The 57671-nt window shown below is 67.1% G+C and carries 50 protein-coding genes, 1 pseudogene and 1 riboswitch (2 of these 52 running past the window's edge); of the genes and pseudogenes, 20 read left to right on the top strand and 31 right to left on the bottom strand.

Annotated features, from left to right (window positions below):
- A protein-coding gene (locus QFZ60_RS06215; RefSeq protein ID WP_307093222.1) for a UPF0182 family protein crosses the window boundary here: on the bottom strand, positions 1 to 1381 show its start. It extends 1598 nt beyond the left edge of the window; 1381 of the gene's 2979 nt are visible here — the first part of the coding sequence; it begins with the start codon at positions 1379 to 1381; its stop codon lies beyond the left edge, outside the window.
- A 162-nt stretch (positions 1382 to 1543) separates the two neighbouring features.
- The gene (locus QFZ60_RS06210; protein ID WP_307089062.1) at positions 1544 to 2758 is read right to left on the bottom strand and encodes a PDZ domain-containing protein; all 1215 of its coding nucleotides are present in this window, start codon (positions 2756 to 2758) and stop codon (positions 1544 to 1546) included.
- 136 nt (positions 2759 to 2894) lie between these two features.
- Between QFZ60_RS06210 and QFZ60_RS06205 the strand changes: the two genes are divergently transcribed.
- Positions 2895 to 4358 carry a zinc-dependent metalloprotease gene (locus tag QFZ60_RS06205; RefSeq protein WP_307089060.1) on the top strand — a complete coding sequence of 488 codons (1464 nt, stop codon included), beginning with the start codon at positions 2895 to 2897 and terminating at the stop codon, positions 4356 to 4358.
- Between the two features lie 102 nt (positions 4359 to 4460).
- On the opposite strand, the gene QFZ60_RS06200 is transcribed toward QFZ60_RS06205, so the two are convergent.
- The 3 genes and pseudogenes from QFZ60_RS06200 to nudC all read right to left on the bottom strand — a co-directional run bounded on the left by QFZ60_RS06200 (position 4461) and on the right by nudC (position 8265).
- The gene (locus tag QFZ60_RS06200) at positions 4461 to 5054 is read right to left on the bottom strand and encodes a M48 family metallopeptidase (RefSeq protein WP_307089058.1); all 594 of its coding nucleotides are present in this window, start codon (positions 5052 to 5054) and stop codon (positions 4461 to 4463) included.
- Positions 5051 to 7187, bottom strand: a pseudogene (locus QFZ60_RS06195) (UvrD-helicase domain-containing protein). The gene QFZ60_RS06200 and the pseudogene QFZ60_RS06195 overlap by 4 nt, the downstream one beginning before the upstream one ends.
- 55 nt (positions 7188 to 7242) lie before the next feature.
- Positions 7243 to 8265, bottom strand: a complete 1023-nt coding sequence (gene nudC / locus QFZ60_RS06190) for an NAD(+) diphosphatase (protein WP_307089056.1) — start codon at positions 8263 to 8265, stop codon at positions 7243 to 7245.
- Positions 8266 to 8408: 143 nt separating this feature from the next.
- Here nudC and QFZ60_RS06185 point away from each other — a divergent pair, with 143 nt between their 5' ends.
- Positions 8409 to 9728 carry a macrolide 2'-phosphotransferase gene (locus QFZ60_RS06185; RefSeq protein WP_307089054.1) on the top strand — a complete coding sequence of 440 codons (1320 nt, stop codon included), beginning with the start codon at positions 8409 to 8411 and terminating at the stop codon, positions 9726 to 9728.
- 81 nt (positions 9729 to 9809) lie between these two features.
- Here the strand turns inward: QFZ60_RS06185 and QFZ60_RS06180 are convergent, their stop codons facing one another.
- The 3 genes from QFZ60_RS06180 to QFZ60_RS06170 form a co-directional block, all read right to left on the bottom strand.
- Complete coding sequence (locus tag QFZ60_RS06180; protein ID WP_307089051.1) at positions 9810 to 13286, bottom strand: UvrD-helicase domain-containing protein; 3477 nt, start codon at positions 13284 to 13286, stop codon at positions 9810 to 9812.
- Positions 13283 to 16531, bottom strand: coding sequence for an ATP-dependent DNA helicase (locus QFZ60_RS06175; RefSeq protein ID WP_307093220.1), 3249 nt, complete (start codon positions 16529 to 16531; stop codon positions 13283 to 13285). Before QFZ60_RS06175 ends, QFZ60_RS06180 begins: the two co-directional genes overlap by 4 nt.
- A 113-nt stretch (positions 16532 to 16644) precedes the next feature.
- Positions 16645 to 17061, bottom strand: a complete 417-nt coding sequence (locus QFZ60_RS06170) for an MGMT family protein (protein ID WP_142117048.1) — start codon at positions 17059 to 17061, stop codon at positions 16645 to 16647.
- A 63-nt stretch (positions 17062 to 17124) separates the two neighbouring features.
- Between QFZ60_RS06170 and QFZ60_RS06165 the strand changes: the two genes are divergently transcribed.
- The 4 genes from QFZ60_RS06165 to QFZ60_RS06150 all read left to right on the top strand — a co-directional run bounded on the left by QFZ60_RS06165 (position 17125) and on the right by QFZ60_RS06150 (position 20648).
- The gene (locus QFZ60_RS06165) at positions 17125 to 17835 is read left to right on the top strand and encodes a 3'-5' exonuclease (protein WP_307089047.1); all 711 of its coding nucleotides are present in this window, start codon (positions 17125 to 17127) and stop codon (positions 17833 to 17835) included.
- Between the two features lie 348 nt (positions 17836 to 18183).
- Positions 18184 to 19137 (top strand): ABC transporter substrate-binding protein, encoded by a 954-nt coding sequence (locus QFZ60_RS06160; RefSeq protein WP_056334719.1) that lies wholly within the window; start codon positions 18184 to 18186, stop codon positions 19135 to 19137.
- Positions 19138 to 19149: 12 nt separating this feature from the next.
- A complete protein-coding gene (locus QFZ60_RS06155; protein WP_056334717.1) occupies positions 19150 to 19914 on the top strand; it encodes an amino acid ABC transporter permease in 765 nt (254 codons plus the stop codon).
- The gene (locus QFZ60_RS06150; protein ID WP_142117050.1) at positions 19911 to 20648 is read left to right on the top strand and encodes an amino acid ABC transporter ATP-binding protein; all 738 of its coding nucleotides are present in this window, start codon (positions 19911 to 19913) and stop codon (positions 20646 to 20648) included. The genes QFZ60_RS06155 and QFZ60_RS06150 overlap by 4 nt, the downstream gene beginning before the upstream one ends.
- Positions 20649 to 20792: 144 nt before the next feature.
- Here QFZ60_RS06150 and hemL read toward each other — a convergent pair whose 3' ends face one another.
- The 10 genes from hemL to hemE all read right to left on the bottom strand — a co-directional run bounded on the left by hemL (position 20793) and on the right by hemE (position 31861).
- The gene (gene hemL / locus QFZ60_RS06145) at positions 20793 to 22124 is read right to left on the bottom strand and encodes a glutamate-1-semialdehyde 2,1-aminomutase (protein WP_307089044.1); all 1332 of its coding nucleotides are present in this window, start codon (positions 22122 to 22124) and stop codon (positions 20793 to 20795) included.
- Positions 22125 to 22173: 49 nt separating this feature from the next.
- Positions 22174 to 23250, bottom strand: a complete 1077-nt coding sequence (locus QFZ60_RS06140) for an LLM class flavin-dependent oxidoreductase (RefSeq protein WP_307089042.1) — start codon at positions 23248 to 23250, stop codon at positions 22174 to 22176.
- Positions 23247 to 24230, bottom strand: coding sequence for a porphobilinogen synthase (gene hemB, locus QFZ60_RS06135; protein ID WP_307089040.1), 984 nt, complete (start codon positions 24228 to 24230; stop codon positions 23247 to 23249). Before hemB ends, QFZ60_RS06140 begins: the two co-directional genes overlap by 4 nt.
- A 59-nt stretch (positions 24231 to 24289) precedes the next feature.
- The gene (locus QFZ60_RS06130; protein WP_307089038.1) at positions 24290 to 25171 is read right to left on the bottom strand and encodes a uroporphyrinogen-III synthase; all 882 of its coding nucleotides are present in this window, start codon (positions 25169 to 25171) and stop codon (positions 24290 to 24292) included.
- A gap of 7 nt (positions 25172 to 25178) precedes the next feature.
- Positions 25179 to 26177 carry a hydroxymethylbilane synthase gene (gene hemC, locus QFZ60_RS06125; RefSeq protein ID WP_307089036.1) on the bottom strand — a complete coding sequence of 333 codons (999 nt, stop codon included), beginning with the start codon at positions 26175 to 26177 and terminating at the stop codon, positions 25179 to 25181.
- Positions 26174 to 27421, bottom strand: coding sequence for a ferrochelatase (locus QFZ60_RS06120; protein ID WP_307089034.1), 1248 nt, complete (start codon positions 27419 to 27421; stop codon positions 26174 to 26176). Before QFZ60_RS06120 ends, hemC begins: the two co-directional genes overlap by 4 nt.
- Entirely contained in the window at positions 27418 to 28119 is a 702-nt protein-coding gene (hemQ, locus tag QFZ60_RS06115) for a hydrogen peroxide-dependent heme synthase (protein WP_307089033.1), read from the bottom strand. Before hemQ ends, QFZ60_RS06120 begins: the two co-directional genes overlap by 4 nt.
- A 109-nt stretch (positions 28120 to 28228) precedes the next feature.
- Entirely contained in the window at positions 28229 to 29158 is a 930-nt protein-coding gene (locus QFZ60_RS06110; RefSeq protein WP_307089031.1) for a hypothetical protein, read from the bottom strand.
- Positions 29159 to 29263: 105 nt separating this feature from the next.
- Positions 29264 to 30763 (bottom strand): protoporphyrinogen oxidase, encoded by a 1500-nt coding sequence (gene hemG / locus QFZ60_RS06105; RefSeq protein ID WP_307089029.1) that lies wholly within the window; start codon positions 30761 to 30763, stop codon positions 29264 to 29266.
- Between the two features lie 3 nt (positions 30764 to 30766).
- Positions 30767 to 31861 (bottom strand): uroporphyrinogen decarboxylase, encoded by a 1095-nt coding sequence (gene hemE, locus QFZ60_RS06100; RefSeq protein ID WP_307089027.1) that lies wholly within the window; start codon positions 31859 to 31861, stop codon positions 30767 to 30769.
- A gap of 158 nt (positions 31862 to 32019) precedes the next feature.
- Here hemE and QFZ60_RS06095 point away from each other — a divergent pair, with 158 nt between their 5' ends.
- Both QFZ60_RS06095 and QFZ60_RS06090 read left to right on the top strand, forming a co-directional pair.
- The gene (locus QFZ60_RS06095; protein WP_307089026.1) at positions 32020 to 33345 is read left to right on the top strand and encodes a glutamyl-tRNA reductase; all 1326 of its coding nucleotides are present in this window, start codon (positions 32020 to 32022) and stop codon (positions 33343 to 33345) included.
- A gap of 94 nt (positions 33346 to 33439) precedes the next feature.
- The gene (locus QFZ60_RS06090) at positions 33440 to 34618 is read left to right on the top strand and encodes an IS30 family transposase (protein WP_307087179.1); all 1179 of its coding nucleotides are present in this window, start codon (positions 33440 to 33442) and stop codon (positions 34616 to 34618) included.
- A gap of 65 nt (positions 34619 to 34683) precedes the next feature.
- Here the strand turns inward: QFZ60_RS06090 and moeB are convergent, their stop codons facing one another.
- Positions 34684 to 35883 (bottom strand): molybdopterin-synthase adenylyltransferase MoeB, encoded by a 1200-nt coding sequence (gene moeB, locus QFZ60_RS06085; protein ID WP_307089024.1) that lies wholly within the window; start codon positions 35881 to 35883, stop codon positions 34684 to 34686.
- A gap of 85 nt (positions 35884 to 35968) precedes the next feature.
- Here moeB and QFZ60_RS06080 point away from each other — a divergent pair, with 85 nt between their 5' ends.
- From QFZ60_RS06080 to QFZ60_RS06070, 3 genes are all read left to right on the top strand, one after another.
- On the top strand, positions 35969 to 36634 hold the full coding sequence (locus tag QFZ60_RS06080; protein WP_056334683.1) for a TetR/AcrR family transcriptional regulator: 666 nt from the start codon (positions 35969 to 35971) through the stop codon (positions 36632 to 36634).
- A gap of 62 nt (positions 36635 to 36696) precedes the next feature.
- Positions 36697 to 36921, top strand: a complete 225-nt coding sequence (locus QFZ60_RS06075; RefSeq protein ID WP_056334681.1) for a DUF3107 domain-containing protein — start codon at positions 36697 to 36699, stop codon at positions 36919 to 36921.
- A 21-nt stretch (positions 36922 to 36942) separates the two neighbouring features.
- A complete protein-coding gene (locus tag QFZ60_RS06070) occupies positions 36943 to 37245 on the top strand; it encodes a hypothetical protein (RefSeq protein ID WP_307089020.1) in 303 nt (100 codons plus the stop codon).
- A 95-nt stretch (positions 37246 to 37340) separates the two neighbouring features.
- On the opposite strand, the gene QFZ60_RS06065 is transcribed toward QFZ60_RS06070, so the two are convergent.
- The 3 genes from QFZ60_RS06065 to thiO all read right to left on the bottom strand — a co-directional run bounded on the left by QFZ60_RS06065 (position 37341) and on the right by thiO (position 39692).
- Positions 37341 to 38156: a thiazole synthase gene (locus QFZ60_RS06065; RefSeq protein WP_307089018.1), complete on the bottom strand. Its 816-nt coding sequence runs from the start codon at positions 38154 to 38156 to the stop codon at positions 37341 to 37343.
- Positions 38157 to 38160: 4 nt separating this feature from the next.
- Positions 38161 to 38397: a sulfur carrier protein ThiS gene (thiS, locus tag QFZ60_RS06060; RefSeq protein ID WP_307089016.1), complete on the bottom strand. Its 237-nt coding sequence runs from the start codon at positions 38395 to 38397 to the stop codon at positions 38161 to 38163.
- Complete coding sequence (thiO, locus tag QFZ60_RS06055) at positions 38394 to 39692, bottom strand: glycine oxidase ThiO (protein ID WP_307089014.1); 1299 nt, start codon at positions 39690 to 39692, stop codon at positions 38394 to 38396. Before thiO ends, thiS begins: the two co-directional genes overlap by 4 nt.
- Positions 39685 to 39804: riboswitch (TPP riboswitch) on the bottom strand. Its footprint overlaps the gene before it by 8 nt.
- Positions 39805 to 39831: 27 nt before the next feature.
- Here thiO and thiE point away from each other — a divergent pair.
- From thiE to QFZ60_RS06035, 4 genes are all read left to right on the top strand, one after another.
- Positions 39832 to 40566: a thiamine phosphate synthase gene (gene thiE, locus QFZ60_RS06050; protein WP_307089012.1), complete on the top strand. Its 735-nt coding sequence runs from the start codon at positions 39832 to 39834 to the stop codon at positions 40564 to 40566.
- 36 nt (positions 40567 to 40602) lie between these two features.
- Positions 40603 to 42096, top strand: a complete 1494-nt coding sequence (locus QFZ60_RS06045) for an RNB domain-containing ribonuclease (RefSeq protein WP_307089010.1) — start codon at positions 40603 to 40605, stop codon at positions 42094 to 42096.
- A gap of 290 nt (positions 42097 to 42386) precedes the next feature.
- Positions 42387 to 44108: a DEAD/DEAH box helicase gene (locus tag QFZ60_RS06040; RefSeq protein WP_307089008.1), complete on the top strand. Its 1722-nt coding sequence runs from the start codon at positions 42387 to 42389 to the stop codon at positions 44106 to 44108.
- A gap of 8 nt (positions 44109 to 44116) precedes the next feature.
- Entirely contained in the window at positions 44117 to 44989 is an 873-nt protein-coding gene (locus QFZ60_RS06035; protein ID WP_307089006.1) for a site-specific DNA-methyltransferase, read from the top strand.
- Positions 44990 to 45037: 48 nt separating this feature from the next.
- On the opposite strand, the gene QFZ60_RS06030 is transcribed toward QFZ60_RS06035, so the two are convergent.
- Positions 45038 to 45898, bottom strand: coding sequence for a PHP domain-containing protein (locus QFZ60_RS06030; RefSeq protein WP_307089004.1), 861 nt, complete (start codon positions 45896 to 45898; stop codon positions 45038 to 45040).
- Positions 45899 to 45979: 81 nt separating this feature from the next.
- Here QFZ60_RS06030 and QFZ60_RS06025 point away from each other — a divergent pair, with 81 nt between their 5' ends.
- Entirely contained in the window at positions 45980 to 47554 is a 1575-nt protein-coding gene (locus QFZ60_RS06025; RefSeq protein WP_307089002.1) for an aminopeptidase P family protein, read from the top strand.
- 142 nt (positions 47555 to 47696) lie between these two features.
- Here the strand turns inward: QFZ60_RS06025 and QFZ60_RS06020 are convergent, their stop codons facing one another.
- The gene (locus tag QFZ60_RS06020; RefSeq protein ID WP_307089000.1) at positions 47697 to 48770 is read right to left on the bottom strand and encodes a general stress protein; all 1074 of its coding nucleotides are present in this window, start codon (positions 48768 to 48770) and stop codon (positions 47697 to 47699) included.
- 77 nt (positions 48771 to 48847) lie between these two features.
- On the opposite strand from QFZ60_RS06020, the gene QFZ60_RS06015 reads away from it, so the two are divergent.
- The 3 genes from QFZ60_RS06015 to QFZ60_RS06005 are packed head-to-tail and all read left to right on the top strand — an operon-like array spanning position 48848 to position 51955.
- Positions 48848 to 50131, top strand: coding sequence for a magnesium transporter MgtE N-terminal domain-containing protein (locus tag QFZ60_RS06015; protein ID WP_142117073.1), 1284 nt, complete (start codon positions 48848 to 48850; stop codon positions 50129 to 50131).
- Entirely contained in the window at positions 50115 to 50813 is a 699-nt protein-coding gene (locus tag QFZ60_RS06010) for a DUF1003 domain-containing protein (RefSeq protein WP_142117074.1), read from the top strand. Before QFZ60_RS06015 ends, QFZ60_RS06010 begins: the two co-directional genes overlap by 17 nt.
- Positions 50813 to 51955, top strand: coding sequence for an Mrp/NBP35 family ATP-binding protein (locus tag QFZ60_RS06005; protein ID WP_307088997.1), 1143 nt, complete (start codon positions 50813 to 50815; stop codon positions 51953 to 51955). The genes QFZ60_RS06010 and QFZ60_RS06005 overlap by 1 nt, the downstream gene beginning before the upstream one ends.
- Before the next feature lie 28 nt (positions 51956 to 51983).
- Here QFZ60_RS06005 and QFZ60_RS06000 read toward each other — a convergent pair whose 3' ends face one another.
- From QFZ60_RS06000 to sigE, 3 genes are all read right to left on the bottom strand, one after another.
- Positions 51984 to 52388 (bottom strand): Sec-independent protein translocase TatB, encoded by a 405-nt coding sequence (locus tag QFZ60_RS06000; protein WP_307088996.1) that lies wholly within the window; start codon positions 52386 to 52388, stop codon positions 51984 to 51986.
- Between the two features lie 69 nt (positions 52389 to 52457).
- A complete protein-coding gene (locus tag QFZ60_RS05995) occupies positions 52458 to 53312 on the bottom strand; it encodes an anti-sigma factor (RefSeq protein WP_307088994.1) in 855 nt (284 codons plus the stop codon).
- A gap of 7 nt (positions 53313 to 53319) precedes the next feature.
- Positions 53320 to 53934, bottom strand: coding sequence for an RNA polymerase sigma factor SigE (gene sigE / locus QFZ60_RS05990; RefSeq protein WP_056334632.1), 615 nt, complete (start codon positions 53932 to 53934; stop codon positions 53320 to 53322).
- Positions 53935 to 54163: 229 nt separating this feature from the next.
- Between sigE and QFZ60_RS05985 the strand changes: the two genes are divergently transcribed.
- Positions 54164 to 54796: an O-methyltransferase gene (locus QFZ60_RS05985; RefSeq protein ID WP_142117079.1), complete on the top strand. Its 633-nt coding sequence runs from the start codon at positions 54164 to 54166 to the stop codon at positions 54794 to 54796.
- Positions 54797 to 54853: 57 nt separating this feature from the next.
- On the opposite strand, the gene QFZ60_RS05980 is transcribed toward QFZ60_RS05985, so the two are convergent.
- The 4 genes from QFZ60_RS05980 to QFZ60_RS05965 all read right to left on the bottom strand — a co-directional run.
- A complete protein-coding gene (locus QFZ60_RS05980; protein ID WP_009357720.1) occupies positions 54854 to 55021 on the bottom strand; it encodes a DUF3117 domain-containing protein in 168 nt (55 codons plus the stop codon).
- A 233-nt stretch (positions 55022 to 55254) separates the two neighbouring features.
- Positions 55255 to 56511, bottom strand: coding sequence for a hypothetical protein (locus QFZ60_RS05975; protein WP_307088991.1), 1257 nt, complete (start codon positions 56509 to 56511; stop codon positions 55255 to 55257).
- A complete protein-coding gene (locus QFZ60_RS05970; protein WP_307088988.1) occupies positions 56508 to 57008 on the bottom strand; it encodes a DivIVA domain-containing protein in 501 nt (166 codons plus the stop codon). Before QFZ60_RS05970 ends, QFZ60_RS05975 begins: the two co-directional genes overlap by 4 nt.
- A 43-nt stretch (positions 57009 to 57051) precedes the next feature.
- Positions 57052 to 57671 carry the 3' portion of a TIGR00730 family Rossman fold protein gene (locus tag QFZ60_RS05965; protein ID WP_056334622.1) on the bottom strand. 163 nt of this gene lie beyond the right edge of the window, so only the last 620 of its 783 coding nucleotides appear in the window; its start codon lies off the right edge, out of view; the stop codon is at positions 57052 to 57054.

Genomic DNA, 57671 nt, shown 5'->3' with positions numbered 1-57671 from the left:
CCAGCACGCCGGTGGACGGAATGCCGGACTGCAGGAATTCGGGCTTGCCATCAACGGTGAACTTGTTGCCCTTGGCAGCCACAACCCCGTAACCGTGGGTGTACACCACGTGCTGGTTCAGCCAGCCCTGCTGGTTGGTAGCAACGTTCGTGGGGTTCAGTTCCCGCACCGCGATCACGGTGTCCTGGATCTTGCCGTCCACCTCATAGCGGTCCACGTTGAGGGCCTTGGGGAACTGGTAGTACGCCCGGTACTGTTCCAGCTGCGCAAAGGCGTCCGAGATCAGGTTCGGGTCCAGGAGCCGGATGTTGGCAGTGGTCTGGGCGTCCGGCGCGAGTGCGCCGGTGTTGGCAGTATTGGTTGCGTCGTACCGGGTCTCCTGGATGCCATTCAGGCCGTAGGCCTTGCGCGTGTTCTCGATGTTGCGCTGGATGTACTTGCTTTCCAGCGTCTGCTCGGACGGGCGGACCTGGAACTGCTGGATCACCCAGGGGTACACGCCACCGGCCAGGATGGAGGTGATGATCAGCATGGCCGTGCCGATCACCGGAAGGCGCCAACGGCCGATCACGGCGGCCACGATGAACAGGACGGCCACCAGGACGGCAGCCACCGCGAGGATGGCCTTGGTGGGGATGACGGCGTTGACGTCCGTGTAAAGCGCGCCGGCCCAGCGGCCCCCGTTGCTCTGGACGGAAGAGTAGCGGTCCAGCCAGAAGTTGATGCCCAGGAGCACCAGGAAGGCGGCGCCGGTCACGGCGATATGGATTTGCGCTGCGCGGCTGGTGAAGACGCCGCGTTCCATCAGGCGGATGCTGCCGTACAGGTAGTGCGTGAGGAGGCCGGCGATGCCCGCAATCACCACCACGCTGATCAGGAACCCGGTCACAAACCCGAGGAACGGCAGGGTCATCAGGTAGAAGCTGATGTCCATGTTGAACTGAGGATCAGCCTCACCGAAGCCGACCTGGTTGAAGAACAGCAGGACCTTCTGCCATTGGCTCGCGGCCGCGCTGCCCGCAAACAGGCCGAAGAGGACCGGCAGGCCCACCATGACGATCCGCCGGACCGGCTCCAGCTGGGCCTGGTAGCGGTTGAGGTTGTCCCGGATCTCGGAGTCCGGCGCGTAGACCGGCCTGGCGTTGTAGGCAATCCTGATCGAGAAGAAGACTGCCGAAAACATGATGGCGAAGCCGGCCACGAAGGTGGCGATCTTGGCCAGGTTCTCGGTGACGAAGACTTCGATGAACCCCAGCTGCCGGTACCAGAGGACGTCGGTCCAGACGTTGGCGAAGAAGATGAAGCCCACTACCACCAGGGCAACGACGATCAAGGTGGGCGTCAGCACGCCTCGTCGTGAAGGGGGCCTGCCGGTGGACATGGTGCTGGCGGGACGGGACAAACTGGGTACCTCATAGCTGGTCGTCAGATATTCGAAGCGTGCGAGCGACGTACGGTACCGGTCAAACGGCTGGTTTCGTCCGTCAACTTGTGCCACGAGTGGCGGTAAAGCTTAGTTCCTGTGAGTCTAGTTGCGCCCAGTCTATTTGCTGGCGCAGGCCGGGAGCGCGGATGTGTCCTGTCCGCTTCCGGCCAGTTCCACGGCATGCCGGGCTTCCGAAAGGTTTTCCACGCGGACCACCTGGAGGCCGTCGGGAACATGGCCCGCAACTTCGTCGCAGTTGCCGGCGGGCGCCAGGAACAGGGTGGCGCCGGATGAGCGCGCACCCCGCATTTTCTGTCCGATGCCGCCGATGGGTCCTACCGCGCCGTCCGGTGAGATGGTGCCGGTGCCTGCGACGTGCTTGCCGCCGGTGAGGTCGCCGGGGGTGACCGTGTCGATGATGCCCAGCGAGAACATCAGCCCCGCGCTGGGGCCGCCCACCTTGTCCAGGGAGATCTGCACCTGGAAGGGAAAACTGAACAGGTACTTCAGCATGACGCCGAGGATGAACCGGCCCTGGCCGTTGTCCTTGGGGGTGACCTCGACGGTGACGGGACGGCCGTCGCGTTCCACGGTCACCGATACCGGGGCGCCCTTGCCGGCGGCCAGCTCATCCTGGATCACGCTGAGTGCGGTGATGTCCTTACCGTTGATGGACTTGAGGATGTCCCCCTGCTGGATCTTGCCGGCGGAAGCGGAATCCTTCGACAGGTCTGCGGCCTGGAGCTGCTGGCCGAAGGGAATCCTGAGCTCATTCAAGGCGGAGGCCACGGCGTTCTCCTGGGACGTGGCCATGGCCACCGCACTTTGTTCCTGCGCCTCTTCCCTGGTGGTGCCCGTGGGATAGATCAGTTCCACCGGGTAGACGGCTTTGGACCCGTCCAGCCATGCGGAGAACGCATTGAGGATGCTGACGGAGCCGGTGGGGCCGCCGTCGACATAGACGGTTGTCAGGTCCAGGCTTCCGGCGGCCGGATACGTTTCACGGCCGCTGACATTGATGACGGGATGCCCCTGGCTCTCCCCCAGCGTGTTGTAGGTGGGACCGGGAGATTCGATGACATACGGCACCGGAAGCGTGCCCACGGCAATTCCCAGCCCCAGCGCCGCCAGCCCGGCAACCATCATGGTGGAAAGCCGCTTCCCCCGGCCTCCGCCGTCGAACGCGTTGATGCTGCCGCCCGCAGCCGCTGTGCCGCCGCTGTCCCCCGGGCCTTCCAGCGGGCCGCCGGCACCAAACGGGACGGGATTGGAGAAGGGGGGAAGGTCGGGAACGTGGTCCTCGGAGGGATGGCCGCCACGGGTTGTAGTCACCCCACCAACAGTACGCGGTGGCAGTGGGCGGGGGTGCTTTGCCTAGAGCGAACGACGGCGGCGGGCGGCAGACAGCCGACCCCCGCCGGGGTACCGTGAAGGTTGATCAACAGTCACACCATCGATCGGCGGGACCATGACCTCCAACCCACTCAATCCGTCCAACGGCGACGACGACACCCCCAAGGATCCGTTGACCGAAATGCTGCAGAACCTGATGGGCGGCAAGGGGATGGAGAACTTCGATCCCGCCGAGCTCGCCAAGGCTGCCGGCCTGCCGGATGACCCAAACCTGCTGGCCCAGATGTTCTCCCAGGTGCAGGCGATGATGAGCGCCCCGTCCGAGGGCCCCGTCAACTGGACGCTGGCCCATGACAATGCCCGGCGGGTTGCGGCCGGCAGTTCTGATCCGTCGGTCACTGCCCAGCAGTCCCGGGAGGTGGATGAAGCCCTGCGCCTGGCTGAGCTGTGGCTGGACCCGGTCACCGACCTGCCCGGCACCGGTTTGATCGGCAAGGCCTGGTCCCGCGCGGAATGGGTGGAAGCCACCCTGGGCACCTGGAAGCGGCTGACCGAACCCGTGGCCAACAGCATCGCCAACGCGCTCTCCTCCGCGATGACGGAGCAGATGCCCGAGGAAATGAAGTCCATGATGGGCGGCGCCTCCTCGATGCTGCAGAACATGGGCGGGGCCATCTTTGGGATGCAGCTGGGGCAGGCCATCGGTGCACTGTCCCAGGACGTGGTGAGCTCCACCGACATCGGCGTGCCGCTTGCCGACCTTGAAATGGCGCTCCTGCCAACAAATGTTGCCGCCTTCGGTGAAGGCCTGTCCCTGCCGGAGAACGACATCCGGCTGTTCCTCGCCGTGCGCGAAGCGGCTCATGCCCGGCTGTTCGTGCAGGTTCCCTGGCTGCGAGGACACCTGCTGGGAGCCATCGAGGCCTACGCCCGCGGCATCCACATCGACACCTCCCGCATCGAGGAGCTCGCCCGGGACCTCGATCCCAGCAATCCCGAAGGCATCCAGGAGGCATTGTCCCAAGGCGTCTTCATGCCGCAGCGGACACCGGCCCAGGAACAGGCACTGGAAAAGCTGGAGACGGCGCTGGCCCTCGTGGAGGGCTGGGTGGATGAACTGACCGCGGCCGCCACGGAGAAGGTCCTGCCGTCCGCCGGCGCGCTGCGCGAAACAGTTCGGCGCCGCCGGGCAACGGGAGGTCCCGCCGAGCATGCCTTTGCTTCCCTGGTGGGACTCGAGCTGCGTCCGCGCAGGCTGCGTGACGCGGCCACCCTGTGGGCCACGCTGAAGGAAGAACGCGGGATCGAGGGCCGTGACGCCATCTGGCACCACCCCGACCTCCTGCCCACGGCCGAAGACCTGGATGATCCGAAGGGCTTCAGCTCCCGCCGCAAGTTGGCCGAAGCCAGCGACAGCGAGGTGGATGACGCCCTGCAGAAACTGCTCAGCGGCGGTTTTGACGGCACCTCCGGCGACGACGGTGCTGCCGGGGACGCCGGCGGCAAGCGGGATGAAGGCGGCGCCGGGGACACCGGCAGCAAGGACGACGACGGCGGAACGGACCAGCCCCGGGGCTGACACTTTTCTGGCGGGCCAGGGGTTCCTGGCCCGCCAGAGTGCTTTTTGGCCGGCAGGCTTTCGACCGGTCTCTCTTCGCCGGCTTAGCGTCCTGCGCTGGACCTAGTCGGCGTCTTTGTCCATTCCCCGGGACGTGGCAAACGAAACGCCCTCAAGGAACGCCTTGGCCCGCTGGGTTTCGGGGTAGGCCTCCAGCAGCTTCCAGAACGCGGCGTTGTGTGAGGCCACCAGAAGGTGGGCCAGCTCGTGGAGCAGGACGTAGTCGATGACCCATTGCGGCATGGGCCGCAGCTTGTCAGACAGGCGGATGGTCCCCTCGGCCGGGGTGGCCGAACCCCACCGGGAATTCTGGTTGCTGACCCAGCGGACGGAGGTGGGCAATGACCGGCCACCAAGATATTGGGCGGACAATTGGGCCGCATGGGCTGCCAGGGCCTCGTCGGTGGCAGGACGCCGCCGTCCGGCAGCCGCTTGCCGCTCCCCCTGTCTATGCAGTTTGGCCAGCATCTTGTGAACCCACTCGCGCTCCTGCGCGGCCGTGAAGCGGGCCGGAATTGCGACCACCGCTGTTCCGTCTTCCCAGAATGCTGCCACGGTACGGGTCCGCCGGGCAGAACGCCGTACCTCCACCGGAGAACCGTTGGGGGTAGTCAGCGTGGCGGCCTCGCGGGCACCGCCGCCGGTTCCGGGCCTCACAGGACGGAGCTTTCGACAAGGACCCGGAGGACGTCCTCCCCGTACTTTTCGAGCTTGGACGGGCCGACTCCGGCGAGGCCGGCAAGCTCCTCCAACGACGCTGGCCTGGCCTCCGCGATGGCGGTAAGGGTGGCATCGGTGAAGACAACGAATGCCGGGACGTCCGCGGACTGTGCCACCTCGCGGCGCCAGTTGCGGAGGGCGTCAAAGGTCTGTTCCTCGTAGCTGGGGGGACACGCGTTGCAGCGGCCCACCTTCCGTTCGGCCCCGCTGGCCAGCATGCTGCCGCAGACCCGGCAGACAGCCGGGGCCGCAGCTTTGCGGCGTGGCGCGGGCCCCTTGCCCCGGGTACTCGAGCTTGCCACCGAGTCCGGCCGCAGGCCCTCGAGGAACCGGGACGGCTTCCGGTTGGCCCGGCCCCCGGGAGTCCTCGCGGTGCTCCATGAGAGGGAAAGGTGTTCGCGGGCGCGGGTGATGCCCACGTACAGGAGGCGGCGCTCCTCATCCACGGATTCGGGTGAATCGGCAAAGGAGATGGGCATCAGGCCTTCGCTGAGTCCCACCAGGAAGACAGCGTCCCATTCCAGGCGCCTTGGCCGCGTGCAGCGAGGCGAGCGTAACGCCCTGCACGGTGGGCGCATGCTGGGCGAGGGAACGCTCCTGGAGTTCGGTCACGAAATCGGCCAGGCCGAACTGCGGGCCGCGGGCCTGCACGAGTTCATCGGCGAGTGCCACCAATGCCGCGAGGGACTCCCAGCGTTCGCGCAGTGCACCTCCGCTGTGCGGTGCCGCATCGGTGTAGCCGAGGGAGGAGACGATGTCCCGCACCAGTTGCCCCAGCGGTTCCGGCGCATCTGATTCGGAAACCGCCCGGGTGGCTGCACGCAGCTGCAGGATGGCGTCCCGGACCTCCTTGCGGGCGAAGAACCTCTCCCCGCCGCGCAGTTGGTAGCCGATGCCTGCCGCTGCCAGCGCCTGCTCGTAGGCCTCGGACTGGCCGTTGGTACGGAAAAGGATGGCCACCTCGCTGGCCGGAGTGCCGGCGTCGAGCAGCGCCTTGATCTTCTGCGCCACCGTGGCGGCTTCGGCTTCATCGTCCGTGCACTCGGTGAACTGCGGTGCGGGTCCCGCGGGGCGCTGCGCCACGAGCTGCAGGGGTGAAGCCCATGCGGCGTCGGCTGTGGGGCCGCCGCTGCGGCGGGCGGCCAGCAGGCCGTTGGCCAGTTTCACCACCTGGGGGGTGGAGCGGTAGTCCCTGATGAGCTTGACCACGTTGGCCTGTGGGTAGCGGGTCTTGAAGTCCAGGAGGTGCCTGGGCGAGGCGCCGGTAAAGGAATAGATGGTCTGGCTGGCGTCACCCACCACGCAGAGTTCGTCACGGCCGCCGAGCCAAAGCTCCAGGAGCCGCTGCTGAAGCGGGGAGACGTCCTGGTATTCATCCACCACAAAGTGCCGGTACTGTTCCCGCACCGTGGCAGCAACCTTCTCGTCCTCCTGGAGGATGCCCACCGTGATGAGCAGGACGTCCTCGAAGTCGATCACGTTGCGGTCGGTCTTGACGTCCTCATAGGACTGGAAAACGCGGGCCACGGTGGTGAGGTCGAACCCGCCGGGCGCGCCCCTCCCCTGGGCGTTCTCCAGGTAGTTTGCCGGTGTCAGCATGGATACCTTGGCCCATTCGATTTCCGAGGCAAGGTCGCGGATGGTGGCCCGGTCGGTGCTGAGTCGAAGCCGCCGGGCGGCCTCTGACAGCATTTGGGCCTTGTGGTCCAGCAGGTTGGGCAGTGTTCCGCCCACCGCCTGTGGCCAGAAGAACTGCAGCTGGCGCAGGGCAGCGGCGTGGAAGGTGCGGGCCTGGACGTTGCCGGCGCCGAGGTCCCGCAGGCGGCTGCGCATCTCTGCCGCGGCCCTGGCAGTGAACGTTACGGCGAGCAGGCGCTGCGGGGTGTAAACCCCCGAGTGCACGCCGTAGGCGATGCGGTGGGTGATGGCGCGGGTCTTCCCGGTGCCCGCGCCGGCCAGCACGCACAACGGCCCGTTCAAGGTGCTGGCCACCTCACGCTGTTCGGCGTCCAGGCCCCCAAGGATTCGGTCCTCCAGTGAGGCTGCTCCGTCAAAATTCTCTGTAGTCACTTTTGCTGCTTTGTTTCTCGACTACCGCGTACTGGAGTCTGGTGGATGGAATAACTTAGGCGCCGGTCAGGTCCTGGATCCGGCCGCCGTACCAGTGCTCAATGAGCGATCGGGCAATGGAGAGCCTGCTGGAGATGGTGATCTCACCGCTGAGCACCGCTTCCTGGAGTTCCGCTCGGCTGAACCAGCGGGCCCTGGTGACCTCCACGCCGTCGGGCGTTGCCTGGGCGTCCTCGGTGACGGCGGTAAATCCAAGCATAAGCGAGGCGGGGAACGGCCATGACTGGGAGCCGAGGTACTGGCAGGCGGTGACCCGCACCCCAACCTCCTCCTGGATCTCGCGCACCACGGCCTCTTCGAGTGATTCGCCGGGCTCAACGAACCCAGCGAGGGTGGAGTAGTTCCGGGCGTCCACGGGCCCTCCCCCGCCCAGCAGCAGCCGGCCGTCCGGGCCGACGACCGTGACAATGATGGCGGGGTCGGTGCGCGGAAAGTGTTCGGAGTTGTCCGAGGGGCACCGGCGCACCCAGCCGCCCGCTTCCACAACCGTTGGCGTGCCGCAGCGCGGGCAATGCGTATGGGCTGCGTGCCAGTTGGCGATGGCGCTGGCTTCAACGAACAAGGCTGTGGAGGTGGCGGTCAAACCTGCGGCGACCTCCCGGAATCCGGCCCACCGCGCGTCCTTCGGGATACCGGCGGTCCCGGGCCCGGGAGGCTCAGGAAGGACGAAGAGCAGCAGTTCGGTCCCGGCTGGCAGGTCGGCGGCGGGCAGGGCCGATCCAAGGTACACCACGAGGTCCGGTGTTGATCCTGCTTCTGCCAGCGCTGACAGGAGCTTCCGGGCCCCGGTCAGGACCAGGTTGCTGCCCTGCACCAGCCCCTGGCGTCCCGACAGGACTGCGGCCTGGGCATCCGGCCCGACAAGCAGGTCATCGATCATGCCGGGCCTGGCGCGGGCGACAGATCCCCGGTCCACCAAGGCGGGCCTTACCGGGAGCAGGGTATCCGCCAAATGGTTCGCCGGCAGCCGTGCCGGCGCAGCCTGGTGGACGGGTGTTACGGACTCCGCGTGGCTCATGCTTCCACCGTACTGACTGCTGCCGACATTTCACATTTCCGCGGCTCCCACCGCCTGCCCCGAACCCCCTCGTTTTGCACCTATCTCAAGACTCGCCGCGGCCGGACCGTGGTGTGGGACGGCAGGCAATCTACCGTGGAACGGTGAGAAGAAAACCGATTGAACTGGCGGCAATTGCAACCGCGGCAGTCCCTGGGCTGACCCCGACAGCCGTTAGCTCTGCCCCGGACGACCCCGCGGACTTCGACTCGGCCCTGCTCCTAGATTCCGAAGGCAAGCGCTGGCGGGTCCGGTCGCCGCGGCATGCCGAAGCCAGCGCGCGCCTGGAAACGGAGTTCCTTGTACTCCGGGCTTTCGCTCCTGCCGTCCGGGCGGAACTGCCGTTCCTGATGCCGACCGTGGCCGGCAGCGTCCGGCTGGGAACGTTGACCACCTTCGTTTACTCACACCTCTCCGGCACCACCCGCAGCGTCGAGGAACTCACGTCGGGGCCGGCTGGGCTGGCCCGGGAGATTGGCTCCGCCCTGGCCGCCGTCCACGACCTGCCCCGGTCCCTGGTCAGCAACGCCGACCTGCCCAGCTATACCCCCAATGAGTTCCGCCAGCGGCGGCTGAATGAACTGGACCAGGCTGCCACCACGGGCAAGATTCCCGCGGCACTGCTGCGCCGCTGGGAACACGCCATGGAGGATGTATCGCTGTGGCGGTTCAACCCTTGCGTGGTCCACGGCGACCTGCACGAGGACAACCTGCTGGTGGAGGCGGGAAGGGTGACCGCGGTTACGGGGTGGACGGACCTGCGCATCGGAGACCCCGCCGACGACTTTGCCTGGCTGGTTGCTTCGAATGAGCAGGACTTCATCGACGCCGTATTGAAGGCCTACACGTCCAGCCGCCGGGACGTCCCGGACCAGCACCTGCTGCGCCGGGCCGCCCTGTCCGCTGAGTTCGCGCTGGCCCAGTACCTGGTGAAGGGCCTTGCCGCCGGGGACCAGGACATGGTCAGGGAGGCGGAGGACATGCTGGAGAGCCTGGCCAGCGACATTGCCGAGTACGGCGGCCGTCCGATCAGCATCGAGCCCCTTCCGGCCACGGGCAGCCCGGATGAGGCCGGAGCATCGATTCCTGCCTCCGCCACAGGTTCCGGGGCAGCCCCCGTCTCCGGAGGCGGCAGTTCCGCTGTCACTCCCGCCGTTAGGGTCGTCCCGGTCAATCCTGCCGTTACGGTGGTCCCGGTTCCTGCCCAACCCGCTGCTCCGGCACAACCGTCAGTGTCGCCGGTCCAACCGGCCCCGCCTGTGCAACCGGCAGTATCCGTCCAGCCGGCCGTGCACGTCACCCCCATCCCGGTGGAGCAACCCGAGGCAACAGCTGACCCCGCCGAACCCCGTGGTGCCGAAACCAAGGGTCCGGACGATACATCCACCGCCGCCATTTCAATCGTCAACGCGAAGCAGGGCTAAGCCGGGCCAGTCATCGCCCTCGGGCCGGGCCATTCGAGGCCGACCCGGCTCAAGGACGGCCCAGTCCAAGGACGTCCGGCCTCAGGACCGGCTAAGCGCGGCGGAAACGATTCCTTCCAGTTCGTCGGCACTCCCCAGGTCGTGCGGCCGGACCACGGCGTTGTCAGCAACATAGAAGAACGCAGCCCGGACGTCCGCCAGGGGAACATCCCGGAGGCGGGCCCATGCCAGCCGGTACACGGCCAGCTGGATTGAACGGGTCTTCAGTTGCTCCGCGGACGGCCGGCGGCCGGTCTTCCAGTCCACCAGGTCCCAGCGGCCGTCGGCGTCGCGGAATACGGCGTCAACCCGGCCGCGCACCACAACCTCCCCCACCCTGGTCTCCACCGGAACCTCGACGAAAGCCGGGGATCTCTCAGCCCAGGGGGAGGCCTTGAAGGTAGCCACCATCTCGTCAAGGTCATAAGCGGCGTCGATGTGGTCGTCTGAACCCGGCGCTTCGCCGAGGTCCAGCATTCCGGCCTTCCCAAAATACTCCTCCACCCAGGCGTGGAAGGCGGTACCCTTCCGGGCCGACATGCCCGGTTCCCGCGGCACCGGCCGGCGGAGGCGGGCCAGCACGGCTTCAGGATCGTCCCCGAGATCAACAAGGGTGGAGGCAGAGATGTGGGTGGGCAGGTGCACATCCTGTCCACTGGACCGTCTTGCCCTGCGCTCCAGCAGCAGGGCCGCTTCGCGCGCCCAGCCTGCCGCTGCTCCCGTCAGGCTGGGCGGATGCGCGGGCCTCTCCGGCGGCACTAACTGTCCTCCGCCGGCCGCCAGGATCCCGCGCACCCGCTGAGCCGCCGCTTCCATGGCCGTCCTGCGCCCCCGGGCCAGGCGGAGCCGCCCACCGGTCCGTGGATCCAGGGGTCCCTCAAGGGGGTCGTAGGGCCACATTGCTTCTTCTGTTTCCAGGGTCAATGGACTCTGCTGCGGCAGCGCGCCTTCCTCCAGGGAGAGTGGGTGGACCACGGCATCCGGACGCCGGGCGGAGTCGGTCCGGGTCAACACTTCCAGCTCCGCAAGGAAGGGCGACATCTCCGCCATGCCGGCCCGTGAACCCACCCAGGCTGCGCTGGATACCCACAGGACATGCTTGGCCCTGGTATAGGCGACATAGGCCAGCCGTCTCTCCTCCGACTCCCCATGGGCCTGGACGGCGCCCCTGTAGTCCTTCTCGGCATCCAGCCAGCCTTTCTGGTCCGGCTGGTCCAGATCCCATTGCGGAAGATCGGCCCGGTCACCGCGCAGGGGCCAGGGCAGTGCGGCAGAACCGCTGCTCCAGCGGGAGTCCCTGTCGCTGGGGAAGGCTCCCGCATTCATTCCAGGAACGAACACAACATCCCATTCCAGGCCCTTGGAAGCATGGACGGTCAACAGCTGCACGGCTTCCCGGTTCACATCGCTGGCGGGCGCCTCCAATCCGTTTTCTTCCGCCGATGCTGCCTCCAGCCAGGCCAGGAAAGCGAGGATGTCCACTCGCTGGGAGGTGCGGAGGAATCCGGCGGCGGCGTCCTGGAAGGCATCGAGGTTGCGGCGGGCCTGGTGGATGCTGATTCCCGGGCGGGCTGCCACTTCGATGTCCAGCAGCATGGCCCTCTCCACCTCGCCCAGGAGGGTGGTGAGGTCATCGCCGAGATAGCCGCGCAGTTGCCGCAGCTCGGTGGACAACCTGGCCAGCCTGCTGCGGGCCCCCGGGCTCAGGGTGCGTCCGTTCGCCGAGGTCCATTCATCACGAGGCAGGAAGTCCAGGGCCTCCACCAAGCTGGCGCCGTCAGTCAGGTCCCCTTCCAGGACGGGGGCATCTGCTTCATCACTGTCGCTGTCCTGGTTGTCGGTGTCGGATCCCAGTGGCGCCCTCCCCCGGCTCCGTGCCAGCTGGCTGGACCAGTCACGAAGGGCCATGAGGTCGGCGGGGCCTATGCGCCATCGGGCGCCAGCGAGCAGCCGCATGAGGGCGTCGGAGCGGCCGGGGTCGGCAAGGACGCGAAGGGTGGCCACCAGGTCAACGATCTCCGGGGTGTCAAGGAGGCCTCCGAGACCCACGATTTCGTAAGGGATCCCTCTGGCCTCGAACTGCCGCCGGACTGTCTCCATCTGCGCGCGCCTGCGGCACAGCACAGCGAGGGCCGGTGGCTCCGCAGTCCCGTCGGATTTCAGCTCAAAGTCGGTTACCCGGTATCTCAGCACGTCCTCAGCCAGGGCTGCAGCTTCCTCGACATCGCTGGCGAAACGGCCCAGCACCACCGTCCCGTCCACGGCATGGGGGCTCGGTTGCAAGGGAGGGACTTCAGCAGCAGCGGCCCTGTCGCCGGCAGGGCCGTTGTGGGCGGCTGCCCGGCCCAGGGACTGGGACATGACGTTGGCTGCGGCCAGGATTGACCGGCCATTCCGCCATGCTGTTGTGAGGTAGGAGGTTGGGGCGGGCGCCCAGTCCGCTCCTTCGTCTGACTCACCGGTCCGGACGGGAAATTCCCGGACGAAGTGGAACAACTGGCCCGCCGAAGCACCACGGAAACCGTAAATTGACTGGTTGGGATCTCCCACCGCTGTCACGGCATGGCCGCTACCGAAGAGACGGGAAAAAAGCACCAGCTGCGCGTACGAGGTGTCCTGGAACTCGTCAAGCAGAACCACTTTGTACCGCTGGCGTTCCATCTGCGCTGCCAGGGGAACTTCCCGGGCAACCTTGGCAGCAAGCGCCACCAGGTCGCCGAAATCGAGTGCGCCGCGGGCGCGTTTGGCTGCGGCATAGCGGCCCACCATGTCAGCGACGCTTGCCCTGGTCCGGAGCATTCCGCCGAGGTCCAGGGCCGCCTTGGACGGGTTCCTCTTCTTGCCGGCCACGTAGGGCAGCGACTCATACTCCGAAAGGCGCGCCATAAGCCAGGCTTCGACGTCCTCGGGTTCCTGCAGGTGCTCCGCGCATTCCCCGGCCAGTTGAATGACGGCTTTCACCAGTGTGGACTTGGCGGCCCGGAAGTGCGCGTATTCACCGTCGTAGGCCTCAACCACCTCGCTGGCCAGCTGCCACGCCTGCGCGCCGCCGAGCAGCACCACATCCCGCTCCACCCCGAGCCGCAGTCCGTAATCGGAGACGATGCCGCTGGCGAATGAATGGTAGGTGGAAACTTTGGGCTCCAGGGTGTCGCTGTTGCGCAGGCCCTCCGGGAAGACCCCCTTGCCAGTGTCCTGGGCGGCCAGACGCTGCAGTGCCAGGAGCTTTGACCGGATCCGGCTGGCAAGTTCGCCGGCGGCCTTCCGGGTGAAGGTCACGCCCAGGATCTCCTCCGGGGTGACCCACCCGTTGGCGACGAGCCAGACCACCCGGTCTGCCATGGTGGCGGTCTTTCCCGATCCGGCTCCAGCGATGACGAGCCGCGGTGCCAGCGGGGAGGAGATGATGGCTGACTGCTCAGGAGTGGGCGTATTTCTTTCACCGAGCAGCACGGACAGTTCTTCCGGGCTGAAGCGCACCGCCGGGGCGGCTTCCGTGGCAGTCAATGCCCCGCTCATTCTGTTACCTGCCTTCCGCGCGCACACAAGGGGCACACCTCGGGGAGCCGGCAACCGTGGCCGCCATGGCTGCCTTTGGCAGGGTCATGCCGTGCCACGAATTCCTTGCCTGCCATCACGGCGGCTGCCTCCTTCACCATGTCCAATGCCCAGTTCTGCTGTGGGTCGAGCGGCTCCTGCTGCTGAACGGCTGGATTAACGGCCCCGGTCCCGAGCTGCGCCAGCACGGCTCCGCCGGATCCGCCGCTGTCCCAGTCCGCGCCCGCGTCAAAACCGCCGGCGAGCACTGCCGCCTGGTATGCGCCAAGCTGCGGGTGGCGCGAGAGCTCATCCTTCCCTGGCTGCCGCTTGCCGGTCTTGAGGTCCACCACCACCAGCCGGCCGTCGCCGTCGATCTCCAGCCGGTCCACCTGGCCGCGGAGGACTGCTTCCCGCGGCGGAGCTTCGTCCACGGCCACCTGGCCAAGGGCCACTTCAAAATCCTGCTCCACGCCCAGCAGGCTGCGGCCTTCACTTCTCATCAGGAGCACGTACTGCGCCAGCTTCCGCACCATAACCTCGGCACGCTGGAAGTCCAGCCTTCCCTCCCAGTTGTCCTTCATGCCCAGGGCAGGCCAGCGCCGCACCAGTTCAGCAACATACTCCGATCCGGAGGCGTCGGGCATGTCCTGGGCAATCGCGTGCACCAGCGTGCCGAGGCTTCGGGCGAAGTCGGTGGCTGGTTCCCCGCCGGCCGCCTGGACGAACCAGTCCAACGGCGACTTTTGGACAGTCTCCACCTTTGAGGGGGATACGGATACCGTTCCGCCCGGTGGGACCACGGCCTCGGCGGAGGACAGCGGGGCAAGTCCCCACCAACTGTCTGGGTTTGCGCCGGAGACGGCAGGCTCCTGCGCGGCGAGATGCGCCAGCACCCTGGCGGCCTCCTCTGCCTGCGCTGTCCCTTCCAGCTGGGCATGTTGCCTGAGTTCGGCGACCAGCGCGCGCAGGGTCATTGGCCGTTCCACCTGCGTAAACGCCCGGCCCTCCTCCCCTGGGCCCAGGGGCGCAACGAAATCCAGGAAGGATGACGCCTGGTGGTCCTCCGACGAGACTGCGGTGCAAACCAGCAGTTCGCGTGCCCTGGATACCGCGGTGGAGAAACTGCGGAGTTCGTCGTACCGGATGTCCCGAAGCCGGCTCAAGGGGTCGCGCTGGAGGGCGTATTCGGGGCCATGTTCCACGGCGTCCGCATACAGCGTGCTGCCCAACAGTTCACCCCGGAGCCTGGTGTTGGGCCACACTCCCTCCTGCAGCCCCGCAACGATCACGACCGGCCATTCCCGGCCGGCCGCGCTTGCGGGCGTCATCAGTTCCACCGCGTCATCCACCTGCGCCCGGGCGGCCAGGGTGTCCATGGGAAGCTCCTGGTTCAGCAGGTATTCCAGGAACTGTTCGGGGCCGGCACCGGGCATCTGGTCCACGTAGCGTTCCGCCGTATGGAAAAGCGCCATCATCGCATCAAGGTCGCGGTCAGCCCGGGCACCATGGGGCCCGCCCGACAAAGCGGTGGCTGTCCAGGCGGACGAAAGCCCCGTGGAGTTCCACAGCGCCCACAGCACCGATTCGGCATTGGCGCCGGGCAGATGGGCAGCTTCCCGCCCGGCCTGGATCATCCGGGCCGTGCGCCGGGCGGCCCGGCCCTCGATGCCCAGCGCACCCAGCGCACCGGGCTCAAGCAGTGCCTCGACCAGCAGGGCGTCGCTGGCGCGGCCTCCTCCACCCAGGAGTTCTTCACGCCGCAGCGATTGCCGGAGCCTGCGCAGTTCAATCGAGGTGGCACCGCCGATGCGCGACGTAAGAAGTGACACAGCAGCTTCGGGTGTCAACAGCTGCGGATCCAAGGCGATGGCGAAGGCATCCAGCAGGGGCCTGACGGCCACCTCGTCCCGGACCGCGGATTCGGCCACCGGCACCCGCACAGGAATGCCCTGCCCGGACAGGTAGCGCTGCAGCTCGCTGACCTGGCCGCCATTCCGGACGATGACTGCAATGTCCGCAAGCTCGCGGCCGTGGTTGATGTGCTGGTCCAGGATCCGCTGGGCAACATACCGCAGCTCATGCACCGGAGTGGGAACCAGATGGGCCTCGACGTTCCCATGACCGGCGGGTCCGGCGTACCCAGGACTTTCAGGCTGTCCATGGTGCAGCGGTTCAAGCCGCCGTGCCAGCTGCCCGCCCGCACGCTGGGAAATACGGCCCGCGACGTTCAACCACGCCTCCGCCACGGCAGGCGCCAGGCCATGGGCATGCCACAGCGGGCGCTCCAGGACAGGCGCCTGGGTTGACAGCAGCCGGGGCAGCTCAGCCACCAGGTCCGGGCGGGCTCCGCGGAATCCCTGCACCACCGTGTCCGGGGACGACGTCACGTAGCAGTCCTTGCCGCCGGCGATGTCTGCCAGCAACTCGAAGATGGCGGGGTTTGCTTCCTGGATATCGTCCACCAGGACAACCTGCAGCCGGGCGCGCTCGGCGGTGAGGAAGTCGGGTGCATCCTGGAAGATCTGCCGGGCGGCCGTGATGATCCCGGCGGGATCGAAGGCTTCAGGCATCCGCAGGTCAAGGACGTCCCGGTATTCGGCATACAGGGCTGCTGCCGCTTGCCAGTCCGTCCGATTGCAGTCATGCGCCAGCTGAACCAGGTCTCCGGCCGTGCGGCCCGACTCGATGATGCGGTCAAAAAGCTGCCGCACTTCCTGGCGGAAGCCGCGGGTTTCCAGTGCCCCGTCAAGATCGGCGGGCCAGGGCAGTTCCAGGCCGGGAATCCTGTGGCCTTCGAGGAGCTCCCTGATGATCAGGTCCTGCTCCGGGCCGGACAACAGGCGCGGCGGCCTGGACAGCGGGATGACACCCTGGGCCTTGGCACGGCGGATCAGGTCGAAGGCGTAGGAGGCCCACGTCCTGGCGGGGGTGGTGCTGAGGCTCCTGTCCAGCCGCGCGGTGAAACGGTCACGGAGGAAATCGGCGGCCAGGCGGGTGGGCGCGAGGATCAGCATGCGCTCGGGGTCAACGCCGTCACGGAAGACCCGCTGGACAGCGGCCTCAACCAGCACGGTGGTCTTTCCCGTGCCAGGCGCGCCCGGGACCAGCACGGGCCCCGAGCCCTGGGTCACGTCAACGGCTGCCTGCTGGTCCGATGTGAGCCGAAGTGCTTCAGCGTGCACCCGCCGCGGCGGGAGCAGGCGAAGGGCAGGGGCAGCCTGCAGCTCACTGCTGTTGTCCGGGCCTCCCGGGGAGGGGACATATGCCCGGCCTGTTTCGCCTGTCCCCGGTTCTTCCCGGTGCGGGTCCCAGGGGCCGGTCAAAGGAATTGTTACGGTCACAAAATCATTCCATCATCAGCCACCGACAATCTATGGAGGCTGCGCTCCAGCTGCTCGGCAATTGTGTCGATACTGTCAAAATCACTGTCCGTTGGTGCCCAGCGGGCGGTATTCAGGTCCACCCGCCACCGTCCCTCCCCGGTCCGGAGGTACGCACTGAAAGCGCCAAGGAGCGGCGTGCCCTCTTCAAGGTAGAGGAGCAGGGCCTCGGCTTCGTGGCCCTCAGGCGCATGGCCGCTGGCCTTCAGGATCCGCCACCAGGGAACGCCTCCCCCGTGGTGGCTCATGACATAACCGATCTGGCGCGGGCCGCCCGACCCCAGGAGCTCGGCAACGTCGCCGTAGGAAACTGCGGACCCCGGCGGCACCAGCCTGACGACGGCCAGGACCGCTTGGACGTACTCATTCCGCATTGATCCAATCTAGCCGCAGTGGCGTTCCACGGAATTGTCGGTGCGTCCCTTTAGCGTTGAAGCATGAGTTCCTGGAACGCCCTCCCCCGTGCAGCCTTCGACCTGGAGACCACCGGCCGCAATTCGCGGGCGGCAAGGATCGTCACGGCATCCATCACCGTGGTGGACCATCACGGTGAAGTCATCAAGGAGCACGAATGGCTGGCTGATCCCGGCGTGGAAATCCCCATCGAGGCAAGTGACGTCCATGGCATCACCACGGAACAGGCCAGGCGGGACGGGCGGCCGGCCCACGAGGTCACCCGCGAAGTGGCTGCCGTACTCCAGGAGCTCTTCGATTCCGCCACCCCGGTAATCGCCTTCAACGCAAGCTACGATTTCACGGTCCTCGCCGCCGAGTCCGCCCGTTACGGAATTCCCCAGCTCACCCGGTTCCCCGTTCTGGACCCCTACATCATGAACAAGCAGGTTGACCGGTACCGCAAGGGCAAGCGCACCCTCACCGCATTGTGTGAGGAATACGGCGTGATCCTTGACAACGCCCACACCTCGGCGGCGGACGCCCTGGCCACCCTTCGTGTCCTGGACGCAATGGCGGGAAAGTTCCCTAAGCTGGTGATGCCAGCCAGCCAGCTGCACCAACTGCAGGTGGATTGGGCGGTCAGCCAGGCCGCGGACTTCCAGGGGTACCTCCGGAAAACAAAACCGGCGGCCGTGATCGAGGGAGACTGGCCGGTGCTGCCGCCCCAGGATGCCACGGCAGGCGGCTTCTAGGCACATCCCACTACTCCTCAAACACCCGCGCTGCTCCGGATTGCGAGGCATGTCACAGTCACCTTGCTTAACATTCCTAGGGGAACACGCAGCCTGATCATTCATCAGAAGAGGGAAAGAACGCGCAAGGCGAACGGAAGCATCGCCGGACACCAGAATTTTATTTGGCGCTGACGCAGCAAAGCTCCCTCTTCTTCGGACAGTTCCTGCTGTCCGCCCTAATGAGACAATAAAGTTTTGCGGTCACCCCTGCCCCGGACGGCTCGATCAGCACCGGGCAGGTGCCAGGCGCCACAGCGCTGCCTTGCGGCCCGGTCGACTTATGACTCATATGAAAGTGACAACCTGATGAAAATCAAAGCGATGAAGTGGCTCACTACCGCTCCCGTTGCACTTGCCCTCGCGGTTTCGCTCGCAGCCTGCGGTGGCGGGTCTTCCCAGCCCAGCGGCACCCCCACCGATGCCCTCGCCGGCAGCGACCAGCAGACGCTGGACAAATACACCACGGCTGACGTCACCCCCGTGGACAAGATCGACAAGACCAAGCTTGGCCTCATCACCGAGGGCACCCTGCGCGTGGGAACCCTCTCGGACGCCCCGCCCAACATCTTCATCGACCCTTCGGGCAAGTTCACCGGCTACGACAACGAACTGCTGCGCGCCATCGGCGACAAGCTCGGCCTCAAGGTTGAGTTTGCCTCCACCGACTTCTCGGCCCTGCTTTCCCAGGTTGCCAACAAGCAGTTCGACGTCGGATCCTCCTCGATCTCCACTACCGACGCACGCCGCAAGACGGTGGGCTTCACCAACGGCTACGACTTCGGCTACATGGCAGTGGTGACCAAGAACGGCTCCAAGGTCAACGGCTTCGCCGACCTCAAGGAAGGCGTCCGGATCGGCGTCGTCCAGGGCACCGTGCAGGATGACTACGTCACCAACACCCTTAAGCTGGAGCCCGTCCGCTTCCCGGACTACAACACCGTTTACGGCAACGTGAAGAACGGCCAGATTGACGCTTGGGTGGCACCGTCCCAGCAGGCTACCGGCCAGGTCAAGGAAGGCGACAACACCAAGATCGCCGAGAAGGTTGTGAACACCCAAAACTTCACCGCCTACGCAGTGAACAAGGACAACCAGCCCCTGATCGACGCGCTGAACTCCGGCCTGGACGCGGTCATCGCGGACGGTACCTGGGCCAAGCTGACGTCCGAGTGGTACAAGGACCGCCCCACCGCCGCTGAACAGACCCCCCAGGGCTGGAAGCCGGGCAGCAAGGCAGTCCAGATCCCGGCCGCCAAGTAACCAGGGCGTTCCATGGATATCCTCAAGCAACTCGCTGACACCTTCCTTGACTGGAAGGCAATGGGCGAAGTCATCCCCAAGATGTTCGCCGTCGGTTTGCCGAACACCCTCGTGCTGGCCATCATTTCCGGCATTATCGGGACAGCCCTCGGGATGCTGCTCGCCCTGATGGGGATCTCCCGGAACGCAGCAGCGCGCTGGATCGCACGGGTTTACACGGACATCCTTCGCGGTCTTCCCCCGGTCCTGACCATCCTGGTCATCGGATTCGGGTTCGGGCCGATCGTTCGTGAATTCACCGGGTCCACGAGCCCCTACCCGATGGCGGTGGCGGCGCTCTCGCTGATGTCCGGCGCCTACATCGGCGAGATCTTCCGCTCCGGCATCCAGAGCGTGGACAAGGGACAACTCGAGGCTTCCCGTGCCCTGGGGTTCGGCTACGGCGCCTCCATGCGCCTCGTAGTGGTGCCCCAGGGTATCCGCCGGGTGCTTCCGGCCCTGGTCAACCAGTTCATTGCGCTGATCAAGGAGTCGTCCCTGGTGTTCCTTCTGGGCCTGCTGGCAAGTGAGCGTGAGATCTTCCAGATCGGCAAGGATGCGGCGGCCACTACCGGCAACCTGTCGCCCTACGTGGCGGCAGCCGTCTTCTACCTTGCGCTCACCATCCCGCTGACCCACTTCGTGAACTGGATCGATGCCCGGCTGCGCACTGGCCGGCCGGAAAAGAAGGAACCCGACGAGGCTGCAGCAGTCGTTGGAAAGGGAGCCCAGGCATGAGTGAATTCGCATCGGGAACACTGAGCGCAAAGAACATCCACCTTTCCTTCGGCAGCAACCACGTGCTGCGGGGCATCGACCTGCACGTCCCGCAGGGCACCACGGCCTCCGTGATCGGCCCTTCCGGCTCAGGCAAGTCCACGCTGCTGCGCGTGATGAACCGGCTGATCGAACCGGACCAGGGGGACATCCTCCTGGATGGCCGTTCGGTCCTGAAGGACAACCCGGACGAACTCCGGCGCCGGATCGGCATGGTGTTCCAGCAGTTCAACCTGTTCCCGCACAAGACGGTGGAGGAGAACATCTCGCTCGCCCTGCGGAAGCTGCGCAAGCTCTCCAAGGAGGAGGCACGCAGCCAGGCCCTGGAACAGCTGGATCTGGTAGGGCTGAAGCACAAGGCGGACTCCCGTCCGGCAAACCTGTCCGGCGGCCAGCAGCAGCGCGTGGCGATTGCCCGTGCACTGGCCATGAAGCCGGAGGTCATGTTCTTCGATGAGGCCACGTCCGCGCTGGATCCCGAACTGGTGAAGGGTGTCCTGTCCCTGATGGCGGACCTGGCGAAGGGCGGTATGACCATGGTGGTGGTAACCCACGAGATGGGCTTCTCGCGCAATGTGTCGGACACCGTGACCTTCATGGACGCCGGAGTGGTGGTTGAATCCGGCCCCCCGGAACAGATCTTCACCGAGCCGAAGACTGAGCGGCTCCAGGGATTCCTCTCGGACGTCCTCTAGGCCCCACGGGCAGGCACAGACAAAAAAATCCCCGCCTCCCGGACTTTTCCCCCTTGCATGCAGGGGGGATTGGTCCGGAAGGCGGGGATTTTTGCGTTAAGAACGACGGCGGCAGGGGCCCGACGGCGTGACCCGCCTTAGTGCCTACCCTTGGGCAGCGGCGGCGGCCTTGGCTGCCGCCGGAAGGGCGTCGTAGATCCGGTTCATTGCGTCGTCATCGTGCGCGGCGGAGAGGAACCAGGCCTCGAAGACCGACGGCGGCAGGTACACACCGGACTCCAGCATTGAGTGGAAGAACGGTGCGTAGCGGAACGCCTCCTGCGCCTGGGCGTCGGCGTAGTTGTGGACGCCGTGGGCCGACGTGGCGAACGCCACTGAGAACAGGTTGCCGGCGAACTGGATGGAGTGGTCCACCCCCGCGGCATCCAGGGCAGTGGACAGCGCCGAGGACAGTTCCAGGGACCGGACGTCGATGAACGAGTAGACGTCGCGGGTGGCGTGGGTCAGGGTGGCAACGCCTGCCGCCATGGCCACCGGGTTCCCGGACAGCGTTCCGGCCTGGTAGACCGGGCCGGTGGGGGCGAGGTGGTCCATGACGTCGGCACGTCCGCCAAGTGCCGCCGTCGGCATTCCGCCGCCGATGACCTTGCCGAAGGTGAGCAGGTCAGGGGTCCACGGATCCTGGGCGTCCGGCGCGCCGCCGGTGAGGCCCCAGTAGCCGGAGTAGCCGGTGCGGAAGCCGGTGAGGACCTCATCAACGATGAGCAGCGCGCCGTGCTCGCGGGTGATCCGCGACAGCCCTGCGTTGAACCCTTCGGCGGGGGTGACCACGCCCATGTTGGCCGGCGCGGCTTCGGTGATCACGGCCGCAATGTTGGGCCCGTGCGTGGCAAATGCTTCCTTGACGGCCTGGAGGTCGTTGTAGGGCAGCACCAGGGTTTCGGCGGCGGTCGCTTCCGTGACACCGGCGGAACCGGGCAGGGCGAGGGTTGCCACGCCGGATCCTGCGGCGGCCAGGAGTCCGTCGAGGTGGCCGTGGTAGCAGCCGGCGAACTTGATGATGAGGTTGCGGCCGGTGAACCCGCGGGCCAGCCGGACCGCCGTCATGGTGGCTTCGGTGCCGGTGGATACCATCCGGAGCCGTTCGACGGCGGGGACGCGCTCCTTCACGATTTCGGCCAGGTTCGCTTCGTCGGGGGTGGACGCACCGAAGGAGAGTCCCCGGTCGACGGCGGCATGGACGGCATCGAGCACGGCCGGGTGGGCGTGCCCCAGCAGGGCCGGACCCCACGAGCAGACCAGGTCCACGTATTCCTTGCCGTCGGCATCGGTCAGGTATGGTCCCTTGGCGGAGACCATGAAGCGCGGCGTTCCGCCAACGGACCCGAAGGCCCGGACAGGCGAATTGACTCCGCCCGGCATGAGCTGGCGGGCGCGGTCGAAGAGTGCCTCATTGCGAGGATTGCTGGAAGTCATGGTTTCTATTCTCTCAGTTAGCCGGAAGCAGAGTTGGCCGGAAGCGCAGTCAGCCGGCGAGCAGCTCTGCAACCCTGGGCGCCACCTGGGTGCCCATCAGTTCAATCGAGCGCATCATGGCCGCGTGCGGCAGCGGCCCGTTGCTGTATTTGAGGTCAAAGCGGTCAACACCCAGGTTCCGCTTCAGCCGGACGATCTTTTGTGCCACTGTTTCCGGCGATCCGACGTACAGGGCACCTTCCGCCGAACACAGGGCATCAAACTCCCCGCGCCCGGCCGGTCCCCATCCGCGCTCGGCGCCGAGCTTGTTGCGCAGCTTCAGCCAGTGCGGGAACAGCTCTTCGCGGGCCTGTTCATCGGTGTCAGCCACGTGGCCCGGCGAGTGCGTGGCCATCTGCTGCATGGGGTGCCCGTACTTTGCCATCGCTTCCCGGTAGAGGTCGGCGAGGGGCCGGAAGCCGCGGGGCTGGCCGCCGATGATGGCGAAGATGATGGGATAGCCGTACTGGGCGCAGCGGAGCACCGATTCGGGTGTTCCCCCCACCCCGATCCAGGTGGGCAGCAGGTGGTGTTCCAGGGGCGGATAGACGCTCAGGCCATGCAGGGCAGGCCTGGTGCGGCCCTCCCAGTGCACGGGCTTTTGTGCCCGGACCTTGTCGAACAGCTCGAGCTTCTCTTCGAACAGGACCTCATAGTCCGCCAGGTCCAGCCCGAACAGCGGGAAGGACTCCACGAACGACCCACGCCCCAGCATCACCTCGGCCCGGCCGTTGGAGATGGCGTCCACGGTGGAAAAGCGCTGGAAGACACGGATGGGATCGTCCGAGCTCAGCACCGTTACGGCGGAGCCCAGCCTGATGCGGGTGGTGCGGGCCGCCGCGGCGGCCAGGAAGACCTCCGGCGCGGACACGGCATAGTCCTTGCGGTGGTGCTCCCCCACGCCAAAGGCGTGGAGTCCGACGGCGTCGGCAAGTTCCGCCTGCTCCAGCAGCTGGCGCAGGACCTGGGCGTGCGGCTGCTGGCTGCCGTCCGGGTTCTCGCCTACATCGCCGAAGGTGTTCAGGCCGAGGAGGATTCGGTCCTCCCCCACGGGCGCGGCAGGTTCCGGGCCATGCCCCGCGGTCACCGGGCTTCCTTCAGCCAACCGGCCAGTTCCGCGGCCCAGTACGTGAGGACCATGTGGGCACCGGCCCGCCGGATGCCCAGGACGGATTCGGTGATGGCGGCGCGGCGGTCAATCCAGCCGTTGGCGGCGGCAGCCTCGATCATCGCGTATTCACCGGAGATCTGGTATGCGGAGACGGGGACGGGGCTCATCGCGGCGACATCGGCCACGATGTCCAGGTAGCTCATGGCCGGCTTGACCATGATGATGTCGGCGCCTTCAGCCAGGTCCAGTTCAACCTCGCGAAGTGCTTCGGTGCGGTTGCCGGCGTCCATCTGGTAGGTCCGCCGGTCGCCCTTGAGCTGTGAGTCCACTGCTTCCCGGAACGGGCCGTAGAACGCCGAGGCGTACTTCGCGGCGTAGGCAATGACGGAGGTGTTGGTGTGGCCGGCCTCATCCAGTGCTGAGCGGATGGCGGCGATCTGGCCGTCCATCATCCCGGAGGGGCCCAGCATGTGCGCGCCGGCCTCCGCCTGCGCCACCGCCATCCTCGCGTAGATCTCCACGGTGCGGTCGTTGTCCACGTAACCGTCGGCGTCGAGCACTCCGCAGTGGCCGTGGTCGGTGAATTCGTCCAGGCACACATCGCTCATGATCACCAGGTCATCGCCCACTTCGGCACGGACGTCCCGGATGGCCTTGTTCAGCACGCCCTTCGGGTCCAGCGATGCCGAGCCTTCGGCGTCGCGGGTTTCGGGGATGCCGAAGAGCATGATGCCGCCCAAGCCGAGCTCCACAGCCTCCGCCGCGGCCCGCTTGAGCGTATCCGTGGTGTGCTGGACTACGCCCGGCATGGAGGTGATGGGGTTCGGTTCGGTCAGGCCCTCCCGAATAAAGGCCGGAAGGATGAGTTCCGACGGAGCAAGGCGGGTTTCAACGGTGAGCCGGCGCATGGCGGGGGTGGTCCGCAGGCGGCGGGGGCGTTGGTTGGGGAAAGTCATGGGTCCTGTCCTTCGCGTTGTTCTTGAAGCTTCTCTGGGGCCGGAGGCGTGGTGGCCGGTCAGGGTGGGTTGAGGGCCTTCGCGACCGCCGCCACCAGCCCGTCCGGCGTGGGCTCGGCCGCCACTGCGGCCACGTCCAGGCCAAGGGCAGCTGCCTGGTCCGCCGTCGAACGGCCAATGACCACCAGCTTGCAGCCGGCCAGCGGACCAAGGGCGGAAATCCTGCGCACGGCGCTCGGAGAGGCAGCGATCACGGCCGCCATGCGCCCTGCAGCGATGTCCGCGGCGGCGGTTTGGGGTGTCAGGAGGGTGTACGACGGCGGCTGCCGGCCGGCGTCGCCGTCTTCCGGCTGCACGGCGAGCCTGCGCTCCGCTGCCGCCGGATAGTCAACGGTGCGGTAGGCAGTAACGGCGGTGACTGTACTCCCTGCGGCTGTGAGGCCCTCCGCCAGGGTGCCGGCGGCGATGTCTGCCTGCGGCAGCAGGATCCTGCCGCCGCCGGGCCAGACCTCGAGGAGGCCGGCGGCCGACTGTTCGCCGGCCGGGGCAAGGGCCACCGCCAATCCCCCGGACTCCAGGAGCCTTTGCGTTGCGGGACCGATCGCGGCAACCCGCGTAGTTGACGGGACCAACCGGGCCAGGCCAAGCCCGCGCTCGGCGGCCTTGTCCATCAGGACGTGCACCGTGGTTGCGCTGCTGACCACCAGCCAGTCGAAGGCCCCCGCGGCCAGGGCGTCGCAGGCAACATCGAGCGCGTGCTGGTCAGCGGCCTGTTCAAAGTCGATGAGCGGCAGCAGCACCGGCGAAGCACCGGCTTCTCCCAGGGCTTCCATCAGGGCACCGGACCGTTCCGGGCTGCGCGTCACCAGGACCCGGGCTCCAGCCAGCAGGGGTTGGCTGGGTGGCGTGTGCGGTCCGGAGCTGCGGGAAGGCTGCGTCATCGCCAGGTCAGGACGCCTGCAGGTCTGCGATGTCGGCGGCCCCGGCAGCAAGCAGTACTTCGGCCAGTTCGATGCCCAGCAGGGTGGCGCCGACTTCCGTCAGCCCGTCCGTGGCCCGCTTGTCCCGGACCGTGGCGGTGCCATCGACGGCGCAGACCACGGCTTCCAAGTGCAGCATGCTGCCTTTGCGGTACGCGTAGGCGCCCACCGGGGCTGCGCAACCTGCCTCAAGCCGTGCCAGCAGCGCACGTTCCGCCGTGACGGCCAGGCGGGTGTCGGGATCGTCCAGGGCCGCAAGGGCCTGGGCCAGGACCTCGCGGGAGCCTTCGGCCGATCCGGGCTTTGGCGGCGCATCGGCAGTGCGGCACTCGATGGCCAGCGATCCTTGGCCGGCCGCGGGCAGCATGACGTCGGTTTCAAGGTACTCGCTGACGGCGTCCAGCCGGCCAATGCGCTCAAGGCCGGCGGCTGCAAGCACCACGGCGTCCAGGTCGCATGACTTTCCGGGCACCACCTGGTCGGTCGAGTTGCCGGGCAGGCCGGGAACGCGGCCCAGGCGGGTGTCCACGTTGCCGCGGATGTCCACGATGTCCAGGTCGGTGCGGGCGGCACGCAACTGTGCTGCGCGCCGCGGCGATCCGGTGCCAACGCGCGCTCCGGCCGGCAGGTCGGCCAGCTTCAGTCCGTCCCGGGCGCAAAGGACATCGCGGACATCCACCCGCCGCGGGGTGGCGGCGAGACTGAGTCCTACCGCCGCCCCGGTGGGCAGGTCCTTCAGCGAATGGACGGCGACGTCGCACTCATTGCGCAGCAGCGCATCGCGCAAGGCGGCGACGAAGACGCCCGTTCCGCCCATCTGGGAGAGCGACCCGGTGAGGACATCACCATCCGTCCGGATGTGTACCAGCTCCACCGGGAAACCTCCCACGGCGGCGAGCTGGTCAGCGGTCTGCTGGGTCTGGGTGAGCGCCAGCTTGCTGGCGCGGGTGCCAATCCGTACGGTCACGGCTGGACCGTTTCGGCCGCATCCCCCGACGGATAGGGGTCGTGTCCGGTGCCAACCGTGGTGTCGGCCCCTGCAATGGTGGGCTTTTCGCCTCGGAAGTTGGCGCAGCAGCCCGGGCGGCAGACGTCGTACCAGGGGCCAAGATCCGTCAGGGCGGGCCGCTCGCTGATGTTGTTGGCCACCGTCCGCTCGCAGATGATGTCCACCAGGCCGTTAACGAACTTCCGGTGGGTACCCGGGGTGGGGACGCGCGTTGCAGCAAGGCCGAGGTTTGCGCAGGTTTCCATGGCTTCAGTGTCCAGGTCCCAGACGACTTCCATGTGGTCGCTGACAAAGCCAAGGGGAACGATGACGATGCCCTTGACACCCTGCCCGGCCAGTTCCTCGATGGCGTCGTTGATGTCCGGCTCCAGCCACGGCACGTGCGGGGCGCCCGAGCGGGACTGGTAGACCAGGGACCACGGCGCCGTCAGGCCGGACTCATCCTTGACCCGCTCCATGACGGCTGCCGCGTTGGCAAGGTGCTGGGCCACGTAGGCGGACCCTTCCTCGAACGCACGCGGCTCGCCCTCGGACCGGCCTGCAGCCTCGGCGTCCCGGGTGGGAATGGAGTGGGTGGCGAACAGGATGTGGATGGGGGCGTCCGGGCTTCCGGCGTCTGCCAGCTTGGCGCGCACATCGGCCAGTCCGGCGGCAGTTCCTTCGACGAACGGCTCAACGAAACCGGGGTGGTCGAAGTACTGGCGGACCTTGTCCACTTCGAGCCGGCCGTCCAGGCCGGTCTCCGTCAACGCCATGCCGATGTCCTCGCGGTACTGGCGGCAGCTGGAGTAGCAGGAGTAGGCACTGGTGGTGAGCATCAGCACCCGGCGGTGGCCGGCGTCGTACGCTTCCTGCAGGGTCTGGGGGATGTACGGTGCCCAGTTCCGGTTGCCCCACAGCACGGGCAGCTCGATGCCGCGGGCAGCCAGCTCGGCTTCCAGCGCTGCCTTCAGCTCGCGGTTCTGCTGGTTGATGGGGCTGATGCCGCCGTTGGCGCGGTAGTGGTGCGAGACTTCCTCAAGCCGCTCATCCGGGATCCCCCGGCCGCGGGTGACGTTGCGGAGGAACGGGATGACGTCCTCCTGGCCCTCCGGGCCGCCGAAAGAGGCGAGCAGGACGGCGTCGTAGTTCCTGGGCGCCATGCGTCCGGCTTCGGTGACCGGGTTGACGGCAGTGGCAAGTGTGGGGTCGAGCGGGTTCATGCGAGCACCTCTGCTACTTCTTCGGCGGTGATCCGGCGTCCTGTATAGAAGGGGACTTCCTCACGGACGTGGTTGCGTGCCTCCGTGGCGCGCAGGTGGCGCATGAGGTCCACAAGGTCAACCAGTTCGGGTGCCTCCAGGCCGAGGATCCATTCCCAGTCCCCCAGCGCGAAGGACGAGACGGTGTTGGAGATGACCTGGGGGAAATCCCTGCCCAGCAGGCCGTGGTCGCGGAGCATTTTGCCGCGCTCGGCCTCCGGCAGGATGTACCACTCGTAGGAGCGCACGAACGGGTAGACGCAGAGCCACTCGGCCGGAGCGACGCCCCGCGAGTAGGCGGGGGTGTGGTTCTTGGCGAACTCTGCCTCGCGGTGGACGCCCATGGCGGACCAGACGATCTCGGTGCCGGCGAAGAGGGGGCTGCGGCGGATGTCGCGGATGGCCTGCTGCAGCGCCTCCGGCTTGGGGCCGTGGAGCCACACCATGATATCGGCATCGGCGCGCATGGCCGAGACGTCGTAGCTGCCCCGGTGGGTGACGCCGGCTGCGGCGAGCCGCTCCAGCAGGGCTTCGAAGTCGGCGGCGGCATTCGCACTGCGGACCACGGGCTCTGACCGCTTGAATACCGTCCAGAGGGTAAAGAACTGCTCGGCTGATTCTTCGGTTTTAGTGACAGATTCGGCAGAAGTGTGGCTCATGGTTACAAGTTTGCCCCTTCGCTGCCCCCAAGGCGAAACCGAAGAGTTCTACAACTCGTAGAAGTGAGCAATGTCACGTTGGCGGAGTCCTGAGCCATCCCCCGCCGCATCAGAAGGGGCGGCGCATGCGCAGGAACACGAGGCCTGCGGCGGTCCCCAGGCCAATCAGTCCTGCACCCAGCCACACCAGGGCATCAGGCATCTCAGGCAGGGGTCCGGTGGAGGAAACGGCCCGGCCGGGGCCTTCGGGTGCAGCGGCAGCCTGCGGCATGCGGGTGGGCTGGGACTGCCGTGCATTGATGGACAACGCGGTGGGCAGGGCGGAAGAAGGCACAGCCCCTGCCGGGGCCGCGGCGGCGCTGGCCTCACCGCCGGATTCCGCAGCGCCTGAGCCGTCAGTATCCCGGGTTCCTGCCGTCCCGCCGGATCCTGGCCCGGCGGCCTGTGCGTCCGCCTGGTCAGCGGCTTCGCCGGCTCCCGTTCCCAGGAGAGGAGGGACTGCGGGGGTGCCTGCGGCGGGTGCGCCCGCGGCGGGGGCCGCACCGGCCGCGGTGGCTGATGTGGGGATCGGCTGCGTGGAGCGCGGCTTCTGCGTGGCACCTGATGGGGCCGAACTGGAGGCCGTGCCTGACGGTGTGGGGGCGGGGGTCTGTCCACCGGGCGCCAGGGGCGTCCCTGAGACGGTGGGGACGGCGGGAACGGCAAGGCCGGAAACCGAAGCCGCCGCCGTGGCCGGCGCCGTCGTCGAACCTGTGGAGAGCGTGGCCTTCACGGCCGGAAGCAATGCACCCGGCACCGCAGGGATGGTGGGCGCCTTTCCACGCGGGGTCTGTGCGTCGTCGGAACCACCGGACGCCGAGGCTGTCGCCTGCACCAAGGAGTCTTGGGGCGGGGCCGCGTCGTCGGCCAAGGACGCCTGGACGCCGGTGGAAAGAACCAGTACCACTCCGACGGCTGCGGCTGCAGTGCCGCGTCGGAGTCCCCCATGGATACCGGTCCGGGACATGTAAAGCTCGGACCTGTTTGAAACCATAGTCATCGACCCTAACCAGAACGCTTGCCCGATTGAAAACCGGGAAGCGCCCCGCGGCCCCTGCTCAACGCCGGCGCCAACCAGCTGCGCCGCGCTGACCAGCGGCGATGCTCAGGCGTCCGTCAATTGGCCGATTTGCTCACGCGTGTCGGCAACCACGGCGGCCAGGCCGTTTCCGGCCACCCAGCCGCCCACCACCGCCAGACCACCGGCGGCAGTGCACGCCTGGCGGATCGCCGCTGCCCGCGCTTGGTGCCCCACGGCGGCGAATGGCAGGGATCCGCGCCACCGCACCACGTCCCAGCCCCGTACCTCGTCCCGGGTTATCTGGACGCCCAGGAGGGCGGAAGCGTCGCGCAGGGCGGCAGCGAAAAGCTCGCCATCGGTTTCCGGCCCGGCCGGTTGCCGGGCGGAAGCGCCGTCCACCCGGCCATAGGACAGCCGCACCACGTGGCGTCCCGGGCCGGCAGCAACCGCCAGCCAATCCCATTTGCCCGTGGCATGGGTCAGTGCCTTTGCTTCGATGCCGGGCGTTTGCGGGGCCACCAGGATTCCTGTTCCCCGGGGCCGCCGGTCCAGCTCCGGCTTGTCCAGGACCAGCGTGACCAGCTTGACGTCGGGTCCGGACGCAGGCTTCTTGCCCGCGATCTGGGGGACAGCATTTTCCAGCAGTCCGACGGCGGCCGGGCCGTCCACGGCCATGACCAGCAGGGCGGTGCGGAAGATTGTCCCGGCGGCGTCGACCAGCCAGCCGTCCGGGGTGCGGGACACCGATGCCGCGGCGGTGCCCGCCAGAAGGGTCACGCCCCGGCCGCGGAGATCCGCCACCAGCGCCTCCACGAGGATGTGCATCCCGCCCTCCAGGCCCGCGACGGCGGAGCCGGCCTTGGCAGGTTTGTCCGCGTGGTCTGCCTGGAGGTCTTGCCCCGCCCCGGCGCTGGCACCGGCGGCAGGTGCACCGGCCCTGTTTGCTCCACCCCGCCGCTGGGCTGAAACGGCGGCAGCGAGCGAACCGTGTTGGCGCATTCCGGCCCGCAGGCCGGGAGCCACCATGTCGACGTCGAGCAGGCCGGGATCCGCGGAATGGACGCCGCCCACCACAGGCGAGACCAGGCGTTCCAGCACCCGCGAACCCATCCGGGCGCGCACCAGGGCGGAGACGCTGGTGACGTCCTTGCCGGCTCCTACGGAAGCGGGCAGCAGCCGGTCCAGCGAAGCCCGCAGCGAACCCAGGGTGCCCAGGGTGCGGCGGACCTCAGGATCCCAGGGGTTGGCAGGGATGCCCAGTACCCCGGTCCTGGGCAGTTCGCGGGGGCCGTCCGGAAGCTGCACCCATGCACCGCCGGGACGGGGAGGAACAATCTTGCTGCCCAGGCCGAGTTCGGCACAGAGCCGGGCGACGGCGTCGGACCGCGTGGCGAACGACTCAGCACCGCTGTCCAGGGTGAGCCCCGCAACGGTATGGCTGCCCACGCAGCCGCCCCACGCCGTGCCGGCCTCCAGGACGGTCACCTCGTGCCCGGCGGCGGCGAGTTCCCGGGCGGACAGCAGCCCGGAGATCCCGCCGCCCACTACCAGTGCCGTTCGGGGCATCGCCGCTGAGCTGCCCACTGGTTACTCCGGCGAGATGGAGTGGATCAGCTCCACCACGCGGGTCAGGACGTCCGGGTCGGTTTCGGGCGGTACTCCATGTCCCAGGTTCAGGACGTGGCCGGGCGCTGCGGAGCCGGCCGCGATGACCTCACGGACGTGGGCCTCAAGGATTTCCCAGGGGGCTGCCAGGAGTGCGGGGTCGATGTTTCCCTGCAGCGGCACGGTTCCGCCCAGCCGCCGGTTGGCCTCATCGAGCGGCAGCCGGTAATCCACGCCCACCACGTCCACGCCCACGTCGCGCATGGCCACGAGGAGTTCGGAGGTACCGGTGCCGAAGTGGATCAGCGGAGCCCCGAGGTGGCGCACATGGTCCAGGGCACGGGCCGACGCCGGCGCGACGTATTTGGTGTAATCGGCCAGTCCCAGCGAACCGGCCCAGGAGTCGAAGAGCTGGGCGGCGGAGGCACCGGCCTCCAGCTGGGCCTGGAGGAACATGCCGGAGGCGTCGGCGGCCCAGTTGGCCAGCGCGGTCCAGGTTTCCGGATCGGCATGCATCATGGTCCGCGGGCCGAGGTGGTCGCGCGAGGGTTTCCCCTCCACCATGTAGGCGGCCAGGGTGAACGGAGCGCCGGCGAAACCGATCAGCGGCGTCTTCCCCAGTTCAGCCACGGTAAGGCGGACTGCTTCGCGGATGGGTTCGAGGGCTTCCCAGGTGAGCTGGGGCAGGGCGGCAACATCGGCCGCGGTGCGCACGGGCTTGTCCAGGACAGGACCTACGCCCGGGACAATGTCCACACCTACCCCGGCAAGCTTCAGCGGGATCACGATGTCCGAGAAGAAGATGCCGGCGTCCACGTCGTGCCGGCGGACGGGCTGGAGCGTGATCTCGGACGCCAGCTCAGGCCGGAGGCAGGAGTCCAGCATGGCGATGCCCTCGCGCACCTTGAGGTATTCCGGCAGCGACCGGCCTGCCTGCCGCATGAACCAGACGGGGCGGCGGGACGGCTTGCCCCCGCGGTAGGCCGTGATCAGCGGTGAATCCGCTGTACGGCCATCCATCAGTGGATGGTCTGCGGCGAGGGCGCCGGCAGCGGAGACGGCAGGGCTAGGAGTCATGCTTTTGATTGTGCCCAAAAAGAGCAGCAAAAGATAACGACAACCTGTCGCTGACAGTGCCGGCGCAGGAAGGGTGGTGCAGATCACCGTGGGCTGTGGCGACTATCCTTTCCGGTGGTTGTTCTACCAGGCAACGAAAAAGCTATGATTGGTCTGCTGTGGTTCTTTTCTCATTGGTGGCTACACACGCCGACATCGATCTTGAAACCGTTGCTCAGTTGAGCAACGGTTCCTCCGGGATTGCCGCATCCGCCCTCACCGAATCCCCCGCCGTCGCAGGGGCAGTGGTCCTGGCCACCTGCAACCGCTACGAGATTTACGGCGAAGCCTCCAACCCCAACGATGTTGAGGCGGCCCGCGCAGCACTCGTGGCCCGGATCAGCGAGGCCAGCGGGCTGGCCGAACCCCTCGTCTCGCGTTCCTTCAGCACGCGCACCGGACCCGAGGTGACCCAGCACCTGTTCGCCGTCAGCGCGGGACTTGACTCCGCCGTCGTCGGTGAACGCGAAATTGCCGGGCAGGTGCGGCGCGCGCTGATTACCGCCCAGCACGACGGCACCGCCAGCGCCGGACTCATCCGGCTTTTCCAGGCCGCCTCCAAGACCGCCAAGGACGTGGGCGCGCAGACGGCCCTCGGTTCCCGCGGCCTGTCCATCGTCTCCGTGGCACTGGACCTGGCCACCGATCTTTCCGAGAACCCCGACTGGTCAGCCAAGAAGGTTGTGCTGTTCGGAACCGGCGCCTACGCCGGGGCCACCATGGCACTGCTGCGTGAACGCGGCTGCACGGACATTTCCGTTTACTCCTCCTCCGGCCGGGCCGAAGGTTTCGTCGCCTCCCGCGGCGGCACCGCCCTGGACGTGGATTCGTTGCGGTCCGCCGTGGCAGCTGCCGACGTGATGATCGGCTGCAGCGGATCGGACACCCGGGTGGAAGCCGATGAGCTGGCCGAGGTGCGGGCAGGTTCACCGCAGCCCCTGATCGCCATCGACCTTGCCCTCACCCACGACTTCGACCCCGCCGTCGGGGAGCTGGACGGCGTGGAGCTGCTGACCTTGGAGTCAGTGCGCCTTGCCGCGCCGCAGGAACAGGCGGAATCCCTGGCCCAGGCCAGCGGCATCGTGAAGGGTGCTGCCAAGGCGTTCGAGCAGGAGCGGGAAGCCCGGTCCGTCGATTCAGCCATCGTTGCCCTGCGGCGCCACACCATGAACGTCCTGGACGCGGAGATGGAAAAGGTCCGCGCCCGCCACGGCTGCACGGCCGCCGCTGAGGAAGTCGAGTTCGCGCTCCGCCGCATGGTCAAGCAGCTGCTGCACGTTCCCACGGTCCGCGCCCGTGAACTCGCCGCCAACGGCCAGCAGGACGATTACGTTGCCGCGCTGGAGGCCCTTTACGGCATCACCGTCGAACAGCCTGGCACCGCCGCATCTGCCGCCGTCGAGGCCGAATGCCCGGTGGACCACCAGGGCCGCGAAACCGCCTGACCCGCAAACACCCGCTTGCTCTATCAGATATGGCTCCTAAACCACCGGCTGGTTCAAGGGGTCGTTGCAACACCTGAGTGATTGGGGTGTTGTCATGGGTTTTGGTCGGCCTGAGGTGTTGCGTGAGGTGGTTCGGGTTTTCTGGGAGGCGAGGTCTTCTGGAGCGTCTGATGAGTTGGCCGCGGAGGCTGCCGGTCTTTCTCCGTCAGCGGCCCGGGTGATCGTCCGTCAGCATGGTGGGGTGAATCCTGCAATTAGGCCTGCCTGCCGGCGGTACTTGTCCTTCCGTGAACGCGAGCTGATTGCGGTCTGGCGGGCGGCCGGGTGTGGGGTGCGTGAGATCGGCCGGCGTTTGGGCCGGAGCCCCTCGTCGATCAGCAGGGAACTGGGCCGCAACATCCGCAACGGTGGCCAACGCCCTTATCTGGCGTCCTCGGCGCAGAATCGGGCGCAGAAGCTGGCACGCAGGCCCAAGACCCGGAAGCTGGCCGTTAACGAGGCCTTGGCACTCTACGTTGCCGGGATGCTGACGGCCCGGGAACGGTTATCCCCCGAACAGATCAGCGCCCGGCTGCGGATCGATTTCCCCGATGATGAAAGCATGCGCATCAGCCCCGAGACGATCTATCAGTGCATCTATATCCAAGGCCGCGGCGGGCTGAAGGCCGAGCTCACCGCTGCCCTGCGGACGGGCCGGGCCGTGCGCCAACCGAACCGGCGGGCCGGGAACCGAAAGCCCCGGGTCCCGAAAGAGTTACTGATCAGCGAACGCCCCGCGGAGGCCGATGACCGGGCTGTTCCCGGACACTGGGAGGGCGATCTGATCATCGGTACCCCCGGCACCGGGGCGATCGGAACACTCGTGGAACGCAGCAGCCGCTTCGTGATGCTCCTGCACCTGCCCAACGGGCACACCGGCGAGCAGGTACTGGCCGCTATCGAGGAAACCCTGCCTACGCTGCCGGCTCAGCTGCGCCGGTCCCTGACCTGGGACCAGGGCGCGGAGATGGTCGGCATTCATGAACGCGTCAGGATCGCCACCGGAGCGGACGTCTACTTCTGCGACCCCCACTCACCCTGGCAACGCGGCACGAATGAGAACACCAACGGACTCCTGCGCCAGTACTTCCCCAAAGGCATGGACCTCACCAAAGTCACGCCCGAAGACCTCGACTACGCCGCCGCCGGACTCAACGGCCGCCTACGCAAAACCCTCGGCTGGAAGACACCCGCACAAGTCCTCCAGCAAATTCTGGAAGAATCAGCCGCATAGGACGTGTTGCGACCACCACTTGAATCCGCCACCGGTTTGGGAGCCATATCTGATAGAGCAACCAGTCAGTAGACAGGCTTATCGGGTTCCACGTCGCGCACCCAGGCCAGGATCCCGCCGTCGAGGTGGCTGACCCGCTGGTAGCCCGCCTGCCGTGCCGCCGCCAGCACGTTCGCGGACCGGGTCCCGGCCTTGCAGTGGAACACAATGTCCCGGTCCTGTGGCAGTTCGTCCCACGCCTCGCCGGCAAGGATCCGTCCCTGCGGGATCAGTTTGGCCCCGTCGATTCGGACGATGTCGTATTCCCCGGCCTCGCGGACGTCCACCAGTTCGAAGTCCTTGAGCCCGGCATTCCTCGACGCCAGCATGGTGGCCAGCTGCGTGGCGGTAACAGTATGTTCCGTATCCGCCTCGGCTGTAGGCGGGATGCCGCAGAAGGCCTCGTAGTCGGTGAGTTCCGTGATGGGTTCCGCCGCGGGATCCTTCGACACGCGGATCTCGCGCCAGCTCCCGCCCAGGGCGTCAAACAGTGCCACGCGGCCCAGCAGGGAACGTCCGACGCCGGTGATCAGCTTCACTGCCTCGGTCACCATGAGCGATCCCACGGCAGCACAGAGCATGCCGAACACCCCGCCCTCGCCGCAGGAAGGCACGGAACCGGCAGGCGGAGCCTCCGGATACAGGTCGCGGTAGGTGGGGCCGTGTTTCTCCCAGAACACGCTGACCTGGCCGTCGAACCGGAAGATGGAACCCCATACGTAGGGCTTGCCCAGGATGGCGGCGGCGTCGTTCACCAGGTACCGGGTGGCAAAGTTGTCGGCGCCGTCAAGAATGAGGTCGTACCCGTTGAACAGCTCCAGGGCGTTGGACGAATCCAGGCGCAGGTTGTGCAGCCGGACATCCACCAGCGGATTCAGCTCCGCGATGGCATCGCGCGCAGACTCGATCTTGGGCCGGCCCACGTCGCTGACGCCGTGGATCACCTGTCGCTGCAGGTTGCTCAGGTCCACCACGTCGTCGTCAACAATTCCAATGGTGCCAACGCCCGCCGCAGCCAGGTACAGCAAGGCCGGCGCGCCCAGGCCGCCGGCCCCGATCACCAGGACCCTGGCGTTCTTGAGCCGCCGCTGGCCCAGGGCGCCGATCTCGGGAATGACCAAGTGCCGGGAGTAACGCTCCACCTCATCAGGGGTAAGGCCGGCGGCCGGTTCCACCAGCGGATCCAGCGAAAGGGTTGAAACATTTGCGGTGAAAGACGAAGCCATACTTCAATGTATGCCCCGGAATACCAGCGGGTCATATTACCCCGCAGTAAAGTGAAGGGTAACTGCAATGGAAAGAAGGACAACTGTGGTCCCTGAAGCACGGGCTGACCGCCCGCCCGCCGCCGAACCGCAAACTGCCTCCCGCCCCGCAGGCCATCGGTCCGCCCGGCTGCCCCGGGATGAGCGCCGCGCACAGCTGCTGGCGGCAGCCCAGGAGGTGTTCGTGGCCAACGGCTACCACGGTGCGGCCATGGATGAAATTGCAGAGACCGCGCACGTCAGCAAACCGGTGCTGTACCAGCATTTCCCTTCAAAACGAGACCTGTACCTCGCACTGCTGGAAAGCCATCTGGCGTCCCTGACCGAGCTGATGCTGGGTGCCCTGAATTCCACCACGGACAACGATGAACGCGTCCAGGCCGTCATGCGCGCCTACTTCCACTTCATCGCCAATGATGACCAGGCCCACCGCCTGGTGTTCGAGTCCGACCTGATCAACGACCCCGATGTCAGCTCCCGGCTGGAAACCTTCAACCGGACCTTCGCCGACGCCATCGCCAGGGTCATTGCCGAGGACACCAAGCTCCCCCACCTCGAAGCCGAACTCCTGGGCCGCGGACTGGCGGGAATGGCGCAGGTCAGCGCCCGGTACTGGCTGGAAACGGACGGCAACCTGGACCTCAACGTGGCCAGTGACCTCATCTACCGTTTAGCTTGGCGCGGAATCTCTCGCTTCCCCAAAGAGTCCTAGACTACAAATAAGACAACACCTCGTAGAGAAACTCGAGTACTTTCACAGGCTGGGAGGCCCCCTTGGAAATTAAGATCGGCGTTCAAAACGTTGGCCGCGAGATCGTGCTGGAATCGACCCAGGACGCGGAGACTGTGGCCAAGGTTGTTGGTGAAGCCATCAATGGCGGCAGCGAACTGCGGCTGAAGGATGACAAAGGACGCGTGATCATCGTTCCGGGCAACGCACTGGCGTATGTGGAAATCGGCGCCGAAGAGGTTCGGCGCGTCGGGTTCGGCCAGTTCTAGTCCCCGGTTCCAAGGAGATCCATGCTTTCGCTGACCATCGTGGTGCTGGCCACCGTCGCAGCCGGCTTCGTCGTCTGGGCCAATGACAGGCGCCATGCCAAGTACGGGGCTGCGCTGCCGGCCGGCGTCGCCGCAGCTGTTGCGGCGCTGGTGTGGATCATCCTGATGGCAGCGGGTTTCGGCTACCTGCCCGGCCTGACCTGGCTTCCCTGGGTCCTGCCCATCGTTCTGGGCATTGCTGCCGCCGTCGCCGCCGTCGTCTACCTGGGGCGCACGCGTGCGCGCCACGATGCACAGCAGCTCACGGCGATCCTGCGGCGCTGAGCTTCCATCCTGCCCGCTCCTGCGGCAAGGATTAAACGGCTGTGGCCACCACCCATGCGGTGGTGGCCACGGCCGTTTAAGACGACGGCGGGTGCTTAGAGGAACTCCGCCCGGCCCTCCATTGCCGACGACGCGAGGGCGTGCTCCCTGCGCGGGATGCGCCCGGCCGCCCTGGCCATCCTGCCGGCGATCACCGCGTGCTTGAAGGCTTCGCCCATGAGCACCGGGTTCTGCGCCCGGGTCACGGCCGTGGCCAGCAGCACGGCGTCGCAGCCCAGCTCCATGGCAAGGGCTGCGTCGGACGCGGTACCGATGCCGGCATCCAGGACCACCGGCACCGAGGCCCGGGAAACGATGAGTTCGATGTTGTGCGGGTTCAGGATCCCCAGGCCCGTGCCGATCGGGGCACCCAGCGGCATGACGGCGGCGGCGCCGAGGTTCTCCAGCCGCAGCGCCAGCACGGGATCGTCGTTGGTGTAGGCGAAGACCTTGAAGCCGCGGTTGACGAGCTGTTCGGTGGCCTCGACGAGTTCCACGGCGTCCGGCAGGAGGGTTTGTTCATCCGCGATGACCTCGAGCTTGACCCAGTCGGTCTCCAATGCCTCCCGGGCCAGCTCCGCCGTGAGGACCGCATCCCGGGCGGTGAAGCAGCCGGCGGTGTTGGGCAGGACCCGGATCCCGTGGTCCACCAGCAGCTGGAACAGTGACCCGGTTTCCGCCGTGGAGTAGCGGCGCATGGCCACGGTGGTCAGCGCGGTGCCGGAGGCCAGGAGCGCTGCGCCCAGGCCGTCCAGGCTGGGTGCTCCCCCGGTGCCCATGATGAGCCTGGATCCGAGGGCGACGCCGTCGATCACCAGGGCGTCAGCGGTACCGGCACTTCCTGCGGGGTTGATGGTGCTGGTTTCAGTCATGATGTCAGCCTCCCTGTACTGCTGTGACAAGTTCGATGTCGTCGCCCTCGGCGAGCGCGGTGGCGAACCATTGGCTCCGCGGCACCACCTGGGCGTTATGCGCGACGGCGACACCCAGCTTCCCGCCGTCCGTCGCCTGCCCGTTGTCAGCCAGCGGGCGTCCCGTGACTTGGCTGACCAGCGTGGTGATGGAGGCGCCGTCGGCCACCGTGTGCTGGTTTCCGTTGAGGGTGATGTTCACGCTGTCTCCTTGATGAAAGGGCTTGTTGCTGTTGTGGCTGGCCTGGAGAACCGGTCCGGGCTGAAGGGTGCCCAGCGGGGATCGGCCTTTCCGTCCAGCATCTCCCTGCAGATGCCCGCTGCGGCAGGAGTGAGCAGGACGCCGTGCCGGAAGAACCCGGTGGCAACGATGAGTCCCGGGACATGCCCGGCCCGTTCGCCTGGGGAGGCCGGGGGCGCCAGTACGCGGCCCAGGAGCGGTGCGTTGTCAGGGGTTCCGGGGCGGGCACGGGCAGTGGATTCCAGGAGTTCAAGTTCGGCGACGGCGGGCACCAGCGCCTGGGCGTCCCGCAGCAGCTGGTACACGCCGCCGGCGCTGACGGCATCGGAGAGGGCGTCCTCACGCTGGGTGGCTCCGATCACCACGGTCCCGTCCTGCCGCGGGACAATGTACACGGGAACGCCGTGGACCAGGCCGCGGACCGTAGACGTCACCAGGGGCTGCAGGTGGCGGGGAACGGCAAGGCGGAGAATGTCCCCGTGCACGGGCCGCAACGGCAGCTCAAGGCCGTCCGGCAGGCCTTCAAGTGCCCCGGCCTGCAGCCCGTTCGCCACCACGGTTTCCGTTGCCAGCACCGTGCCGCCGCCGGCCAGGCGGACGCCGGCAACAGCTCCTCCGTCCCACAACAGCCCGGCTGCCCGCTCCGGGACGGCATAGCCGTCCACTGCCCCGGCAACGGCCAGTTCCGGCTTCCCGCCTGCCGCGGCGGCCAGGGCCAGCCGCAGGGCTGCCACCAGGCGCCGGGGGTCCACCTGGTGGTCTGCCGGGGTGTCCAGGGCGCAGGCAATGGCCGGGCTGAGCAGCGGCTCGCGTTTCCGGGCCTCCCGCACGGTGAGGGGTTCCACCACCAGCCCGTTGGCCTGCTGGACCGTACGCAGATCCATCAGTGCACGGCGGTCGGCCGCGTCGGCACCCACGGCGAGTGTCGCCGTCGTCAGGTACCCGGAATCCGCGCCCGTTGCACTGTCCAGGGCGGCGGCGAACCCCGGCCAGCGCGCTGATGCGTCGAGCATCAGTTCCAGGAGGTCTTCCTCCTGGTAGTGCAGTTCGCTGACGGGGGCCAGCATGCCGGCCGCGGCCCAGCTGGCGCCGGTACCCGGTGCGTCGTCGACGAGGACCACGGAGCGGCCGGAACGCTGCGCCTCCCAGGCGATTCCGTGCCCCACCACTCCCCCGCCAATGACCGCAACATCGGCCCGGACGATGAAGGGGCTGGAGGCGCGGGCGGACCCGGGGTGGTTGAAGGGGATACGCATATGGGTTCCTTCCCTACGCCGGCATTACCCGGATCAGGTCAAGCGGTCGGCTCTGACGCCCTCTCAGCCCGGCGCTTTGTGACAGCTGCCGCGGGCTCCCGCAGTACCAGCCCAGTTTAGAGGAACTAGGCTTGCACGCATGAATGTGTCCACCCCATCCTTCCCCGCCGGCCACCGCGCTCCCGCCACCGAAGTTGTCAATTCACGGGACAGCGACGCCCTCAAGGCCGCCCGCCTGTACCTCTGCACCGATGCACGCCGGGACCGCGGCGACTTTGCGGAGTTCGTTGACGCCGCGTTCGCCGGCGGGGTGGACATCATCCAGCTGCGCGACAAGACCATCGAAGCCGCCGAGGAACTGGACCTCCTGGCCGTGCTCAAGGAGACGGCGGTGCGGCACGGCAGGCTGTGGGCAGTCAATGACCGCGCGGACATCGCCGTCCTCTCCGGGGCACCGGTGTTCCACATCGGCCAAAAGGACCTTCCCTTGGCCGCAGCGCGTACGTTGGTCAACGGAAATGCCGCGATCGGGCTCTCGAGCCACACCACGGAGCAGGTGGACGCCGCCCTGGCAGCAGCTGCCGGGCCGGCCGGCCTGGACTATTTCTGCGTGGGTCCGGTGTGGGCCACCCCCACCAAACCCGGCAGGGCCGCCGTCGGACCAGACCTGGTGAAGTACGCCGCGGACGCCTCAGGAAAGGCGGCGGATCCCGTGCCCTGGTTCGCCATTGGCGGCATCGACCACGGAAACGTCCGGCAGGTGGCGGAAGCGGGTGCCTGCAGGATCGTGGTGGTCCGCGCCATCACAGAGGCTCCCGATCCCGCGGCCGCTGCTGCTTCGCTCCTCGACGCGCTGGATGCCGCCGGCGCCTGATGCCATATCCGCGGACTTGGAGCTACGCTGATTTTTGTGTCACATCATCGGCTGGCCCCCAACGTCCATGACCACAGGAACGCCCTGGAAGAGGCGTTGGGCCTGCTGCGGACCGAACTCGAGCTGCCGGGGCCCTACCCCGCTGAAGCCGTGGCGGATGCCCAGGCTGCCGTAGCCGCGCTGAAGCTGCCGTCCTATGACCTGACCGCCGTGGAGTTCGTGACCATCGATCCGGCATCGTCAACGGACCTTGACCAGGCGGTGTTCATCGAACCGGACGCGAACGGCTACCGGGTGCTGTACGCGATCGCCGACGTCCCCGCGTTCGTTGCCCCCGGCGGTCCGCTGGACGCCGAGACCCGGCGCCGCGGCCAGACGTTCTACGCTCCGGACGGCAGGATTCCGCTGCATCCGGAAGTGATCAGCGAGGGGGCAGGAAGCCTGCTGCCCGGGCAGGACTGTTCAGCGTTCGTGTGGGACTTCACGCTCGACGGCGAGGCGTCCGTTTTGTCAGTGGGCGTCAGGCGGGCGCGGGTCCGCAGCCGCGACAAGCTCAGCTACAAGGGTGCGCAGGCAGACCTCGACGCCGGGACTGCCTCCCCGGTGCTGCAGCTGCTCCGGGAGGTGGGCCTGAAACGGGTGGCCCTGGAACGGGAACGCGGAGGGGCAAGCCTCAACATGCCGGAGCAGGAAATTGTCCAGCTGCCCGATGGCGGCTACCGCATTGATGCTGTCCCGCAGCTTGCCGTGGAGGACTGGAACGCGCAGATTTCGCTGATGACCGGGATGGCGGCCGCGCAGCTCATGCTGGAGGGCAAGGTGGGAATCCTGCGCACCATGCCCGCCCCGGACGAACGGTCCCTGCGGCATTTCCGCCTGCAGACCGAGGCGCTGGGCAGGCCCTGGGACGGCGAAGTCAGTTATGGCGAGTACCTGCGTTCACTGGATCCCACCGACCCGCGCCAGCTGGCCATCATGCATTCCGCCGGCATGCTGTTCCGGGGAGCGTCCTATACCGCCTTTGACGGCACAGTCCCCGAGGACGGGGTGCAGTCCGCCATCGGCGCGGCCTATGCCCACACCACCGCGCCGCTGCGCCGCCTGGTGGACCGCTTCGTGCTGGTCATCTGCGAGGCCCTGAGCAACGGCGGCGACGTTCCGGGCTGGGCGCGTGAGGCCCTTCCGCTGCTGCCGGGCATCATGGCCGGCTCAGACCAGCTGGCGTCCCGGATGGAACGCCTGGCCCTGGACACCGTGGAAGCCGCGCTGCTGCTGAACCACATTGGCCAGGAGTTCGAGGCCATCGTGATTTCCGGGTCCAAGCCGCAGAACGGCAATGGCAACGGCAACGGAACAGGGAAAAGCGGCAACGGAAAGAACGGCAGCAGCAGTTCGGGCATTATCCAGGTTGCGGAGCCGGCCGTCACCGCGCGGTGTGCGGGCGAGCTGGAGTCCGGAACCAAGGTCCGGGTCCGCCTGGTTTCGTCGGACATCACCACCCGGGAGATCCATTTCGAACTCGTCCCGTGAGGGCCGGCAGGCGCGGCAGGCGGGCCGGAACAGTGTTTCTGCGCCTGTGCGGCTAGACTGAGAGGGTAGAAATGGATGCCCGGTCGTTGATTTCCTTGATTTGAAACCAACAAGCCCGCCCCTACGCGATCTTGAGAATTACCCGCTGGTCACCAGTGCCAGCATTAGATAGCCCGCGATCGGCTTCCACTGGAATCGCTTGCGCGCCCGAGCGTGCTCCGGAACGGCCAGCCCTGGCCGGCCCGTTGAGCAGGCAGCGCCATTGCCCAAATGAATAAGGAAACTCCCCCGTGAGTGAATTGCATACCCACCAGCTTCTGAGCGATGAGTCCGGCACGGAAACCATCGAGCCGGAAGAAACCATTATCTCGGACGAAACCCCGCATGAGATCGCGGAAAAGTCCTTTGCCGACTACAACGTCCGCGAGGACATCGTGGAGTCCCTGGCTGACGCCGGGATCACCCACCCCTTCCCCATCCAGGCCATGACCCTGCCGGTGGCGCTGAACGGCCATGACATCATCGGCCAGGCCAAGACCGGCACCGGCAAGACCCTGGGCTTCGGCATTCCCGCACTCCAGCGGGTCATCGGGCAGGACGACCCCGGCTACGCCAAGCTGGCCGTGCCGGGAGCCCCGCAGGCCCTGGTCATCGTCCCCACCCGCGAACTGGCCGTGCAGGTGGCCGGGGACCTGGTGACGGCATCGCGGAAGCGCAATGCGAGGATCGCCACCATTTACGGCGGCCGCGCCTACGAGCCCCAGGTGGAGGCGCTGAAGCAGGGCGTGGAGGTTGTGGTGGGTACCCCGGGCCGCCTCATCGACCTTTACAAGCAGAAGCACCTGAGCCTGAAAAACGTGAAGATCGTGGTCCTGGACGAGGCCGACGAGATGCTGGACCTGGGCTTCCTCCCGGACGTGGAGACTCTTATCGCCGCGACGCCCGCCGTCCGGCAGACACTCCTGTTCTCCGCCACCATGCCCGGCCCGGTCATCGCCATGGCACGCCGCTACATGACCCAGCCCACCCACATCCGGGCCGCGGACCCCGAGGATGAGGGCCTGACCAAGCGCGACATCCGCCAGCTGATCTACCGCGCCCACAGCATGGACAAGATCGAGGTGGTGGCCCGCATCCTCCAGGCCAGGGGCCGCGGACGCACCATCATCTTCACCAAGACCAAGCGCACGGCCGCCAAGGTGGCAGAGGAACTGGTGGACCGCGGGTTCGCGGCCGCCGCCATCCACGGCGACCTGGGCCAGGGCGCACGCGAGCAGGCGCTGCGGGCGTTCCGCAACAACAAGGTGGACGTCCTGGTGGCCACCGACGTCGCGGCGCGCGGCATTGACGTCGAGGACGTCACCCACGTCATCAACTACCAGTGCGTGGAAGACGAGAAGATCTACCTGCACCGCGTGGGCCGCACCGGCCGCGCCGGCAACAAGGGCACCGCAGTCACCTTCGTGGACTGGGACGACATGCCGCGCTGGGGCCTGATCAACAAGGCCCTGGGCCTGAGCGTTCCCGAACCCATTGAGACGTACTCCTCCTCACCGCACCTCTACGCGGACCTCGACATCCCCGAGGGCACCAAGGGACGGTTGCCGCGTGACAAGCGCACCCTGGCCGGCGTTGACGCCGAGGTGCTTGAGGACCTGGGCGAAACCGGCAAGAAGAACAGCCGCAGCGGCGGCCGTGACGGCGGCCGGTCCCGGGACAGGGACAGGGACAGGGACAGGGACGGCCGCGGACGCGAAAGCCGCAGCGGCAACCGCGAAGGTGGCCGCAGCGAAGGTGGCCGCAGCGGGGGCGACACCAAGCGCAGCGGTGAGCGCCGGCGTCGTACCTCCGACTCTTCCGCCGCTCCCGCAGGTGAGGCTGCTGCTGCTCCCGCAACCGAGGGTGAACAGCCCTCGCGTGCCCGCCGGACCAGGACCCGCACCCGCCGCCGCAACGGTGAAGTGGTGGCCGGCGCCGACACGGGCACGCAGCCTGGCAACTCCGAGGGCTAACTGCCCCGATGACTGACACTGTTTGGGCGCCGGACGGCGGCAGCATGGTGGTGCACGCGGACAACGCGGAGTACCTCCCCACGCTGCCGGACGGCGCCTTCACACTGATCTACGTGGACCCGCCTTTCAACACGGGCAGGCCGCAGCAGCGCCAGGAAACCCGGATGGTGGTCAACGCCGGTGGCAGCGGTGACCGCGTGGGCTTCAAGGGCCGCTCCTACGACACCATCAAGGGTGCCCTGCACCGCTACGATGACGCGTTCAGCGATTACTGGTCCTTCCTGGAACCCAGGCTGGTGGAGGCATGGCGGTTGCTGGCCGATGACGGGACCCTGTACCTGCACCTGGACTACCGCGAGGTGCACTACGCCAAGGTGATGCTGGACGCCATCTTTGGCAGGGCATGCTTCCTGAACGAGATCATCTGGGCCTACGATTACGGCGCCCGGGCCAAAAACCGGTGGCCCACCAAGCACGACAACATCCTGGTGTACGTCAAGAACCCGGCGAAATACCACTTCGACAGCGCCGAGGTGGACCGCGAGCCGTACATGGCCCCTGGGCTGGTGACGCCTGCCAAGCGCGAACTGGGTAAGCTGCCCACCGACGTCTGGTGGCACACCATCGTTTCGCCCACGGGCAAGGAAAAGACCGGCTACCCCACGCAGAAGCCCGAGGGGCTGGTCCGCCGGGTGGTTGCGGCGTCGAGCCGGCCGGGTGACTGGTGCCTGGACTTCTTCGCCGGTTCCGGCACGCTGGGGGCAGTTGCCGCCAAGCTTGGCCGGAAGTTCGTGTGCGTGGACCAGAACCAGCCCGCCATCGACATCATGGCCAAGCGGCTGGGCGCCCACGCCACCCTGACCTCCTTCCAGCCCAACTAGGTAGCGCTAAGTGTCGTATTCAGCTTCCACAACGACACTTGGTGCTACTTACTTGGGTGCTTGGGGACGGACGACGGCGGCTCCCGTGCCCAGTGCCTCGATCCGGGCGAGCATGTCCGGCGAAGTCAGGTTTTCGCCGAGCAGGTTGGGCTTGCCGGTGCCGTGGTAGTCGGAGGAACCGGTGACCAGCAGGTCGTGTTCGGCCGCCAGCCTTCGCAGGAAGTCCCGGCCCTCTTCCGGGTTGTCCCGGTGGTCGATCTCCAGGCCTGCCAGCCCGGCGTCGATCATGTCACGGTACGTCCGCTCTCCTACGATCCGTCCCCGGGCCGACGCCACGGGATGGGCAAACACGGGCACACCGCCGGCCGCACGGACGAGTTCGACTGCGGTGGCCGGGTCCGGGGCGTAATGCGGGATGAAGTACCTGGACCGGGACGTGAGGATGGAGGCGAAGGCCTCTGAACGGTCCTCCACCACGCCCGCGGCGACGAGGGCGTCGGCGATGTGCGGCCGCCCAAGGGTGGCGCCGGGTGCCACGTGGTGGATCACGTCGTCCCACGTCAGCGGGTAGTCCTCCGCGAGGATGGTGACCATCCGTTCTGCCCTGCTGAGGCGGGAATCCTTGGCCTTGGTGATTTCCTCCAGGAGGCCGGGATGGTTGGGGTCATGCAGGTAGCTCAGCAGGTGGACGCTGATGCCCTCCTCTGTCCGGCACGAGACCTCCATGCCCGGCACCAGTGCAACCCCCCAGGTTGCGGCGGCCGCGGCTGCCTCCGCCCAGCCAGCGGTCGAATCGTGATCGGTCAGGGCAACCACGTCCAGGCCGGCGCGCGCAGCGGATGCCATGACATCGGCGGGCGTTTCGGTGCCGTCGGAAACGTTGGAGTGGGCATGCAGGTCAATCCTCACTGGTCCAGCGTAGTGGACTGCCGGACAGGGAACCCGGCCGGCACGTTCGCTTAGCCGGGATGCTGGTGAGACGATGGTGCCGTGAACGATGCCGAAAACACCCAAAACTCTGCTTCCCAGCCGCTGGAGGAGCGCGTCAACAACCGCTCCCAGCGGCCCAGTTCCAACGCCTTCAAGGCCTTCATGGCCAGCAACTGGGCACCGTCCAGCCAGGAACTTCCGGAGCGGGACGCCGTCGCCGGCTACGCCGCATCCCGGCGCAAGGCGATCTCTGCCCTCTTCAGCGGCGAACGCCTGGTCATCCCGGCGGGGCCGCTGAAAGTCCGTTCGAACGACTGCGACTACCGCTTCCGGCCGCATTCCGGCTTCGCCCACCTGACCGGGCTGGGCCTGGACCACGAACCGGACGCCGTCCTGATCCTGGAACCCGTTGAAGAAGGAAAGGGCGACGACGGCGGGAACCACCGGGCGACGCTGTACTTCCGGCCGCTGGCCGGTAGGGACACGGAACAGTTCTACGCGGACTCCCGCTCGGGCGAATTCTGGATTGGCGCCCGCCCTACCCTGGAGGAATTCGAGGCCCGGCTGGGACTGGCCACCGCGCACATCGACCAACTGGAAACGGCCATCACCAAGGATGTGGGCGCACCGGAAATCGGCGGCATCTCCATCCGGCTGGTCCGCAAGGTGGACGACAACATTGATGCGCTGGTGGACACGGCCCGGTACAACACTGCCAGGGACCCCGAGAACCTGGACCTTGCCGTCCTGGATGCCCTGGACGAAAAGCTTTCTGAGGCTCTCTCCGAACTGCGCCTGCTCAAGGATGAGTGGGAAATCGAGCAGATGAAGACCGCAGTGTCCGCCACGGTGGAAGGGTTTGAAGAAGTGGTCAAGGCGTTGCCGCGGGCACTTACTCATGCCCGCGGCGAGCGGGTGGTTGAAGGAGCATTCTTTGCCCGCGCCCGCGAGGTGGGCAACGAGCTGGGTTACGACACCATCGCAGCGTCCGGCAACAATGCCACCGTGCTGCACTGGACCCGGAACACGGGGCGCATCCACGCCGGCGAGCTCCTGCTCCTGGACGCCGGCGTCGAGGCCGACTCGCTCTACACGGCAGACATCACCAGGACACTTCCGGCCAGCGGCGCCTTCAGCGACATCCAGCGCAAGGTCTACCAGGCGGTCCTCGACGCTGCCGATGCCGGGTTCGCCGCCGCCCAGCCGGGAACCAAGTTCCGGGACATCCACACCGCCGCCACCACGGTCCTTGCCGAGCGCCTGGCCGAATGGGGCATCCTGCCTGTCAGCGTGGAGGAGGCTATCAGCCCCGAGGGCCAGCAGCACCGCCGCTGGATGCCGCACGGCACCAGCCATCACCTGGGACTGGACGTGCACGACTGCGCCCAGGCCAAGCGTGAACTGTACCTCGACGGCATCCTCACCGAAGGCATGGTCTTCACCATCGAACCGGGCCTCTACTTCAAGAAGGAGGACCTGGCGATCCCCGAGGAATACCGGGGCATCGGCGTCAGGATCGAGGATGACATCCTTATGACGGCTGACGGCCCCGTTAACCTCAGTGCCGCCCTGCCGCGTAATCCGGAGGACGTGGAGGACTGGATGGCCGGCATCTACCGGACCGAAGAGGCCTGAGCCAGGCAGAAAAACTCCCTGACCAGGGCCCAACACAAGGAGCGGGGCCGCCGGATTCAATCCGGCGGCCCCGCTCTTTGGTTCCGACGCCGGCAGGCCGGCCAGTGTCAGGCCGGCACTCCCAGGCTGCCTGCAATAGCTCCTAGTGCCGGTGCCCGCCCTGGTGCTGGTCCCCGTCAGGACCGTACTGGCCCTCGGCTGGGTGTTCGGCACCATGTTCTGCGTCCTGTCCCGGCCCGGGCTGCGCTGTTCCCTGCTGGCCGGGCTGCGCTGTTCCCTGCTGGCCGGGCTGCGGACCTGTCCCCTGCTGGCCGGGGCCTCCGGCCGGACCCTGCGGCAGGCGGACGCCGTACTGCGGACGCCCGTCCGGCAGGTCCGGGTAGCGAACCGACCGGACCGGGCCGGCCGGCTGTGCCGGCTGCTGCTGCTGGCCGCCGTCGTACTGCTGGCCGCTGTATTGCTGACCGCTGTGCTGCGGGGCACTGTGCTGCTGGCCGCCGTCGTCCGGGTAGCCGTGTCCATCCTGGCCGGGAACGTCCTGACCCGCGCCGTCCTGCACGGATGAGCCGGAGGACCGCTGGCCGTAGGGGTCATTCCAGCCGGCGGGACGGGCGGGACCCTGCTGCTGCCCCGGCTGCTGCTGGTGCTGGTACGGCTGGTTGTAGTAGTCGTGCTGGGTGTACGGACGCTGGCCGGATGCGGCATCCGAACGGGTCATGGGCAGCTGCTGCAGCAGGCGCCGCGCCTCATGGGCGGCCTCGGGCGCAACAATGACGTCGTAGCTCGTGGCCACCACCTGGCTGGTGGACGTGAAGTCACGCTTGCCGCGCTGCATGGCATAGGTGACGATGCCGAACAGCATGAAGAAGGCCGCACCCATCAGCACGGACGTCATGATGGAGAAGTACCCGGGTGACGGTGCGAAGAAGGACAGCATGACGCCCACGAACAGGCCGAACCACATGCCGCTCAACGCCCCCGAAAGGGCCACCCTGGGGTAGCTCAGGCGCCCCGTAACCCGCTCCACCATCTTCAGTTCGTTACCCACGATGGACACCATCTGGACGGGAAACTGCTGGTCCGCGAGGTAGTCCACCGCCTTCTGGGCATCGAGGTAGGAGTTGTAGGAGCCTACGGTGTCACCGGTGGGTACGGCACGGGCGTCATCCGTACCGTTGGGGCCACCGGCCCTGGGAGCACCAAAAATGTTAGACATAACCCCATTCTTGCCCATCAAGGTGGGTGCTGCCTGTAAATTCAGCTAAAAGAGAGCAGACTCGGTAGCCTGTAGAGGTGAGTACAACACCTACCCGCGTCTTCGTGGCGCGCCTCCTGGGCCTCGATGTTTTCGACCCGCTGGGCGACCGGCTGGGCCGGTTGCGCGATGTTGTTGTGCTGTCCCGCGGAACCCAGGGAGCACCGCACGTGGTGGGCATCGTGGTGGAAGTCCCGGGAAAGAAGCGGGTCTTCGTGCCCATGACGCGCATTACGTCGATCGACCAGACCCAGATCATCTGCACGGGCCTGGTCAACCTGCGCCGGTTTGAACAGCGCGGAGCCGAAACGCTGGTGGTGGCCGAAATGTTCGACCGGCGGGTAACCCTCCGCGACGGCAGCGGCGACGCCACCATCGAGGACATCGCCATCGACCAGCACCGGTCCCGCGACTGGTTCGTCAGCAAGCTTTTTGTCCGCCGCGGCCATTCGCTGTCCCCCCTGAGCCGGCTGCGCCGCAACGAGACGCTGATCATCGACTGGGCGGACGCCCAGCAGGGTCCGCGCACCGAACCGCAGGCCGCCACCCAGTTCGTGGCCAACCACGAGGACCTCAAACCCGCCGACTTCGCCGAGGCACTGCAGGAAATGAGCGACAAGCGCCGTTTCGAAGTGGCCAGCGAACTGCAGGACGAGCGGCTGGCAGATGTCCTCCAGGAACTGCCGGAAGACGACCAGGTGGAAATCCTCTCCGCTCTGGATGTCCAGCGCGCCGCGGACGTCCTGGAGGAGATGGATCCCGATGACGCCGCCGACCTCCTCGGTGAACTCCCCTCTGCCCAGGCGGAGGAACTACTCCAGCTGATGGAGCCCGAGGGTGCCGAGGACGTCCGCCGCCTGCTGGAATACGACGAGGACACCGCCGGCGGCCTCATGACCCCGGTGCCGGTCATCCTGCCGCCGGAAGCCACGGTCGCCGAAGCCCTGGCCCACGTCCGGCGGGAGGAGCTCTCCCCCGCCCTGGCATCGTCGATCTTCATTGCCCGGCCGCCGCTGGAAACGCCGACCGGGCGGTTCCTGGGCGTGGTCCACATCCAGCAGCTGCTCCGTTTCCCGCCGTTCGAGGCACTGGGAAACCTGGTGGACAAGAACCTCGAGCCATTGTCGGACCAGGCCCACATCAGCGAAGTGGCACGGACCCTGGCCACCTACAACCTGAACTCCCTCCCGGTGGTCAATGACGCCGGCCGGCTTGTGGGGGCGGTGACTGTTGATGACGTATTGGATCACTTGTTGCCGGACGACTGGCGCGCCAATGATGGCGAAGCCCCGATAAGAAAGCTCGGTGGCCGCATTGGCTGATAACAGTGCTCCGAAGAACCCCAACCAGCGGAACCTGGCCAATACGGAATCAAAAGGCAGCCTCGACACGCCCCTGAGCGCCCGCCAGCGGATCCTGCCCAAGTTCTCACCGGATCCGGACGCGTTCGGGCACGCCACCGAAGGCTTCGCCCGGTTCATGGGCACCCCGCAGTTCCTGGTCTACATGACCGTGTTCTGCATCTTCTGGCTGGGCTGGAACACGTGGGCGCCCACTGAGTGGCAGTTCGATTCGAGGGACCTTGGCTTCACCCTGCTGACCCTGATGCTCTCGCTGCAGGCCTCCTACGCGGCGCCGCTCCTGCTGCTCGCGCAGAACCGGCAGGATGACCGCGACCGCGTTTCGGTGCAGCAGGACCGCCAGCGCGCCGAACGCAACCTCTCCGACACCGAGTACCTGACCCGGGAGCTCGCCTCCCTGCGGATCGCGCTGCGCGAGGTAGCCACCCGCGACTACGTCCGGGCCGAACTGCGCTCACTCCTTGAGGACCTGCTGGAAGCCCAGGAGGAGCTGCGGACCCACGACGACACCGGAGCCGGTTCGCACGAATCTCCACGCGACAAAGTGAAAGACAAGTTGCGCGAACAGCGGGACCGGCAACGGAGCCCGCGCACCCAGCAAATCCCCCGGGTAAAACCCGGCCATTCCACACAGGACCGCTAATGACCCAACCCATTGCCGGCACTCCGTTGGCTGAGGCAGTCAACGCTGCCCTGGCCACTGTGATCGACCCCGAGCTCCGGCGTCCCATCACCGAGCTGGGCATGGTGGACTCGGTCCAGGTTTCCGACGACGGCAAGGTCACCGTGGCGGTCCTGCTCACCATCGCCGGCTGCCCGCTGCGGGACACCATCACCGCCGATTCGCAGAAGACCCTGTTCGCCGTCCCCGGCGTCACCGCCGTCGACGTCGAGCTCAAAGTGATGGACCAGGCGCAGCGGGATGCCCTCAAGGAGAAGCTGCGGGGCGCCGGCGGCCAGCGCAGGATCCCGTTCAACGAACCGGATTCCCTCACCAGGGTCTATGCCGTGGCCAGCGGCAAGGGCGGAGTGGGCAAGTCCTCGGTCACGGTCAACCTGGCCACGGCCCTGGCTGCCCAGGGCCTGCGCGTGGGCATCGTGGACGCTGACGTTTACGGCTTCTCCGTGCCTGCGCTCATGGGCATCACCCAGGCACCAACCCAGGTGGACGACATGATCCTTCCTCCGGTTGCCTACGGGGTGAAGGTCATCTCCATTGGCATGTTCGTGACAGGCAACCAGCCCGTTGCCTGGCGCGGACCCATGCTGCACCGGGCCCTGGAACAGTTCCTCACCGACGTCTACTTCGGCGACCTGGATGCCCTGTTCCTGGACCTTCCCCCTGGTACGGGTGACATCGCCATCTCTGTGGCCCAATTGCTGCCCAAGGCAGAAATCCTGGTGGTCACCACACCGCAGGCGGCGGCCGCCGATGTTGCAGAACGCGCAGGCGCCATCGCCACCCAGACAGGGCAGAAGATCGCGGGCGTCATCGAGAACATGTCCTACCTGGAGATGCCCGACGGCGGCAGGATGGAACTTTTCGGAAGCGGCGGCGGGGCGGTGCTCACCGAGCGTCTCAGCGCCACGGTGGGGACGGACGTGCCGCTGCTGGGCCAGATCCCCCTGGACATCCAGCTGCGTGAGGGCGGGGACTCGGGGGTTCCGATCGTCCTGGGCCAGCCCGGTTCGGCGGGGGCTGTCGCGCTGGCAGGCATAGCAGGCCAATTGGCTGCCAAACCACGGGGTCTCGCCGGGATGAAGCTGGGGCTGCAGCCGCGCTGACTGGACCCGGTACTGCCGGCGCTGAACCCTAGGTGGCTTCGGTGTCGAACGGGGCGATATCTCCCGGGGCCAGTCTCTGCACCACCCGTTCAGGACGCTGGGGAGCCGTATCTGCGGCCGCTGCGGCGCCGGAAACCGCGGCCACGGCGGCAGGGGCTCCTGAACTGACGGGCTTGGTGTCGTCGTCGAGCAGTGCTTCCTTGATGATGCGGCGGGGATCGTACTGGCGCGGATCGTATTTCTTCCAGTCGACATCGTCGATGTCGATGCCCACTTCTTCCTTGATCTGTTCGCGCGCGCCGGACGCCATACGGCGGAGTTCCTTGACCAGGTTTGCCAGCTTCTGCGTGTATTCGGGCAGGCGCTGGGGGCCGATCACGAGGACGCCAATGATCAGCAGAAGGATAAACTCCGGGCCGTTGATTCCAAACACTTTAGGAAGATTACCCTCTCCGGGCTGCGAGTGACGATTCCCGTCCGGCGGACGGGGAAACAGTCCGTGTCACTGGGTGAACAGGGCCGCGATCTTGCTGATTCCGCGCTCCAGCCGTGCCTCCAGGGACTCCGGGGCAGGACGCCCCGGCGTTTCCGGAACGGCCGCGTCAACCCCTTCCGTCGCGGTATCGGCAAGCTGCTCAAGGATGGGCAGCGCATCATCGGCCTGCTCAGGGGGCAGGTCGGAGCGGTAGGTGATGGTGAGGCCGGCGGCCCGGTAGGTGGCAGACCAGGGAGGGCTACCCGAAACCTGCAGCGGGGCACCCTCCTGGCCTGTGGCCTGGTGACCAACCGGGTGTTGTTCCGTGATGGTGGCGTGATGCGTGCCGTCGGTGAGCCGCAGCTCCACCGCAGGCTGCCCGTCAACCACCAGCGCCCTGGCGGCTTCGAGGTGGAAGCCCATGGCCTGCAGCTCCGGGCAGGCCCACCCCTCCGACCGCAACGTGGCCAGCTGCGTGGCGGTCAAGGTCCGGCCGTCCGCGGGAGTCTGGGATGAGACGTGCGAAAAGGCCGCTTCGATTCCCGCCTGTCCGCCCCCGGTGGGATCACCCGCTGCCGTGAAGGCGCCCACGGCCAATACACCGGCCGCCGCCATGGTCCCGCCAGCGGCGAGCCCCAGCGCACGGGCGGCCATGCGGGAGGTCCCGCCCTGCTGCGCAGGCGCGGGGGGCTGGGCAGCCAGTTCGTGGGTGCGTGCCAGCAGCCGTGCCGTCAGGTCCTGGCTGGCAGGCGGGATGGGAGCATCGCGCAGCCGCTCAAGGTACTGCCGTTCCCGGCGCACGGCTGCAGCACACTCCTGGCAAACCTCCAGGTGGCTGCCGGTGCGCTGATGCCTGCCGCCGAAAGGAAATTGGGACCTCATGTGCCGTTCAGAGGATGCCGGCGATGCGCGGCAGCGCGAGCTTGCGGCGGGACTGCTGCGGGCGGGGGTCGCGGTGGGCCAGCTTTTCCCGGAGCATGGTCCGGCCGCGGTGGATGCGTGAGCGGACGGTGCCCAGCTTCACGCCCAGGGCCTCGGCGACTTCGTCATAGGACAGTCCCTCGAGGTCGCACAGAACCACGGCGGCCCGGAAGTCCGGCGGAAGTTCCTCCAGGGCGGCCTGTACGTCCAAATCCAGGTTGTTCAGCTCGAAGCTCTGCTCGGGCCCCGGCTCGCGGCCGGGCAGCCGGGACTCGGCATCCTCGGCAAGGGCGTCAAAGCGGATGCGCGTCTTCCGCCGGGCCTGGTCAAGGAACAGGTTGGTGGTGATGCGGTGGAGCCAGCCGTCGAGCGTCCCGGGCTTGAAGTTTTCCAGCGACCGGAAGACGCGGACGAAGACCTCCTGGGTGAGGTCCTCGGCGTCGTACTTGTTGCCCGTCAGGCGGTACGCCAGCCGGTAAACCTTTGCGGAGTGGTTGGTAACCACTTCTTCCCAGGTGGGACGGACCCACTCATCGTCGGGATTGTTTACTGCAGGGACAGGTGCCACAACTGAAGATGACATCGTCCACTCCCCTCGTGGAATGCTAACGCCCGGATACTGTTGACATCTCTGATTCGGCGCCGGTCACCTTTTGGATGAGCGGATATTAATCATGTCAAACTTGGCTGGGAATTTCCTGACCGTAGGCAAACTTCCGCCTTGGGCGCAATGCCGTCTTTCCCGGCCAGCCCGGCGGGACACAGTAGGCTTGAGGAGACATTCCCCCCTTACGCCCAGAAAGCGATAATTCATGAGCGCCGACAAGTCCAGCAGCTGGTCCTATGCAGAAGATCTGCCCGCTGAGGACGAGGTCATGCTCCGGGCCCGGGAACGTTCCTTTGAATTGGGAGTCAGCGCCATCAGCCCCGGGGTGGGCGCCGTCCTCACGGTACTGGCTGCTGCCTCCAAGGCCCAGACCGCCGTCGAGATCGGCACCGGCGCAGGGGTCTCCGGCGTCTGCCTGCTGCGGGGACTGGGCCCGCACGCCGTCCTGACCACCATCGACGTGGACGTCGAACACCTGAGGGCCGCGCGCGAGGCGTTTTCCGAGGCCGGCAGCCCCGCCAACCGGACCCGCACCATTTCCGGCCGCGCGGGAGACGTCCTGCCCCGGCTGACGGATGGCGCCTACGACCTGGTCTTCATCGATGCGGACAAGCCGGGCCTGCCCGGCTACGTGGAGCAGGCCGTCCGGCTGCTGAAGCCCGCAGGCCTGCTGGTCATCAATGACGCACTGGACAAGGACAAGGTAGCCAATCCCGCGGGCCGGGAGGCAACCACGGTGGTCCTGCGCCAGGTGGGCAGGGCAATCCGCGACGACGACAGGCTGGCTTCGGCAATGCTGCCCACCGGGGACGGCCTGCTGGTGGCAGTCAAGAAGTAGGCACCGCCAAAAGGACAGGGTGCGCAGCCCGCGGGCTGCGCACCCTGTCCGGCACGACTATTCGGTAACGCCTACCAGGCATTCCTTGAGGTTGGCTGCTTCGGCCGCGTTAAGTTCGACCACCAGGCGCCCGCCGCCTTCGAGCGGGACGCGCATGATCAGGCTGCGGCCCTCCTTGGTGACTTCCATTGGGCCGTCGCCGGTGCGTGGTTTCATAGCCGCCATGAGGAATTCCCCTCCATTTTGTCCCAGGACTAATCAGCCCGGGCGGGCTGTGTCCGCATGTCGATCAGGCCGCTATGGCAGGGTGGTGTTTCCACCGCCAAGGCTGCGCACTTTCTGAATGCTTTTGTCCTTGCTTACCTATCATTATCGCGTAATTACACGTGCGTAGCTAATCGATGGACATTTTCCGGCAGCCGCTATTCCCGGGCTGACCTGCGCTGAAGCAGGATTTGTCAGGGCGGGTAATCCCCGCCGCCGGGCAACTGCGCCCAGGCCCAAAGCCAGACGATCCACACGATCTGGAGCAGCAGGAACATGGCCACCACGGTCCCCCGGTAAGCCCTGGAGCGGGACAGGAATGCCGCCCCCAGGGCCAGCGGAAACAGCGGCAGCAGCATCCGGAACGTGCTGGTTTGCGGGTGGAGGAACATCAGCAGGTATCCCATGTAGCAGGCGCACCAGAGCCGAAGTTCCGTGCCGAGCCGCACCACGGGCGGAAGGAACAGCACCGCAACGAACAGTGCCACGAAAACCACGGGGGCAAGCAGGCCCAGGACAGGGCCGAAGAGTTCGACGCCGGTGTCGAACCACGGCTTGAAGGGGACCAGGTCCCGGCCCCGCCACACAGTTTCGGTTTTGGTGTACGCCTCCGGGTCACCCGTCGCTGCCCACGCCGCGGCGGGCCAGACGAGCGCAGAGACGCCCGCGACGGCGGTGAGGCCGGCCAGTGCCGCCAGGTCCCCCAGGGAATGGGCTGCTTCGTCCCCGCCGCGCTCCCGCCCCTTCCTGATGTGCGCGATGCAGCGGGACACCAGCAGCACGCCCGCCATGGCGGCGAAGGGAACGCCGACGGGCCGCGACAGGGACAGCAGGAACACCACGGGCATGGCCCACAGGTATTGCCGGCGGACTACCAGCAGCAGGGCCGCAGCGAGCAGCAGGAGGGACAGCGGCTCGGCGTAGGGGACCTGAAGCACGGCGGAGACGGGGAACGTCGAAAAGAACGCCACCCCCCACATGGCCGGAGCGTGCGGCGCTTTCTGCCGGAAGAGTGCGTACACCACCAGGGCGGCAGCCCAGCCGGCCAGCATGGCGATCAGGGTGAGCGAGGCGGCAGGATTGAGCCCGGTCAGCCGGCTGAGTCCGCCGGCCAGTGCGGGAAAGAGCGGGTAGAAGGCCCAGGTGTTTTCCTGGACGTTGCCGCCGGCGTCAGTGGGAAGGACGGACGGGTAGCCGTTGGCGATGACCTGGGCATACCAGCGGGCATCCCAGATGTTGATGAAATTCCAGTAATCCGGCTTCGGCGGGAACCAGGGGTTGGCGCCCTGGTGGAGCGCCGCGGCCATGAAGATGCAGGCAGAGACCAGGCGAGCGCCGCCGTAGAGGGCAGTGACCTGGAGCCACCACGGCCAGCTACGGACGGCGGAAGCTGTTCGGTGGGCCAGATTCCCGGCCGAGGCCAGCGGGCTGCGGCGGGCCACCGTGCTCACAGGCCGCCCTTCCCTTGGGCGGCAACCTCATCGGACGCCCGGCTCCCACCGTGCCCTGCACCGGTTTCGGTGCCAGTTTCCGTGCCTGTTTCCGGGCCCTGCTGCTCCCGCGGTGCGACGGCTGCCGCGGGTCCGTCGTCGGAATCCTTCTCCCCGTCCCCTCCTGTGGCCTGCTCCATCGCAGCCAGCCGGCTGCGAAGCCCGGCCAGTTCCGCATCCCTCGCGGCCAGCTGGTCGCGCAGCTCGTCCAGGACCTGGTCCACCTGGTCCATCCGGTAGCCGCGAAGGCCCAGCGAAAAGCGCACCTGCTCAATGTCTCCGGGAGCGGCGTGCTCCGGCAGCAGCACGGGTGGAAGGTTGGCGGGCGGTTCTTCGAATCCCCCGTCCAGCAGGGCGGGCAGCGCGGCGCCGCCGGTCTTGCGGGAGCGCCGGCCCAGGCCGGCCCAAAGGACGGCCGCCACCAGTACGACGGCCAGGAAAACGAGGAAGAAGCTCACGGTTCCATCGTGCCAGACCGGCGGCCCGGACTTTGGCCGGCGGCTACTCCGGCCGCTGCTCCCCGTTAAGGGACGGTGTCACTCCGGCCTGCAGGACCCGGTCAACGGCTTCGGCGGGATCGTCCACGAGCTGGATGAGATCCAGGTCCTTCTCCGACACCATGCCCTCTGCCACCAGCGTGCCCCTGATCCAGTCGATCATCGGCCCCCAGAATTCGACGCCGAGGAGCACGATGGGAAAAGACGTCACCTTGCGCGTCTGGACCAGGACCATGGCTTCGAACAGCTCATCGAGGGTGCCCAGTCCGCCGGGCAGCACAATGAAGCCCTGCGCGTATTTGACGAACATGGTCTTGCGGGCGAAGAAGTACCGGAAGTTGATCCCCAAGTCCACCCACTGGTTCAGGCCCTGCTCGAACGGCAGTTCAATCCCCAGGCCAACGGACACGCCGTTGCCTTCCACCGTCCCCCGGTTGGCCGCTTCCATGGAGCCCGGACCGCCGCCGGTGATCACTGCCACCCCGGCTTCGGCGAGCTTGCGGCCCACCTCCACGCCCATCTCGTAATACTGGCTGCCGGGCTTGGTCCGTGCCGAACCGAAGACGCTGACCGCTTTTCCAATGTCCGCGAGGGCGCCGAAGCCCTCGACGAATTCGCTCTGGA

The organism is Arthrobacter sp. B2I5, assembly GCF_030816735.1.
Taxonomy (GTDB): Bacteria; Actinomycetota; Actinomycetes; order Actinomycetales; family Micrococcaceae; genus Arthrobacter.
Note: the sequence above shows the minus strand (reverse complement) of the source record. Positions and strands in the feature narration are given on the sequence as shown.

Bases quoted from the DNA above. Each gene is read 5' to 3' on its own strand.
- QFZ60_RS06130 (WP_307089038.1), bottom strand. From the start codon at position 25,171: ATGACGCAGCCTTCCCGCAGCTCCGGACCGCACACGCCACCCAGCCAA.
- QFZ60_RS06155 (WP_056334717.1), top strand. From the start codon at position 19,150: ATGGATATCCTCAAGCAACTCGCTGACACCTTCCTTGACTGGAAGGCA.
- QFZ60_RS06035 (WP_307089006.1), top strand. From the start codon at position 44,117: ATGACTGACACTGTTTGGGCGCCGGACGGCGGCAGCATGGTGGTGCAC.
- QFZ60_RS06205 (WP_307089060.1), top strand. From the start codon at position 2,895: ATGACCTCCAACCCACTCAATCCGTCCAACGGCGACGACGACACCCCC.
- QFZ60_RS06150 (WP_142117050.1), top strand. From the start codon at position 19,911: ATGAGTGAATTCGCATCGGGAACACTGAGCGCAAAGAACATCCACCTT.
- QFZ60_RS06090 (WP_307087179.1), top strand. From the start codon at position 33,440: ATGGGTTTTGGTCGGCCTGAGGTGTTGCGTGAGGTGGTTCGGGTTTTC.
- QFZ60_RS06065 (WP_307089018.1), bottom strand. From the start codon at position 38,156: ATGACTGAAACCAGCACCATCAACCCCGCAGGAAGTGCCGGTACCGCT.
- QFZ60_RS06020 (WP_307089000.1), bottom strand. From the start codon at position 48,770: ATGTCTAACATTTTTGGTGCTCCCAGGGCCGGTGGCCCCAACGGTACG.
- moeB (WP_307089024.1), bottom strand. From the start codon at position 35,883: ATGGCTTCGTCTTTCACCGCAAATGTTTCAACCCTTTCGCTGGATCCG.
- QFZ60_RS05980 (WP_009357720.1), bottom strand. From the start codon at position 55,021: ATGGCGGCTATGAAACCACGCACCGGCGACGGCCCAATGGAAGTCACC.
- QFZ60_RS06165 (WP_307089047.1), top strand. From the start codon at position 17,125: ATGAGTTCCTGGAACGCCCTCCCCCGTGCAGCCTTCGACCTGGAGACC.
- hemQ (WP_307089033.1), bottom strand. From the start codon at position 28,119: ATGAGCCACACTTCTGCCGAATCTGTCACTAAAACCGAAGAATCAGCC.
- QFZ60_RS06070 (WP_307089020.1), top strand. From the start codon at position 36,943: ATGCTTTCGCTGACCATCGTGGTGCTGGCCACCGTCGCAGCCGGCTTC.
- QFZ60_RS06120 (WP_307089034.1), bottom strand. From the start codon at position 27,421: ATGAACCCGCTCGACCCCACACTTGCCACTGCCGTCAACCCGGTCACC.
- nudC (WP_307089056.1), bottom strand. From the start codon at position 8,265: ATGAGCCACGCGGAGTCCGTAACACCCGTCCACCAGGCTGCGCCGGCA.
- QFZ60_RS06180 (WP_307089051.1), bottom strand. From the start codon at position 13,286: ATGAGCGGGGCATTGACTGCCACGGAAGCCGCCCCGGCGGTGCGCTTC.
- hemB (WP_307089040.1), bottom strand. From the start codon at position 24,230: ATGACTTTCCCCAACCAACGCCCCCGCCGCCTGCGGACCACCCCCGCC.
- QFZ60_RS05985 (WP_142117079.1), top strand. From the start codon at position 54,164: ATGAGCGCCGACAAGTCCAGCAGCTGGTCCTATGCAGAAGATCTGCCC.
- hemE (WP_307089027.1), bottom strand. From the start codon at position 31,861: ATGACTCCTAGCCCTGCCGTCTCCGCTGCCGGCGCCCTCGCCGCAGAC.
- QFZ60_RS06170 (WP_142117048.1), bottom strand. From the start codon at position 17,061: ATGCGGAATGAGTACGTCCAAGCGGTCCTGGCCGTCGTCAGGCTGGTG.
- sigE (WP_056334632.1), bottom strand. From the start codon at position 53,934: ATGTCATCTTCAGTTGTGGCACCTGTCCCTGCAGTAAACAATCCCGAC.
- QFZ60_RS06005 (WP_307088997.1), top strand. From the start codon at position 50,813: ATGACCCAACCCATTGCCGGCACTCCGTTGGCTGAGGCAGTCAACGCT.
- QFZ60_RS05995 (WP_307088994.1), bottom strand. From the start codon at position 53,312: ATGAGGTCCCAATTTCCTTTCGGCGGCAGGCATCAGCGCACCGGCAGC.
- thiO (WP_307089014.1), bottom strand. From the start codon at position 39,692: ATGCGTATCCCCTTCAACCACCCCGGGTCCGCCCGCGCCTCCAGCCCC.
- QFZ60_RS06110 (WP_307089031.1), bottom strand. From the start codon at position 29,158: ATGACTATGGTTTCAAACAGGTCCGAGCTTTACATGTCCCGGACCGGT.
- thiE (WP_307089012.1), top strand. From the start codon at position 39,832: ATGAATGTGTCCACCCCATCCTTCCCCGCCGGCCACCGCGCTCCCGCC.
- QFZ60_RS06160 (WP_056334719.1), top strand. From the start codon at position 18,184: ATGAAAATCAAAGCGATGAAGTGGCTCACTACCGCTCCCGTTGCACTT.
- hemL (WP_307089044.1), bottom strand. From the start codon at position 22,124: ATGACTTCCAGCAATCCTCGCAATGAGGCACTCTTCGACCGCGCCCGC.